58 protein-coding genes and 1 pseudogene (2 of these 59 only partly in view) are annotated in these 54,728 nt (G+C 63.6%); 37 read left to right on the forward strand and 22 right to left on the reverse strand.

Features of this window, described 5'->3' with window-relative positions:
• Window positions 1-752, forward strand: partial view of a Gfo/Idh/MocA family oxidoreductase gene (locus FE851_RS23590; RefSeq protein ID WP_103098053.1) — the 3' portion only. The gene continues 205 nt to the left of window position 1, outside the view; only the last 752 of its 957 coding nucleotides appear in the window; its start codon lies off the left edge, out of view; the stop codon is at window positions 750-752.
• Window positions 752-1,747 carry an aldo/keto reductase gene (locus FE851_RS23595; protein WP_103098052.1) on the forward strand — a complete coding sequence of 332 codons (996 nt, stop codon included), beginning with the start codon at window positions 752-754 and terminating at the stop codon, window positions 1,745-1,747. The genes FE851_RS23590 and FE851_RS23595 overlap by 1 nt, the downstream gene beginning before the upstream one ends.
• Before the next feature lie 2 nt (window positions 1,748-1,749).
• Here FE851_RS23595 and FE851_RS23600 read toward each other — a convergent pair whose 3' ends face one another.
• Entirely contained in the window at window positions 1,750-1,986 is a 237-nt protein-coding gene (locus FE851_RS23600; protein ID WP_103098051.1) for a hypothetical protein, read from the reverse strand.
• A gap of 499 nt (window positions 1,987-2,485) precedes the next feature.
• Here FE851_RS23600 and FE851_RS23605 point away from each other — a divergent pair, with 499 nt between their 5' ends.
• Window positions 2,486-3,469, forward strand: coding sequence for a DUF4158 domain-containing protein (locus tag FE851_RS23605; RefSeq protein WP_145206794.1), 984 nt, complete (start codon window positions 2,486-2,488; stop codon window positions 3,467-3,469).
• Complete coding sequence (locus FE851_RS23610; RefSeq protein ID WP_145206795.1) at window positions 3,469-3,825, forward strand: hypothetical protein; 357 nt, start codon at window positions 3,469-3,471, stop codon at window positions 3,823-3,825. The genes FE851_RS23605 and FE851_RS23610 overlap by 1 nt, the downstream gene beginning before the upstream one ends.
• A 103-nt stretch (window positions 3,826-3,928) precedes the next feature.
• Here FE851_RS23610 and FE851_RS23615 read toward each other — a convergent pair whose 3' ends face one another.
• Together FE851_RS23615 and FE851_RS23620 are read right to left on the reverse strand one after the other, a co-directional pair.
• Window positions 3,929-4,204 (reverse strand): HU family DNA-binding protein, encoded by a 276-nt coding sequence (locus FE851_RS23615; protein WP_103097437.1) that lies wholly within the window; start codon window positions 4,202-4,204, stop codon window positions 3,929-3,931.
• 95 nt (window positions 4,205-4,299) lie between these two features.
• On the reverse strand, window positions 4,300-5,319 hold the full coding sequence (locus tag FE851_RS23620) for a MucR family transcriptional regulator (protein WP_103097434.1): 1,020 nt from the start codon (window positions 5,317-5,319) through the stop codon (window positions 4,300-4,302).
• A gap of 701 nt (window positions 5,320-6,020) precedes the next feature.
• Here FE851_RS23620 and FE851_RS26390 point away from each other — a divergent pair.
• Entirely contained in the window at window positions 6,021-6,191 is a 171-nt protein-coding gene (locus FE851_RS26390; protein WP_170065968.1) for a DUF6771 family protein, read from the forward strand.
• A gap of 89 nt (window positions 6,192-6,280) precedes the next feature.
• Window positions 6,281-6,532 (forward strand): hypothetical protein, encoded by a 252-nt coding sequence (locus tag FE851_RS23625; protein WP_103097445.1) that lies wholly within the window; start codon window positions 6,281-6,283, stop codon window positions 6,530-6,532.
• A 59-nt stretch (window positions 6,533-6,591) separates the two neighbouring features.
• Here the strand turns inward: FE851_RS23625 and FE851_RS23630 are convergent, their stop codons facing one another.
• A complete protein-coding gene (locus FE851_RS23630; protein WP_145206807.1) occupies window positions 6,592-7,746 on the reverse strand; it encodes a tyrosine-type recombinase/integrase in 1,155 nt (384 codons plus the stop codon).
• A gap of 487 nt (window positions 7,747-8,233) precedes the next feature.
• Between FE851_RS23630 and FE851_RS23635 the strand changes: the two genes are divergently transcribed.
• Window positions 8,234-8,764 carry an HD domain-containing protein gene (locus tag FE851_RS23635; RefSeq protein WP_010335326.1) on the forward strand — a complete coding sequence of 177 codons (531 nt, stop codon included), beginning with the start codon at window positions 8,234-8,236 and terminating at the stop codon, window positions 8,762-8,764.
• Here FE851_RS23635 and FE851_RS23640 read toward each other — a convergent pair.
• Window positions 8,748-9,923, reverse strand: coding sequence for a tyrosine-type recombinase/integrase (locus FE851_RS23640; protein WP_145206796.1), 1,176 nt, complete (start codon window positions 9,921-9,923; stop codon window positions 8,748-8,750). The two genes, FE851_RS23635 and FE851_RS23640, sit on opposite strands and share 17 nt — an antisense overlap.
• A gap of 117 nt (window positions 9,924-10,040) precedes the next feature.
• Between FE851_RS23640 and FE851_RS23645 the strand changes: the two genes are divergently transcribed.
• Complete coding sequence (locus FE851_RS23645; RefSeq protein ID WP_145206797.1) at window positions 10,041-11,075, forward strand: hypothetical protein; 1,035 nt, start codon at window positions 10,041-10,043, stop codon at window positions 11,073-11,075.
• A 132-nt stretch (window positions 11,076-11,207) separates the two neighbouring features.
• Here the strand turns inward: FE851_RS23645 and FE851_RS23650 are convergent, their stop codons facing one another.
• From FE851_RS23650 to FE851_RS23660, 3 genes are read right to left on the reverse strand one after another with little or no spacing between them, the layout of a single operon-like run.
• Entirely contained in the window at window positions 11,208-12,197 is a 990-nt protein-coding gene (locus FE851_RS23650; protein WP_186378974.1) for a TniQ family protein, read from the reverse strand.
• Window positions 12,194-13,030: a TniB family NTP-binding protein gene (locus FE851_RS23655; protein WP_261371173.1), complete on the reverse strand. Its 837-nt coding sequence runs from the start codon at window positions 13,028-13,030 to the stop codon at window positions 12,194-12,196. The genes FE851_RS23650 and FE851_RS23655 overlap by 4 nt, the downstream gene beginning before the upstream one ends.
• Window positions 13,027-14,700 carry a Mu transposase C-terminal domain-containing protein gene (locus tag FE851_RS23660; protein ID WP_145206799.1) on the reverse strand — a complete coding sequence of 558 codons (1,674 nt, stop codon included), beginning with the start codon at window positions 14,698-14,700 and terminating at the stop codon, window positions 13,027-13,029. The genes FE851_RS23655 and FE851_RS23660 overlap by 4 nt, the downstream gene beginning before the upstream one ends.
• A gap of 131 nt (window positions 14,701-14,831) precedes the next feature.
• Between FE851_RS23660 and FE851_RS23665 the strand changes: the two genes are divergently transcribed.
• The gene (locus tag FE851_RS23665; protein ID WP_145206800.1) at window positions 14,832-16,028 is read left to right on the forward strand and encodes a hypothetical protein; all 1,197 of its coding nucleotides are present in this window, start codon (window positions 14,832-14,834) and stop codon (window positions 16,026-16,028) included.
• Between the two features lie 485 nt (window positions 16,029-16,513).
• Window positions 16,514-16,987, forward strand: a complete 474-nt coding sequence (locus FE851_RS23670; RefSeq protein WP_137903204.1) for a hypothetical protein — start codon at window positions 16,514-16,516, stop codon at window positions 16,985-16,987.
• Between the two features lie 958 nt (window positions 16,988-17,945).
• Here FE851_RS23670 and FE851_RS23675 read toward each other — a convergent pair.
• The 3 genes from FE851_RS23675 to FE851_RS23685 form a co-directional block, all read right to left on the reverse strand.
• Window positions 17,946-19,064, reverse strand: coding sequence for a replication initiator protein A (locus FE851_RS23675; protein WP_017183331.1), 1,119 nt, complete (start codon window positions 19,062-19,064; stop codon window positions 17,946-17,948).
• An 83-nt stretch (window positions 19,065-19,147) separates the two neighbouring features.
• Window positions 19,148-20,215: a ParB/RepB/Spo0J family partition protein gene (locus FE851_RS23680; protein WP_017183332.1), complete on the reverse strand. Its 1,068-nt coding sequence runs from the start codon at window positions 20,213-20,215 to the stop codon at window positions 19,148-19,150.
• Window positions 20,212-21,408 carry an AAA family ATPase gene (locus FE851_RS23685; protein ID WP_017183333.1) on the reverse strand — a complete coding sequence of 399 codons (1,197 nt, stop codon included), beginning with the start codon at window positions 21,406-21,408 and terminating at the stop codon, window positions 20,212-20,214. The genes FE851_RS23680 and FE851_RS23685 overlap by 4 nt, the downstream gene beginning before the upstream one ends.
• Before the next feature lie 542 nt (window positions 21,409-21,950).
• On the opposite strand from FE851_RS23685, the gene FE851_RS23690 reads away from it, so the two are divergent.
• Window positions 21,951-22,796, forward strand: a complete 846-nt coding sequence (locus tag FE851_RS23690; protein ID WP_026002420.1) for a toprim domain-containing protein — start codon at window positions 21,951-21,953, stop codon at window positions 22,794-22,796.
• A gap of 40 nt (window positions 22,797-22,836) precedes the next feature.
• Here FE851_RS23690 and FE851_RS23695 read toward each other — a convergent pair whose 3' ends face one another.
• Window positions 22,837-23,103: a hypothetical protein gene (locus tag FE851_RS23695; protein WP_017183335.1), complete on the reverse strand. Its 267-nt coding sequence runs from the start codon at window positions 23,101-23,103 to the stop codon at window positions 22,837-22,839.
• Between the two features lie 327 nt (window positions 23,104-23,430).
• On the opposite strand from FE851_RS23695, the gene FE851_RS23700 reads away from it, so the two are divergent.
• Window positions 23,431-25,881 carry a strawberry notch-like NTP hydrolase domain-containing protein gene (locus FE851_RS23700; protein WP_017183336.1) on the forward strand — a complete coding sequence of 817 codons (2,451 nt, stop codon included), beginning with the start codon at window positions 23,431-23,433 and terminating at the stop codon, window positions 25,879-25,881.
• 138 nt (window positions 25,882-26,019) lie between these two features.
• Here the strand turns inward: FE851_RS23700 and FE851_RS23705 are convergent, their stop codons facing one another.
• The 3 genes from FE851_RS23705 to FE851_RS23715 are packed head-to-tail and all read right to left on the reverse strand — an operon-like array spanning window position 26,020 to window position 29,476.
• A complete protein-coding gene (locus FE851_RS23705; RefSeq protein ID WP_024310637.1) occupies window positions 26,020-27,024 on the reverse strand; it encodes a tyrosine-type recombinase/integrase in 1,005 nt (334 codons plus the stop codon).
• Entirely contained in the window at window positions 27,021-27,935 is a 915-nt protein-coding gene (locus tag FE851_RS23710; RefSeq protein WP_011540751.1) for a tyrosine-type recombinase/integrase, read from the reverse strand. Before FE851_RS23710 ends, FE851_RS23705 begins: the two co-directional genes overlap by 4 nt.
• Window positions 27,929-29,476, reverse strand: a complete 1,548-nt coding sequence (locus tag FE851_RS23715) for a tyrosine-type recombinase/integrase (protein ID WP_011540750.1) — start codon at window positions 29,474-29,476, stop codon at window positions 27,929-27,931. The genes FE851_RS23710 and FE851_RS23715 overlap by 7 nt, the downstream gene beginning before the upstream one ends.
• Here FE851_RS23715 and FE851_RS23720 point away from each other — a divergent pair.
• The 6 genes from FE851_RS23720 to FE851_RS23745 all read left to right on the forward strand — a co-directional run bounded on the left by FE851_RS23720 (window position 29,461) and on the right by FE851_RS23745 (window position 36,111).
• Window positions 29,461-31,377, forward strand: coding sequence for a strawberry notch C-terminal domain-containing protein (locus FE851_RS23720; RefSeq protein ID WP_261371174.1), 1,917 nt, complete (start codon window positions 29,461-29,463; stop codon window positions 31,375-31,377). The two genes, FE851_RS23715 and FE851_RS23720, sit on opposite strands and share 16 nt — an antisense overlap.
• 214 nt (window positions 31,378-31,591) lie before the next feature.
• The gene (locus FE851_RS23725; protein ID WP_017183287.1) at window positions 31,592-33,670 is read left to right on the forward strand and encodes a ParB/RepB/Spo0J family partition protein; all 2,079 of its coding nucleotides are present in this window, start codon (window positions 31,592-31,594) and stop codon (window positions 33,668-33,670) included.
• Between the two features lie 84 nt (window positions 33,671-33,754).
• Window positions 33,755-34,696 carry an ArdC family protein gene (locus FE851_RS23730; protein WP_145206801.1) on the forward strand — a complete coding sequence of 314 codons (942 nt, stop codon included), beginning with the start codon at window positions 33,755-33,757 and terminating at the stop codon, window positions 34,694-34,696.
• 53 nt (window positions 34,697-34,749) lie between these two features.
• Window positions 34,750-35,361 carry a DUF6927 domain-containing protein gene (locus FE851_RS23735; protein ID WP_017183280.1) on the forward strand — a complete coding sequence of 204 codons (612 nt, stop codon included), beginning with the start codon at window positions 34,750-34,752 and terminating at the stop codon, window positions 35,359-35,361.
• A gap of 40 nt (window positions 35,362-35,401) precedes the next feature.
• Window positions 35,402-35,608 (forward strand): hypothetical protein, encoded by a 207-nt coding sequence (locus FE851_RS23740; RefSeq protein ID WP_017183279.1) that lies wholly within the window; start codon window positions 35,402-35,404, stop codon window positions 35,606-35,608.
• A complete protein-coding gene (locus FE851_RS23745; RefSeq protein WP_017183278.1) occupies window positions 35,605-36,111 on the forward strand; it encodes a thermonuclease family protein in 507 nt (168 codons plus the stop codon). The genes FE851_RS23740 and FE851_RS23745 overlap by 4 nt, the downstream gene beginning before the upstream one ends.
• A 272-nt stretch (window positions 36,112-36,383) precedes the next feature.
• Here FE851_RS23745 and FE851_RS23755 read toward each other — a convergent pair whose 3' ends face one another.
• Window positions 36,384-36,878: a hypothetical protein gene (locus FE851_RS23755; RefSeq protein ID WP_017183276.1), complete on the reverse strand. Its 495-nt coding sequence runs from the start codon at window positions 36,876-36,878 to the stop codon at window positions 36,384-36,386.
• A gap of 28 nt (window positions 36,879-36,906) precedes the next feature.
• On the opposite strand from FE851_RS23755, the gene FE851_RS23760 reads away from it, so the two are divergent.
• The 14 genes from FE851_RS23760 (at window position 36,907) to FE851_RS23820 (ending at window position 46,966) form a co-directional block, all read left to right on the forward strand.
• On the forward strand, window positions 36,907-37,941 hold the full coding sequence (locus FE851_RS23760) for a hypothetical protein (protein ID WP_017183275.1): 1,035 nt from the start codon (window positions 36,907-36,909) through the stop codon (window positions 37,939-37,941).
• Between the two features lie 113 nt (window positions 37,942-38,054).
• The gene (locus tag FE851_RS23765) at window positions 38,055-38,357 is read left to right on the forward strand and encodes a hypothetical protein (RefSeq protein ID WP_017183274.1); all 303 of its coding nucleotides are present in this window, start codon (window positions 38,055-38,057) and stop codon (window positions 38,355-38,357) included.
• 146 nt (window positions 38,358-38,503) lie between these two features.
• Window positions 38,504-38,944 (forward strand): DUF4262 domain-containing protein, encoded by a 441-nt coding sequence (locus FE851_RS23770; protein WP_081490916.1) that lies wholly within the window; start codon window positions 38,504-38,506, stop codon window positions 38,942-38,944.
• A gap of 224 nt (window positions 38,945-39,168) precedes the next feature.
• On the forward strand, window positions 39,169-39,813 hold the full coding sequence (locus FE851_RS23775) for a hypothetical protein (protein WP_017183272.1): 645 nt from the start codon (window positions 39,169-39,171) through the stop codon (window positions 39,811-39,813).
• 12 nt (window positions 39,814-39,825) lie between these two features.
• The gene (locus FE851_RS23780; protein WP_017183271.1) at window positions 39,826-40,278 is read left to right on the forward strand and encodes a hypothetical protein; all 453 of its coding nucleotides are present in this window, start codon (window positions 39,826-39,828) and stop codon (window positions 40,276-40,278) included.
• Window positions 40,275-41,609 carry a hypothetical protein gene (locus FE851_RS23785; RefSeq protein ID WP_017183270.1) on the forward strand — a complete coding sequence of 445 codons (1,335 nt, stop codon included), beginning with the start codon at window positions 40,275-40,277 and terminating at the stop codon, window positions 41,607-41,609. The genes FE851_RS23780 and FE851_RS23785 overlap by 4 nt, the downstream gene beginning before the upstream one ends.
• A gap of 92 nt (window positions 41,610-41,701) precedes the next feature.
• On the forward strand, window positions 41,702-42,238 hold the full coding sequence (locus FE851_RS23790) for a hypothetical protein (protein ID WP_017183269.1): 537 nt from the start codon (window positions 41,702-41,704) through the stop codon (window positions 42,236-42,238).
• A 58-nt stretch (window positions 42,239-42,296) separates the two neighbouring features.
• Window positions 42,297-42,464 carry a hypothetical protein gene (locus tag FE851_RS26395; RefSeq protein ID WP_017183268.1) on the forward strand — a complete coding sequence of 56 codons (168 nt, stop codon included), beginning with the start codon at window positions 42,297-42,299 and terminating at the stop codon, window positions 42,462-42,464.
• Complete coding sequence (locus FE851_RS23795; RefSeq protein WP_017183267.1) at window positions 42,464-42,748, forward strand: hypothetical protein; 285 nt, start codon at window positions 42,464-42,466, stop codon at window positions 42,746-42,748. The genes FE851_RS26395 and FE851_RS23795 overlap by 1 nt, the downstream gene beginning before the upstream one ends.
• Before the next feature lie 10 nt (window positions 42,749-42,758).
• Complete coding sequence (locus tag FE851_RS23800; RefSeq protein WP_017183266.1) at window positions 42,759-43,217, forward strand: DUF4262 domain-containing protein; 459 nt, start codon at window positions 42,759-42,761, stop codon at window positions 43,215-43,217.
• Between the two features lie 39 nt (window positions 43,218-43,256).
• On the forward strand, window positions 43,257-43,571 hold the full coding sequence (locus FE851_RS23805) for a hypothetical protein (protein ID WP_017183265.1): 315 nt from the start codon (window positions 43,257-43,259) through the stop codon (window positions 43,569-43,571).
• Between the two features lie 71 nt (window positions 43,572-43,642).
• The gene (locus tag FE851_RS23810) at window positions 43,643-44,854 is read left to right on the forward strand and encodes a helicase HerA domain-containing protein (RefSeq protein WP_017183264.1); all 1,212 of its coding nucleotides are present in this window, start codon (window positions 43,643-43,645) and stop codon (window positions 44,852-44,854) included.
• A complete protein-coding gene (locus tag FE851_RS23815) occupies window positions 44,851-46,062 on the forward strand; it encodes a hypothetical protein (RefSeq protein ID WP_017183263.1) in 1,212 nt (403 codons plus the stop codon). The genes FE851_RS23810 and FE851_RS23815 overlap by 4 nt, the downstream gene beginning before the upstream one ends.
• Window positions 46,063-46,162: 100 nt before the next feature.
• Window positions 46,163-46,966, forward strand: a complete 804-nt coding sequence (locus tag FE851_RS23820) for an N-6 DNA methylase (protein WP_011950478.1) — start codon at window positions 46,163-46,165, stop codon at window positions 46,964-46,966.
• A gap of 59 nt (window positions 46,967-47,025) precedes the next feature.
• Here the strand turns inward: FE851_RS23820 and FE851_RS23825 are convergent, their stop codons facing one another.
• Together FE851_RS23825 and FE851_RS23830 are read right to left on the reverse strand one after the other, a co-directional pair.
• Window positions 47,026-47,574, reverse strand: coding sequence for a hypothetical protein (locus FE851_RS23825; protein WP_011950477.1), 549 nt, complete (start codon window positions 47,572-47,574; stop codon window positions 47,026-47,028).
• 28 nt (window positions 47,575-47,602) lie between these two features.
• Window positions 47,603-48,097, reverse strand: coding sequence for a MucR family transcriptional regulator (locus tag FE851_RS23830; protein ID WP_017183261.1), 495 nt, complete (start codon window positions 48,095-48,097; stop codon window positions 47,603-47,605).
• 259 nt (window positions 48,098-48,356) lie between these two features.
• Here FE851_RS23830 and FE851_RS23835 point away from each other — a divergent pair, with 259 nt between their 5' ends.
• Window positions 48,357-49,133, forward strand: coding sequence for a hypothetical protein (locus FE851_RS23835; RefSeq protein WP_011950475.1), 777 nt, complete (start codon window positions 48,357-48,359; stop codon window positions 49,131-49,133).
• Between the two features lie 6 nt (window positions 49,134-49,139).
• Here FE851_RS23835 and acpP read toward each other — a convergent pair.
• From acpP to FE851_RS23850, 3 genes and pseudogenes are all read right to left on the reverse strand, one after another.
• A pseudogene (acpP, locus tag FE851_RS23840) lies at window positions 49,140-49,344 on the reverse strand (acyl carrier protein).
• Window positions 49,345-49,611: 267 nt separating this feature from the next.
• Window positions 49,612-49,998, reverse strand: a complete 387-nt coding sequence (locus FE851_RS23845) for a hypothetical protein (protein WP_230461522.1) — start codon at window positions 49,996-49,998, stop codon at window positions 49,612-49,614.
• 19 nt (window positions 49,999-50,017) lie between these two features.
• The gene (locus tag FE851_RS23850; protein WP_129927364.1) at window positions 50,018-50,671 is read right to left on the reverse strand and encodes a Crp/Fnr family transcriptional regulator; all 654 of its coding nucleotides are present in this window, start codon (window positions 50,669-50,671) and stop codon (window positions 50,018-50,020) included.
• A gap of 160 nt (window positions 50,672-50,831) precedes the next feature.
• Between FE851_RS23850 and FE851_RS23855 the strand changes: the two genes are divergently transcribed.
• From FE851_RS23855 to FE851_RS23870, 4 genes are read left to right on the forward strand one after another with little or no spacing between them, the layout of a single operon-like run.
• Window positions 50,832-51,296 carry a globin domain-containing protein gene (locus tag FE851_RS23855; RefSeq protein WP_171010603.1) on the forward strand — a complete coding sequence of 155 codons (465 nt, stop codon included), beginning with the start codon at window positions 50,832-50,834 and terminating at the stop codon, window positions 51,294-51,296.
• The gene (locus tag FE851_RS23860; RefSeq protein WP_011950472.1) at window positions 51,293-51,571 is read left to right on the forward strand and encodes a DUF1971 domain-containing protein; all 279 of its coding nucleotides are present in this window, start codon (window positions 51,293-51,295) and stop codon (window positions 51,569-51,571) included. Before FE851_RS23855 ends, FE851_RS23860 begins: the two co-directional genes overlap by 4 nt.
• Window positions 51,571-52,041 carry a membrane protein gene (locus FE851_RS23865; protein WP_011950471.1) on the forward strand — a complete coding sequence of 157 codons (471 nt, stop codon included), beginning with the start codon at window positions 51,571-51,573 and terminating at the stop codon, window positions 52,039-52,041. The genes FE851_RS23860 and FE851_RS23865 overlap by 1 nt, the downstream gene beginning before the upstream one ends.
• Before the next feature lie 20 nt (window positions 52,042-52,061).
• The gene (locus tag FE851_RS23870; RefSeq protein WP_145206802.1) at window positions 52,062-54,341 is read left to right on the forward strand and encodes a nitric-oxide reductase large subunit; all 2,280 of its coding nucleotides are present in this window, start codon (window positions 52,062-52,064) and stop codon (window positions 54,339-54,341) included.
• Window positions 54,342-54,422: 81 nt separating this feature from the next.
• Here FE851_RS23870 and FE851_RS23875 read toward each other — a convergent pair whose 3' ends face one another.
• Window positions 54,423-54,728: the 3' portion of a hypothetical protein gene (locus tag FE851_RS23875; RefSeq protein WP_011950469.1), read on the reverse strand. Its footprint extends 297 nt past the window's final position; only the last 306 of its 603 coding nucleotides appear in the window; its start codon lies off the right edge, out of view; the stop codon is at window positions 54,423-54,425.

Consider the following 54,728-nt stretch of genomic DNA (forward strand, 5'->3'; position numbering starts at 1 on the left):
GCACCCCCACGCAGATGCACGCCGAGCAGGCGATCGCCTGCATGGATGCCGGCAAGCACGTGCAGGTGGAAATCCCGTTGTCGGACAGCTGGGCGGATGCCGAGACGGTCGTCGCCAAGCAGAAGGAAACCGGCCTCGTCTGCATGGTCGGCCACACCCGCCGTTTCAATCCTTCGCACCAGTACGTGCACAACAAGATCGCCGCAGGCGAGCTGACGCTGCAACAGCTGGACGTGCAGACGTACTTCTTCCGCCGCAAGAACATCAACGCAAAGGGCCAGCCGCGTTCCTGGACCGACCACCTCCTGTGGCACCATGCCGCGCACACGATAGACTTGTTCGCCTACCAGTCGGGCCGGATCGTCGCCGCCAACGTGTTGCAGGGGCCCAAGCACCCGGAACTCGGCATCGCCATGGACATGTCGATCCAGCTCAAGGCGGAAACGGGCGCGATCTGCACCCTATCGCTTTCGTTCAACAACGACGGCCCGCTGGGCACCTTCTTCCGCTACATCGGCGATAACGCCACCTACATCGCGCGATACGACGACCTTGTGAACGGCAAGGAAGAACCGATCGACCTGACCGGCGTAGCCGTATCCAACAACGGCATCGAACTGCAGGACCGCGAATTCATCGCCGCGATCCGTGAAGGACGCGAACCCAACTCGTCGGTGGGCAAGGTGCTCGACTGCTACCGCGTGATTGGCGAACTAGCCGCCAGCCTCGAAGCGCAGGACGGCTGGTCCTGATGACGACGCGCATCCTCGCGGACCGGCGGGTCCATTGCGTTGGCCTTGGCTGCATGAACGTCGCTTGGGCCTACGGCAACCCGCCTTCGCGCGAGGATGCGCTGGCCCTGTTCCGCCACGCGCTGGACAGCGGCTGCGATCATTTCGACACCGCCAACATCTACGGCAGCGGCGCGAGCGAGGATATCCTCGGCGAAGCCATCATGGACCGGCGCGACGAGTTTCTGCTCGCGACCAAGACCGGCATACTCGTCGATGGCCCGCACCGGGGGATCGACTGCAGCCCGGCGGCGATCACGGCCTCGCTCGATGCCAGCTTGAAGCGCCTTCGCACCGATCACGTCGATCTGTTTTACATGCACCGCTTCGACCCCAAAGTGCCGATCGCGGATTCGGTCGGCGCGATGGTTCGCGCGATCGAGGCGGGCAAGATCGGTTCTTACGGCGTGTCGGAATGGTCAAGCACACACATCCGCGAGGCCCACGCCGTCCATCCGATGGCGGCGGTGCAGACGGAATACTCGCCGTGGACCCGCAACATCGAACTCGGCGTGCTGGGCGCCACCGACGAACTTGGCATTGCCATGGTCGCCTTCTCGCCCATAGCGCGCGGAGCGTTGGGGGGTGAACTGCGGGATATCGGAACGCTCACGGAGAAAGATCTGCGCCGGTCGCATCCCCGCTTCCTGCCCGAGAACTGGCCGGCGAACCGAGCGCTGATCGATCAATTCGATGCGCTGGCCGCGGCAAACGGTGTGACCCCTGCCCAACTTTCTCTCGCATGGGTGCTCTCACGCGGCGCCCATTTGCATGTCATTCCGGGCACGCGTTCGATCGGGCATTTCGATCGAAACCATGCGGCGACGGACATAGTCATCCGGGCCGAGGTGCTCGATCGCGTTGGCAAGCTGATCAACCAGGAAACGGTAAGCGGCCATCGCTACCCCGAAGTGATGCGCGGGACCATCGATACCGAAGACTATCCTGCCAAGTGAGCTCAAGCTTTCGGTGCAGTCGCCGTCGGCGAGCCGATGATTGCGGCGGCAGCGATCAGCGAGCCGAGGGCCATGGCAAGCGCCACTCCGCTGAGCCCCAATCCGGCCTGGAACATGAACCCTGCAATGACTGGTCCCAGCGCCGCGCCACCGCGACCGACGCCGCTCACGAAGCCGGTGCCCCCGCCTCGCGCCTCGGTGGGGAAGGAGGCGGCAATCACGGCGTAGAAACCGACCATCCCGGCATTGGTGAAGAAACCTGCCGACGCCCCCCGTGAATGTAAGGCACGACAGGTCTGCCTGTCCCTGACTGAACCATGCGACCATCGCCGTCGACAAGCTCAAAGTCCCGATCATGATCGGGCACAGCGGTAGTTTCAGCGTCAGCGCACTAAGCAGCAAGGCTCCGGCCAAAACGCCGATGTTCGCATAGACCAGCACGCCACCTGCGGCAGAGAGCGCGTACCCCATGTCGACCACGATTTTGGGCACCCATTTCAGGATGAAGTAGAACGTCATGAGATGGCAGAAATAGGCTGCCGCCAGCAGCAGAGTGGTCCGCCGCAGATCGCCGGCGAACAGCCGCCGCATCAATGTAGCGGGCCCCTCAAGGTTTGTTCGCCAGACAACGCTAAGCTGGACAAATCACGAACGCTTAACCTTATCTTTGTGCATGCCTCCCCTGGCAACCGGGTCTAGCGTGACCGAACAGGGGCACCCCGACTCGGATGAGGTGACATGGCGCGGCGCAATCTTCTCTCGCGGCACGAACTCGAGCGGCTTTTCCTGCTGCGAACGGATCACTTTTCGATCGTCAGAAACTGCACCCTGCCGACCGAAGATCTCGATGCCATCGGCAAGCGTCGAGGTGGTGTCAATCGGCTCGGTGTCGCTGTTCACCTCGTGCTGCCGCGCCGCTCGGGGCTTGGGCTGCGCACCAACTCGGATATCCCTATCCCGCAGGCTATACTCAGCTACCTAGCTGCACAGCTTTGCGTCTCGCCGGACATATTCGAACACTACGGTCAACGCCCGCAGACACAAACCGATCATAGCGCCGCAGCAGCCAATATCCTCGGTCTCCACCCATTCACGCGCACCGATGTTGCCTACGCTATCGACCTGGCATGCCGGACAGCAATGCTGAGCGACCGTGGAGAGACCATTGCCCTGTCCCTGATGGACAGTCTCAGGGCGGACCGGTTCATTCTGCCGCCTCCCGACACCCTCGAACGGTCCGGGCTTGCCGGCCGGGCCCGTGCTCGCAAGCTTGCGGCCGCAGAGATCGTCGCGGAGTTGGACGACGCAACATTGGCATCGCTCGATGCGCTCCTGGTCGGTGACCCTGCGCTAGATATAACTCCCTTGGCGTGGCTTCGGGACATGCCCGGATCACCATCGGCCAAGAACATGAACGCGCTGCTTACGCGCTTGAAACATTTACGGCAGCTTGGAATTGATCCAGGGATCAGCCTTGCCACAACAGGATTCCGCTTCAGCCAGTTCATGCGCGAAGGCGGTGTAGCTCCCCCGTTTCTACTTGCCGACTATTTCCGGAATCGCCGCAGGGCAACGCTGGCAGCCGCAGTAGTCGCACTTGAAGTCAAACTTGCCGATGCGGCGATCCTGATGTTCGAACGCCTGATCGGCGGACTGTTCGCCCGCGCCAAGCGGGGCAGGAACGACGGTATCAGCAAACCGCACCATCCGTCGGCAAACTGATGCGGCTGTTCGGAGCGACTATCACCGCACTCGACATGGCGGAGGAAACCGGCGGCGATCCTCTAGTCCTGATCGATGAAATGGTAGGTTGGCACCGCTTGATGGCGGCCCGTCCTCACGTCGATGCCTTGGCTGATCTCACCCAGGAGGACACCCTGATTTCGGCCACCGAACGATACGCAACGCTGCGTCGGTTTTCCAGCAACTTCCTCGACACGTTTACGTTCAAGGCCTCGGGCAGCGGGTCGAACCTGCTCGCGGCGATTGATCTCCTCAAGCAGATAAACAGAAGTCGCGGCATGCACCTGCCGGATAATCCGCCGTGCCCTTTGCCAATCGTCAATGGGCCAAGCTGATCACGGCGGGCGGAAAGGTAAGCCGTGCCCACTACGAGACAGCCATAGGTTTGTAAGAACAAAGAGGGAGGCGGTCTTTTCCTGAAACGCCGCCTCCCGAGAATTAACCGTTGAGCTTGTCTTTCACTCCCTTGGCGGGTGTGAAAGCAAGCTTGCGCGCCGCCTTGATCGTCATCGCTTCGCCGGTGGCAGGATTACGTCCTTCACGCTCCGGCGTATCCTTCACCTTGAATTTGCCGAAGCCGTTGAGCGAAATCTCCTCACCCTTGGCCGCTGCATCAGCGATCGCATCGAACACGGCGTCGACGACCTTGCGGGCATCCGCCTTGGTAAGGCCGGCGTCGGTGGCGATCGCTTCGGCCAGATCATTGTTATTCATAGCAGTTCCTTCTTCTTTGATGGGCGCGGGCCTCAGTATCCACCGCCAGATTCGTTATGTCCGAGCAGTACTGGCCCGGTGAGTGGGGCCGAGATTCAGCTCGCGTCGTCCGTGGTCGGCTTGGGCGTACGCGCCATGCGCTTGGGCCTCGGCGCTTTGCCCGGCTTGTCGGCCTGCAGCGGTTCAGAGTTGGTTTCGCCCTCAGCAGCGGGAGCACCTTCACTGGGCGTCGCCTGCCCTTTGCCGAACAGCCCCAGCTTGCCGCGCGGCTTGCGTGGCGGCTTCGCATCGGGTTCCGGCGCTGCCGACGGAGTTGCCGCAGCGATAGCAGCCGACGCGCCGTCCGCCTGTGAGCCTTTCCCCGCCGCACGCTTCTTTGGGGTGGGTTTCACTCCGGTCACTTCGGAAGTCGAGCTGCTCTTGGGCTTGGCTTTCGCCTCGGGTGCGACCGGCTCGACCGATGGAGCCTTGTCACCTTCAGAGGCAGCAACGACTGGCGCATCCCCGTCAACTTTGGTTGGCTTGGGAGCCGCCTTCCGCTTCAACTTGCCTGCAGGTTTTACCGATTTCGGCGATGCGCCCTTGCCGGTTGGCGTTTTGGCCGCCGAGGTTTCCGCTTTTGCTGGCTTGCCGTCGGTAACCGGCTCGGCATTCGCGGCAGATGCAGCCGCGGTGACCGGCTTCTCGGCGCTCTCCGAAACAGCAGGCTTCGGACGATTGCCAAGACCGATCCGCTCGGCAATGGCGCGGCGCTTGGCTGTGAAGTCCGGAGCGACCATCGGATAGTCGGCGGGCAGCTTGTACCGCTCCCTATAGGCCTCCGGGGTCAACCCGTTCGACGCCAGATGGCGCTTGAGCGTCTTGTACGGCTTGCCGTCGATGAGGCTAACGATATGCGCACTCGACGACAGGCTCTTGCGGATCGACACCGCCGGCGTGAACGTCTGCTGTTCCTCCATAACCGGCTTGGGTGCCGTATCTTCGGTCAGAGCGAGACGGGTCTCCCGGATCAGTCGGGGCAAATCCTCGGATCCGACAGTGTTATTGGTGAGATAGGCGCTGAGGAGTTCTACAGTCAGTGCCGTGAGATCGGCGGGGTTTTCGGTTTCGGCCATAGTAGATAATGCTCCTGCAGCGTTTTATGGATCTGGAGATTGCGACGGCTCGCTTTTCACGAGCAAAAGAACTTAACACAAGAGGGAAACTGCCCGTTTTGGCGGCTGCGCCGATTTGAATCGCACCCAAACCATACACTGGATGGTATTCGTTCGTCAGAAGACCGGCACATTGTTCCTTCAACTGACAGCGCCGATGGGATGGCTGAAAGAACGCATGCACGGAACGGGCGCTCCAGTGCAATCCGCGCAATTGCCAAACCCCTGCCCTGCTATCATATGCCGCCATGCCTTTCAGGCATCCTCTCCCAAAACTTTTCAAGCCGGCCTTTGGGTCGGCTTTTCTGTTTCGAAACAGACTTCCGACAGGGAAGGATCTGACCTTGGTTCGCCGATGATCATCGAGCGATCCACTGTGTATCCGCAAGTTCTCCGCCCATTATCCGCAAAGTTATCCACACCCTGCCCGGTCTCGACATCTGGCCGGCATCAATTCGATGGCCCCATGGCATGCAGTACGATCACGACGACAGACAACCTCGTCGGATTTAACAAGGTCGAGCGCGCCCTGTACCACGTATCTCTGCGCGACCATTGTGCCTCGTGCACCGACATCGACCCATTCACTATCGGTAACAACGAAACTGTTTCGCCCCGTATCTAGTGGACAGGGTACACGGCTTGTGCCCATAGGCTGATCCATGGATTATCCGTTCACTACAACCATTCTTCAGGTCATCGAACGTGCCCCGCAATGGGTTCGCCACGACCTCGAGGCAAAGGATGCGGCGATCCGCGCGCGCGCCGAGGAAACGCTGGCAGCGATGATTTCAGCCGCTCTACAGGACATGCAGATCCCACCTCCGGCTTGACTGAATTGCAGGACGCCTTCTCTTTCCGAGCGAACGGCCCGGAACCAATCTGCCTGTACTCCCTTGATGAAAGCGAAGGAGACCATCGCATGATTGGCAAGATTATCGGGGCGATCGCCGGCAGCCACGCCTCGAAGCACGTACAGGGCCTCAATGGATCGGGCGGTGCACTTCTCGGCGTGGCCGTGCCGACATTACTGCGTCGACTAAGTCCGCTGAGCCTGATTGCCGTGGCGGCAGGCGGATATGCTTACAAGAAGTATGCCGACCGCCGCGAAGCAGACAAGCTTGAACGCGCACGGCCGAGCGGATTTGCGGAGCCCACGCGTACTCAAGCCTAAAGCATAACGCGGCAGCCTCAGGCCCTGAAGCGCTGTGGCTGCCGCCCCCCTGCTCCACCTCAGCCCAGCTTTTTCATTAGCCTCCCCGCCGCGCCGTTTTCTGCGGCGAGGTTGCGATTGTAGGCGAGCGGCATGCGCGGGCTCTTCCAGCGCAGCGCATCCATAATCCCGGCAAGATCCTCGCCGCTGGCGAAAAGATCCTGGTTGAGCCCGACCCGTGTGGAGTGCCCGCTGATCCGCTTCAGCCAGTGCTCCAGATCATCACGGGTAAGATCGGGCAAGGCCCCGCTGTCGAATGCGCGGCGTATGATCGCGCGCCAGATCGGCCCGATCGAGCCCGGATGCAGCGCCGTATTGCCGACACTGTATTCGGTACGCGCTTCGACCGCTGGCCTGGGGAGCGCCTTGCGCCAGTCATAGCCCTCACGCCCCGACAGGGTCGCAAGATCGCGCCCCGGTTGACGCGGCCGTGCCTTGTAGCGCCGGACGTACACCCTCCGAAACACCGGCCCTTGCGTGATACCGGATTCCTCAAGCCATGTTTCGAGCGCGCGGACCGTGCGCGGGGACAGGAAAGCTGTTGCCCCCTCCCCGTCCGGGTCGCCCTTGCTGCGTGGGATCGCCAGAAGCCGCGCATCGCGATCGGTTGCCGGGAGGATGTCAGCGAGCCTCACGGCCACCAGTTCACTGGCCCGCAGCCCGGTATCGTAAGCAAGGCTAAGCAGAGCCCGGTCGCGCAGACCGACGGGGTCGGCACCGCAGCTTTCCAGCAAGGCGCGCAGATTGAGGCCGCGCGCCGGATCGCGCTCGACATCGGAGACCGGTCCCTTGAAGCGGAGCGGCGCGGCCTGCCGCTGGGCGACGCCCTTGTCCTTGCGGATCGCAGCGAGCGTCAGCTTGACCATCGGCGCTACGGTGGGATCAACGAGCCCCAGCAACTGGTGCAGCCGCGCGATCGACGCCTTGTAGCGGGCGAGCGATGCGGGCTTTGCCCCTTGCCCTGCCCGCGACCTGAGATAATCGGCAACGTCCCCGGGCCCCGCAGGCACGGTGATCCGGCGATGCTGGCGGCACCACAGGTCGAAGGCGGAGAGGTCGGAACGCAGCGCGGCGAGTGTGTGCTTCGAGGCTGCAGCCTGGAAAGCGTCGAGCAAGGCCGCATCGACCACCACCGGCTCGGCGGTGCGCAGCGAGGTGACCAGAGGAACCAGGATGCTCGCCGCTTCGGGTTGATTGTGCCGATCTTCGGCAGAAAGCTTCGCTCTGGCCGCAAGTGATAGACCCGCGGACGGGAGCCATGCTGGGACAGGGTCTATCGGTTTGCCTTCCACCTTCGAAGAACCTTCCCGGGATTCGCTGATTTCCGCCAGTTTTCCAGATCTCGCCCGGGTATAGCCCAATGCATATGGTCATGCAATAAGCGCAATTGTCGGACGCCAAAGTAGAGCACATTGGCATGCAATACACGACGATTTGCGCGCCAGAGTAGACTGCATCCATAACGGTAGGCGAGGGTTCTTTCGACTGGCATGCTGAGAGGCCCATCCTGGTAGGGCATATATGCGAATGCAAAAACCGCGCCGAGATCATCTGTCTCGGACGACTCATGACGGGTTCTACATTGGATAATGGTTTTCAAAGAGAATGCGTCTACAGAGTGCCCATCCCAAAATTTCTACCCTCCGCACGAGAGCCGCTTCGATGAAATCCCAACTCGTTTCGAAAGCACTTCAGTTTGCGACAGACGCACACGGGAGCATCAATCATGTCCGCAAATACACTGGTGAGCCCTACATAACCCACCCAATCGAGGTCATGGAGATCGTTCGCAGCGTTCCCCATACCGATGAGATGCTGGCAGCCGCCCTGCTCCACGACACGATCGAGGATACTGCCGTAACGCGCGAGGACATTGGCCGCGAATTCGGCGAGACCGTGGCGGGTCTGGTGATGGAACTGACCGATCAGTGCCACGAAGGGAACAGAGCCACCCGCAAGGCGGCAGAAGCAGCACGGCTCGGCACCATCTCCCCTGCTGCCCAGACGGTGAAGCTCGCAGACTTTATCAGCAATACCAAATCCATCGTTGCCGGCAATCCTGGGTTTGCGAAGGTCTACCTTCGCGAAAAGCTCCGCGCGCTGGAAGTCATGACTGCAGGCGACCCCACGCTCTTTCAGCGCGCCCTGGACTTGATCGAGGACGCGAAGACCAGCATCAATTTTCGCCCCTGACGGCTAAGTCCGTTTGCCCGAGGCGCCTGGCCAGACGCGCGCTGGCACCGCTCTTGACCGCGAGCCGCGCCCCGTAGCGCATGACCGTGCGGGCATCATTCCAGCGATAGGCCTGCATAATCGCCGGCAGCCCCTCGCCCGCAGCAAAATTGTCCTGCGCCACACCGACGCGGATCGAGTGCGACGATACCGCTTTCAGCCAGCGTTCGAGCTCGTCCTCGCTCATCGCACCCAAGAGCTTCTTCTCCCAGGCGCGGCGGATGATCCGCTTGTAGATGAGGGTGATGCTGTTGGGGTGCAGCCGCCCTGCCCCGATCCTATCGAGCGTACCGTCGAAGTGGCGCACGATCCGGCGCAGCAGCGGCCCTTGGTCGATGCCGGCCGCCGCACGCCAGCGCGTGATCGCGACCATCGTCGCCGGCGCCAGGTAGGCTTCGGCCCCGGCCTGCGCCCGGTCGGTCTTGCTGCTGGGGATGTGCACCACCCCGGCCCCTTCGGCGTCGGGTCCATCGATATGCGCGACCTCGATCGCGACGAGCTCGGAGCGGCGCATGCCGGTGTCGTAGGCGATGCGCAGCAGCGCAGCATCGCGCAGGGCGTGTTCGTCACGCCCGCAGCCCTTGAGCAGGTTGGCAAGACATACGCCCGTGGCCGGGCTGTCGAGATCGGCAATGTCGCCCTTGAAGCGAATGCCGCGTGCCTGGCGCTGGCGCACACCGAGGTGGTTGCGCGCCGCCTTGCGCTCGAACTTGATCAGCGGCCCCGCGGTGGGATCGGGTAGCCCTGCCATGCGGTAGGCCCAGCCCACATGGACGAGGTAGCGGTCGATCGTCGCCATCGCCCGCGGTTTGGTGTCGCTGGCATCGAGTCCGGCAAGCGTGCGGATCCAGGCGGCGACATGCTCCGGCTGCGCCCGCGCCGGCAAGACCCGGTGCGCCGCGCACCACCGGCTCCACAGCGCGAGGTCGGAGGCGAAGGCGCGGCGGGTGTTCGCCGACCAGGCGCGCATGGCGGCATCGAGCAGGCCCTCGTCGAGGGCGGCGGCGGCCGCAGCGCCCTGCCCCACCAGCGTGCGCACGTCGGCGATCAGGTCCGCAGGCGTGATGCGCCGGGCAGTGGCAGCCGGGATGGCGGTGGTAGAAAGGCGCTTTTGCGTCATGGCGCCGAGCCTAGCAGGGGGATGTGCGGCAGTACAGAGGCACGATAAGCATCTATTATCACTACTGCGGATGCGAGTAGATGGACTGAACCGCACCTTTCAGTCTAGTATCAGGCCATGACGCGCCCGCCTTTGCCCTTCACAGCGCTCGCCTGGACGCCCGATCTTGCCGCCGCGCTGGGCGAGGCGATGGCCGCGATCGCCCGCCTCGATGCCCGGATTTGCGTGAGTCCGTTCGCCCCCGCCTGGACATTGCGGGCCAGCTGGGCCGGTTATGCCACCGCGCTTCGGCTCCAGCAGCTGGAGCTCGAGGAAATCGACATTATTGCCGAGCAGTGCGGCCTGCGGCTCGCGGGCCGCCCCTTGCCCCAAACTACCGGCACGCCTTTCGACGCCTATGGGCCCTGGCTCGCGCGCCTCGCAGAACCTGAGGGGCGGCACTGGCGCGAGGACTTACCTTTCACGTTCGATCCGCCCGCAGGCTGGCGCGAGGCGCCCGTCCTCGTCCGCGCGCTCACCCTGCTCGATGCCTGGGCGCTCACCGACCGCAGTAGCGCGCCCTGGCTCGGCTTGCCGATCGTGCTGCGCCGCATAGGGATCACCGCAAGCCCCCTGCCCTGCCTCGTCGCCGGCGGTCCCGGCCAGCGCTTCGCGCTCGATCCAAGAACGGCGGTGCTGAAACGGCTATGCAAGCAACTGCGCCGATCGGCCGAGGACGGCCTCGCGCGGCTCGACCGCCTTGAGGCGGGGGCCCGGCGCAGCGCCGCCGCGATCGCCGCCGAGCACCGGCCCGGCGCGCTCGCCAAACTCGGCCGCCTCGCGCTGGCCCGACCCTGCCTGGCCGCACGCAGCGTCGCCCCCCTGCTCGGTATCACCGTCTCCGGCGCCGGCAAGCTGCTCGACCGCGCCACCCGTCTCGATCTCCTCGTCGAGATATCGGGGCGCGGCACCTGGCGCTCCTACGTTACCCCCGATGTCGCTTTAGCGCTGGGGCTGATAGCCCCCGACCGCGGGCGGCCGCGCACGCCGCCTCCGTCCTCCCCTGCCCTCGATACCGTGCTGGCCACCTTCGATGCCGAAATGGCGGCGCTGGACGCCCGGCTCGACCTGCTGGGCGTCGGGTCTCCGACCGGTTTTGCCCCAACTAACTGACATATAGAGAAAAAATAAGTCTCTCCAAAGACCGGCCTCCGAGCGCGAAAACAACCATTCGGATAGGCAAATGCCTACACCCGTTCGGCGCGCTCTACGGGCTTCACAGGGCATTTTATGCGCAAATGGAGCTTACGGCGCCCTCGCAGCGCGCCTTCGAGAGCCAGGAGCGGACAATAGGCCACGTGGGGTTCGCCCGGGTGCCGACACATCGCGCCGCTCCTGCACATGGGCATAGGCCAGCACCACATCGAACAGGTGCGAATCGACGGGGCATGGCGTAGCCCTACCCCGGCCGATGCGCCAGTTTCGCGGCAACCGCGTGGGCGGTTGCAGCGACGCTGCGTTCTGCACGGGACGTTCGGGCATCGTCATCGCGACCAACCGCTCGAATCCCCACACCGCTCGGTCGAGGTGGCTGTGGGCCAGCGCGAGCATGGCGACGCGATGGCGCGTGAAGTGGAACAGATTACCCTGAAAGCGTTCCAGGTAATGCTGCTTCTCCCCCTTGAAGCGATTGAGGCTGCCCCGCAGTAGCGTGTCGATACACAGCGCGTTCCACGCGAGCCGGCGCCCACGATAGGCGATCCCCCCGCGCACACGCTCTGCCTCGGCGAGTGCATCCACAAGCCAGGCATCCAGAGCCCGATCGGACATCGGCCCTTCTTCCACCGGCACCCGACTAAGCAGACCATCGTGGAGCCGGCACCGCCAGCTCATCCGCAATATCCATTCCTTGCGGATGATCCGCGGTTGCCCGTCCCGCCGGGCCTGCTGCCAGCAGCGGGCACAGACATACTGGCGCATGCGGCGCGGCAACAAGGCGGACCCATCGACGCTGAGAAAAGTGCCTTTGACGATCGAAGGCTCAATCTGCACCGCCCAGGCAAGGCGTTCGACCATGTGATGAACGCGAAGATATTCGGCAAACCCCAAACCGCTTTGGCCTCGGGCAAGATCCTGCCTTGCCAGCGCTTCCTCGATGCCTAGATGCCGAAACAGATCAGACCGCGTGGTGTCATGCGCGAAAGCCACCCGATCGATCCAGGAATCAAAGCACTCGTCCACCTGCGGGCGCACCCGGAACGCCAGCGGCTCCGGCTCTAGCCCGAGCGCGGTCATCGCGCCGCATAGTTCGGCAGCAGTGTTGCCGCCTCGCGGATATCGGAAAATTCGACACATTCGCGGCCGTGCCGGCGCGCCACCTTGTGCCCCCAGTGCAGCAGCCGCTTGAAGTTGCCGGTGACGCCAAGGCTGTTCTGCCAGAGAAACGCTGCGACCTCGGGCTCGGCAAGCCGTTCCGGCTCGATCAGATGCATACCCTGCCCGAGCGCGCGGATCAGCCGCTGCGTCGCTTCGCCCTGCGACCAGGGTTTGAGCCGCAATATGATCGAGCGGTACGCAAGCTCGACATCCTCGGAAAATATGTCGGCAGCAACATCAAGCCCCGCCACGACCATCGGCACATTGCCTTCGCTCATCAGGAAACGGAACGCATCAAGAGTGTCGCGCCGCGCCCGGCCACTGGCGGTCAAGATGGCATGGACATTGTCGATACCGACAAGCCGAGTGCGCTGGCGCCGCAGCAGTTCGACCACCTTCAGGTCCGCAACGCGCTGGGTCTTCCCGGTGATCGGCCAGCCCTGCTTCCACAGTAAGGTGAGGTTGATCTTGAGCGCCGTCGAGCCGGCGGGGATGACCGTGCGCAGCATCGGCTCGTAGCGCGCCTCGTCGAAGCCTGCCGGTTCGGGAAAATCATGGACAATCCGCCGCTGCGTCTCGCGCAGAATCGAGGTTTTCCCCATGCCCGACTGCCCCACCAGAACCACGCAGGGCGGCCGCTCATCCGGCTCGTCATGGGCAAGCTCGACCAAGGTCTCGACATGCTGCCTGGCCTCATCGAAATCGATCCAGAAGGCCTGCGACAGAGCGGAGATGCCATTCGGGGCCATCATCGATCGATCCGCTTCAGCCACCCGTCCTCTCCCAATTCCGCCACGGAAACCCAGTTGGCCTCGGACGGTGAAGCGGCGGTGGTCGCCACGGCGCCATGCGACGTTCCCTCACGCTCCTGACGCTTGCGCGCTTCGCGTATCCGTCGGGTTTTTGCAGCAGAGGTCAGGACCTCGCGACGATTGGCGTGAATCAGGCGGGCCGTCTCGGCCCGTACCCCACCCTCCTGATAGGCCCTGCCAGCCTGAGAAATCTCCGCGCGGGCCGCTTCCCATTCCGCCAGACTGACCTGCGGATAGCTCCCCACCACCTGGGCCGCGACGAAAGCACCCTCCACTTCAGGATAGACTTCCTGAATGGTGCGTTCGTCGACATGCACCATGATCTTCTGGCCTATCCTCGGCGCAAGGCTCGCATGCCAATAACGGCGGTAGCCGATCTGGATGCCATAGGCTTTTATGGTGCGCTCAACCCATGGCAGAAAACGGCGGGTCAAAGCCGTTCCGTCGATGCCCGGCGGCAATAACGGCCCGTGCGCTGTAGCCTCCCGTGCCCATATCTGCGCCGGCGCTAGCCCGCCCAGGCCCGCATGCGGCTCGCCATGATAGAGGCAGATCGCCCGCACGAACCAGCGCTCGAACTCCTCGATCGTCATCGTCGCGGTCGTCCCGGCATCGTAGCCATCGCGTTTGGTGGCGTTCGATCCCGTCGCACCGGGTAGCAGTCGCATCTTGCCCATCATCGTCCCGATCAGGCGCTCGATATGGCCGCCCCAATGGGCAGGACCTCGCGGCCGAACATCCGGATCGATGCCGTAGAAGAGACAGGCAAACCGGAAGGATTGCGCGCGATGCGGCGCCGCATGATCGGCATGCAGGCGTTTGAACAGGCCATACATCGGGTAATCGACGTCAAGACCGAGCACCGCAAGGAGCGGTCCCTTGGGCAGGAGGGCATTGGCGATCGCGCGCCCACAGCGGAAAATCGAAGGATCCCCAAAACTCACATAGAAGCCCAGGATGCACCGGGTCTGAACCTCGATCAGCAAGGTCACCCAAGGCCGGCCGAGCTCGCGGCGCTGCACACTATCGACCAGAATGACGTCGGCCCGCGTATGGTCCATCTGGACAAGATCGAGAAAACCACTGCTCACATATTCGCCGGCATGCGGCTCATGGGCACTGCGCGCTTTCGAACCCATGCTGGTTCGCGCGCGCGTCGGCTCCGAAATCGCCGAAATGGATCGCTCGATACTCCGCTCGCTTGGCACGGTGGCAGCTTCGAACCGAAAATCGCCATTGTCGGCGATCAGCAGTCCCCGTACCTGACGCGCGGTTTCCTTCACACTTGCGCCAGACATCTGAAGGTAGATCTCACCAATCAGGGTGTCGATGGCATCCAGCACCTCGTGACTTCCCCGTCGGCTCCCCGCCTTTGGCCCTTTGGGTAAGGGCGCCAGTGATTCCGCGACCGGATGCTGCCGGAACCGCCTGGCAAGTTCCCGAATTCGTCGCTCCTTGAGCCCCGTCGACGCCGCAATCGCGGTCACCGCCTGTGCCGTCAGAGCCGCTTCAAGCGGAACATAGTGACGAAACAGCGGATACAAGTCCGCGCCTGTTCCCAACGCGCCTTCCGAACGCCGGCGCGCAGGCGGAGGTTTGCGTTCGATCATGCCGCCGAATCCTGCAAAAATACCCGCGCTAATGTCACCTATTATGGCATGCTGGACAACAAGGCTTTTTGGGCGCGACAGAGAATGCAGCACTCTGGCACATGTATCCTGTTGATAGTGAACGATATATTATGAATGCTATCTTCTATGGCGTGCGACAACCGCCCTCCCCCGCGGATATCGAGGCGCTGTGCGCAACCCAGGTGCACGCGGCCCGCGCCCTCGGTCAGCTTGATGCCGCCCTCACGTGGTGTCCGCCCGACATATATCCCATCCTCGCTGCGCGTCTCATTCGCGAGACGCTGATCTCGGCGCTGCGGCAGGAAGGGCATGCGTTCACCGACGCTCGCTTCCATGCCTGGTTCGCGGGGCTTGTACCACTTTCCGACGAACCGCTCCAGTTCGCCCTCGCCCCCCGCGCTCTGGTGACCACCCTGCTCGCCGAGATGACCCGCAGCAGCTGGGCGCCGCTGGCGGACGCGGCACGTGGATTTGAAAAAGCCTGTCTGGCCCTGCGGGACCTCGACAACCATCCGGCCGTCGAAGCCGCGCTGGCCGCCATCGACGAGGCCGCGGCGCTGGTGGCAGATCTGGAGCCGGCCCCCCTCCCCTTTGCGGCCCTGGCCGCCCTCCACCGCGCCATCGGCCAAAGTCCGCGCTTTGCCCCCGCCGAGCGTGCAATCGAGCCGATCACGCTCGGTGGGCGACAAGTGGCGATTGAGCGGGCGCGGCCGCCCTCGCCGCGCTGGGCGGTCGAATACGCCTTTGCCGCCCATCTGCGAGCCACCGGCGCATTGAGTGCGGTACTGCCGCTGAACGGCCTGATCCGGCTCGATACGGTGCGCGCGGCCGACGTCGACGAAAAACCGGCACATGCCGCCATCGTTCAGTCCGAAGCGCTGCGCGATGCCCTGAATCACCTCAACAGCCTTCTGGTTGAGGCCCGCGACATATGCAGAGACCTCGCCGATCGTTATAGCGGGAAGCGCGCGAGTTCACGTGCCCCGCAACTCTACGGCCTCCTCTCCGGCTTTGGCCCGCTGCGTTCGTCCCAGATCGAAGCCGTGCTGGGCGCCACCCGCCTCGGGGTGCGGACCATGCTTGCCGCCCTGTCGCAGGCAGGCGACCTGACCATCGAAACCCTGTCGGGGGTCAAGCTCTATTCGGTTACGCACACTCGGGCGCCCCTTGCGCCATCCGCGCTGACCGATGAACCGGGCCACTTTTCGAGTGAGGCGCTCGAGGACTATGATGCCGCGCTCGCGCAGATCGACGCCCTGCTGGCGCGCTACGACGATCGAGACGATCGATCGGACGGCGAAAGCTGAAATCCGGCGAAAATCGCGTCCCCGCAAATGCCCCTTACAGCGCCAAAACGACACTGAGCCAGGCACGACTATAGCAAGGGCCTCAAATCGCGCTGTACGGGCTTCTCAGGGCAAATTTACATGCCGAGCGCGCCACGCCGACCGTCATCCACCCAATTTTGCACCAATGAGCTGCCTATGAAGCCGAACAAGCCATGTCCGTAATCGCGCGCCGCATGGCGACCGATCGGACCGCCCCGTCGGGCGCACCGCACGCGCCAAGTCGCGCGCGGCCTTATCGAGGCGTGCCAGCGACGTCGCAAGCCTGTCATCGCGGCGAGACCCATCGGATGCCGGCATCACCGACAAGGGCAATTGATGCTCGTGACACCACAAGTTGGCGCTCGATATTCATTCCTTGCGATATGAAGCGACCGCCCTTCGGCTAGCATGCCGGACCAGCAGCATGCGCACCCATAGTGGCGCAGGGCGGGTGGCAACAACCAATGCGCGGGCCACGCGGAAAAACCGTCCATCACCGCAGCGCTGCCGATATTCACTGCCCATCCCAGCCCGGTAACGAGTTCGTCGATGGCCGCATGATGCCACGTCGGCAGGTCGAGCTTGCCGCGCGCCGGATCATAATCTTCCGGATCGGTATCGAAATCGAAATAGCGGAACAAGGTTCTGCGCGAGGTGTCGTGGCGCCGCGCGATCCGGTCAAGCCACGAATCGAAACACTCTTCAGGCTGGCGCTACCATCGTTGGAATTCGTCACCACCGGCCTTGCTATGATGCTCTCGCTTGTGTTGCAGCCTTCCGAGTTCGTTTCCCCTTCCCTCTTGAATCTCTTTCAAAGAGAGGAAGCGCCGCAGGCGGCGTTACTTCGTTTAGACTCTAAGGTTCAAAAGTTAGCCTGTGGACGGCTTGCCTGCGACTCACGGATTCATCACGAGTCGCGCGCATTGCCCCGTTCCTAAAATACCGTTCGGCCGTTCCCGAAGTACCTAGCTATCCGTTCCCATTGAACCGTGATTCGGTTCCCAAAGTACCGTGCTGCGTTCCTGAAATACCGTGCCTCGGCTCGTGCTGTCCTGTGAGTAAAATGCGTTTTACCGGGACCTATATACCGGAAAACAGGGTCTTTTCCAGCGTTCAGGCTATTTCAGATTGCCTCATTTGGCGGGCGGTTGCGTCCGCGGGTTAGCGGCTTACGGATCGATTCGGCGACCCCAGATTCGCAATAGCGACTCGCCACGGTATTTCAGGAACGCCGAGGTGCCCTCTGGGGTGCTTCGCCGCTGTAGGACATCGCCGTTTGGTTAAATCGATGGCGCGAGACTGGCTCATAGGTGCGTGCCGGCAGCGACTTCGTCCGGCCGTTCGGGCGCCCTCCTGGCCTTTGGACCGAATTCATCGGGCCGTACACGGTACTTGGGGAACGGCTATTCCAGTGGCCCCGCAACGGAGTTGGGCGCCGGCTCCGCCAGTGTGGGGCATTCTCACGGTATTTCAGGAACGGCCTTGCGCTCAGGGCCTTGCGCATCTGTTGGTCAACATGGAGAGGCCCCCTACCCGCCCGCTCGGCGTGGCTCCCGTGACCGTCGGGCGAGCCTGAACATTGACGTCGTGCAGCCTGATCCGGCCTCGGCGCGTCTTGCAGGCGTCTGGCGCGCGTTCCCAATATACCGATATCTTGCGGTCGCGCTCTGTTGTGCTGTTCTGCTTTCAGATTTCTGAGTGCCGGGCGCTGGACGTCTCACTGACCGTCGCCATTGCGAGGACCCTATTGCGATCACGGCGTACGGATCGGGCGGAGAATCCGCAGGTGAGGGTGGGCCGCCGGGCAGGGTGATTGGTCAGCCGCGATGCCGGCGGGTTTGACGCGGTACTACAGGAACGGTCGGTCGGGCAGTTCCACGGTCTGCGGCTGTTGACCTAGAGGGCAGGGCGCTGCTTGGAGCAGAACGTCGCGAATATCTGGGTGATGTTCTTGGCGTTGTAGGCGATCTCGCGTTGACGCAGGAACGCACGAAAGTCGCTGGCCACCAGGCCGTAGTCTCGCTGCGGGCTCGGTAGGTTGGCGCGAGCGATCGCGCCGAACGGTGTGTGCGCAATATGACCGTCAGGGAAGACGATCTCCCGTTCGTCGGCCGAAGCTTTGCTCAACACGGTTTTGGAAGCTGGCGCGGGGACCGGGGCAGGGGAGGGGGTTCCTACTGCCTCCTGGGACAGGTCTCGGCGGACCATGCGCAGGAAGGGTTCAGCGTCATCCCGCGATTCCAGCTCGAGCGAATAACCGGGTAGGGAATCCTCTTTCACGATCTTGGTCATCTCGAACTTGAACCGACGGTAGTCGCCTTCAGCGCCGGATTTCTCGAACAAGGTGGGCATGGAAATGGCAAATCCATCGGAACCAGCGCCGCCGGCATGCTTCCTGGCAACCCGATAGAGCCACCGCTCGCGTCCGCCCGTTAGCGAGAAATACGCAGGATCGATCGCGAGGACGCCGCCCTCCATGAGCACGCCGTCATAGAACCATTTGGCGAGGGTGATCCGCATGCCGCGGATATTGCCCGTGCGATCCTTCAGCTGGCTATAGCTATCGATCCAGGAGAATGTCGTTTCGACCGAGTCTCCCGAGCGGATGTTCGTCTTGACGGTCGTCGACTGCAGCCTGTCGAGCGCATTGCCGAGGAGATCATAGGCGCGCCCGCCAACTTCGCGCTTAAGCGTCCGGAGCATGTCATAGGGCACGACATGCAGGGTCTGGGGAATGTCGTTCGTTCCGCGGCGCTTGTGTTCGATGAGCACCGACGCGCAGTAGATGAGAATGTCGAGATCGTAGATCGTCGCCAGCCCATACTCCGAGTTCGCCGTGACATGCACGGTGATCTTCCGGTCGGGGCTTACATAATCGATCGGCTTCAGGCGCTTGCGCTTGGACAGAGAGAAGAACGGCCGCTCCATCGTCTCGCGCTGGTCCCGGAGGGGCAGCGTCGTGAGCTGAGGAAGAAAGAGGTCGACCTGACCGTCTTCGCGGGCGTTCTTTGGCATCGCATGTCCTGGGCGGAGTAAAACACGTTTTACTCTCATCTAACTGATTGTTTTACAAATATAATCCCTAAATCCGTCCGTCGTCACCGAGTGAATTTCGCAGCTTCCAAAACCGGCCGCAGGGTCTCGAGGATCTCATCGATCGAGGCCGCGCCGCGCGGATTGATATTGACCGTAATCCCCTTGGCCCTGGTGTCGACGAGGATCTGCCCGATCTGCGCACCGCCGGCCATCGTCAGAGCCGCCTTTGCCCTGCGAGCCGGTTGCGCCTTGGTCGGCTGCGCTGCGCCGGCAAGGCGTTCGCACACTTTGCTGCCTTCGATCCGGTCGGCACCGGCATTACGCAAGGCGGCCTGCTCAGCCGCGATCTCGATCGCCGCTGCAACGATGCCATCGCGATGCCGCTCGTCCTTCAGCAGAGGCGCCAGGCGCATGCCGTGACGAACCTTGATATCGCCTGGATCAGCAAAGGCGGAAACGACTTCGTCCGGGAGCTCCGAGAGCTGCAGGAGGTTGTGAAGGTTCTGCTTGGGGATCGCGAGCCGGTCAGCCATCTGCGTCCGGACACCGCCATAATAGGCATCGACGGCATGACGGTAGTTGCGCGCGCGTTCGAGATCGGTGACATCCTCCCGTTCGCGGTTTTCAAGGTCCGCTAGCCGGAAGGCACCTTCGTCGTCGAGCGTTTCGATCCGCGCCACCAACTCGATTTCCGAGTGGTTGTTGGCGTGGAGCCAGGACACGCAGAAATGGCGCCTCGTTCCGACGATGAGCTCGTAGGGCCGATCGCTATTGGGAGTCCGGCGAACGACCACCGGCTCGCGGTTCGTGCCTTCTTCCCGAATGGATTCGATCAACGAGGAACAACGATCGTAGCTGAGCGCCGCGTAATCGCGCGCGTTGCCGCGCCAGATCGAGCATTCCGAGGGCTTCAGGCGAATCGTGGGCCGTTTGACGGTGCGGGCGATCTCATCGAACGCGATGCCGCGCCGCTCCAAGAAGGACGGGGCAGCGGGCTCCTCGCCCGGCAATTCCTGGACCGCGAGGTCCTGGCCATCGTCTTTCGCAATCGGGGTTGGCACCGGCGTCGTGCCGATGCTCTCGATGGCGTTTGTCAGGAGACTCCGTCGCTTGCCGCCCGCGCTGCTCATGCCGCCTCCGTCAGCCGATCGGTGCCAAGCTGCGCCATCCGGGACGGCCACTGCTTGCAGATATCCTTCTCAATCTCCCGGAACACCATGTTCAGGTTGTCCCGACAACGCGTGTAGGTCTGGTGCGAGCCATAGGGCTTGTTTATCTCGTAGATCGACGACATTGAGAGCCCGGCGTTCTTGACCTCTTCGGAGAGGAGGATCGGTGTCGAGAGCATCTGCCCGGCATAGGTCTTTTCCATGACCTGCAACATCTGCGCTTCATTGGTGCGACTGGGCTGGAACATGGTGCAGACGATCCGGATGAACCCGTAGTCGATCGAAGAATCGAACTTCGACACCAGTTCCATGGCCTCACGGCAGGTCTGCATGAAATGAATGGTCGACAGATAGTCGAGCTGCCTCGCGGGAACGGGAATCAACAAGCCATCAGCCGCGGTCAGCGTGTTGACGCCGAGGAACCCCATTGCCGGGGGCGGATCGAGAATGACGACGTCATAGTCGTAGCGAACCTCTTCCAGCCCGATCCGCAGCATCCGGAAAGCCCCGGCGATGGCCGTCGGACCCTCCTCGATCGTCGCCGTCAACTCCCACTCGGTATCCTGCAATCCGAGGTTCGCCGGGCAGATGTCGATATTCGGCCAGCAGGTCCTCTGGATCGTCTTGCGGAGCGAATCGGCCTCGTCGATGCGCGGCGACAGGAAGTTTGATAGCGTGTGCGTTTCGTCGACCAGCGCTTCGAGATTGACGTCGAACATCACGCTCATGGAGGCCTGCGGATCGCAGTCGACCACTAGGACGCGGTATCCGCGCAGACCGAGATAATCCGCAAGATGCTTGGCGGTCGTGGTCTTGCTGACCCCGCCCTTGAAGTTCTGCGTGGCGAGCACGACCGCCCGTTCCTCGGGCAATTTGCCCATTTTGATACCCAGGGCCTCGCGAATCGCGATCAGGTCCTCAACGGTATAGAAACGGCGTCCATTGGCCGCCGTCTTGGGCGCGGGAAGCCGCCCGCGCGCTTCCGCTTTGGACAACGCCTCAGGCGTGCGGCCGAGAAATTCCGCGGCGACCGTAGCGCCCATGGAGATGTTCAAGGTCTTCCGGTCGGAGGGGTCGATCGCCGCCTGGCGAAGCACGCTTTTGGCATTCTCGCACGAGGTGATCATCGCGTCGAGAATCTGACCCGAAAGCATCGTGATGTCCCCCTTCTCAGCAATATTTGGCAGGGGTTCGTGAAAACGGACCCTGAAATGACCATAATTCGGGACAACTATGCCAAATTGAGGGTGGTTAGTCAAATTGGTGCCATTGCGGGTCAACGAGCCGGTACAGACCCGAGAACGGCTGAGTCTTTCAGGACGCGTCCAGCAGCCGAAATAACCCCAAAAATCTACACACGGCAGGCAATACTCACAAATGCCATGCGGCGCGGCGTATAGATTTCCGCGAGCCCCTATCCAAAGAAGACCGCAGCCACCAGCGATCCCAATCACGAACCTCGTCCGAATCGCGCAGGCCCAAGACGCGCAAATCGATGTCTTGCGACTCACCGTGGGGAAACGCCTGATCCTTGCACGCACGACATGAATTGAGGAGCGTGGTTCGATGGTTGAGCGCCTTTTTCGCCCAAGAGCCTGGCGTTCCGACATTCCACCATCCTCAATGCTGCCCATGTGCGATCTTTGGCGCTCTGAAAAAGGGGAGGGGGAGACCCGCTGGTGAAAGGAGCTGATCAATGGCTCTCACCGCGATACGACCAACCCAAGACCTCATCGATCTCGTCGGCAGCCTCGGAGGCAGCTGGCACGGTCGTACTGCCATGTGCCTTTGCCCCGCCCATGCCGACCGGGAACCAAGCCTGTCGATCAGGCAGGGGGATCGGGGAATCCTGGTGACCTGCTTTGCTGGCTGCAGCCGGGAGGACGTGCTTCGCGAGCTGCGCCGGATACCGATCAGCCGCCGTTTCGCCTACACCGACACGCCGACCACGGTCGCGGGCAATGCGCTACGTCTCTGGGACGAAGCCTTGCCGGTCGAAGGAACCCTGGCCGAGCGCTATCTGAGCGGCCGTATCTTGCTGCCGATCCCTGGCGACCTGCGTTTCCATCCGCGCTGCCCTTATCGACCGCGTCCCTGGACCACCTATCATCCAGCCCTACTCGTGGCCGTGCGGGAAGGTCGGACGCTTACGGCGGTGCAGCGGATCTTCCTCGTTCCGGAAACGGCGCGCTACCGCATGAAGTTGATGCTCGGCAGGCCGCTGCGGGGGGCATGGCAATGCGGCGGGACCCAGGAGGGCAGGCTTGCGCTCGCCGAAGGGTTCGAGACCGCACGCGCATTCACGCTGCTCAATGCGATTCCCTGCTGGGCGAGCCTTGGCGCGCGGCGCCTCAACCAGATCCTGCTACCGGAGCACGTCACCACGCTCGTTCTTGCGCAGGACAATGATGCTGAGGGTCGCCGAGCCGCCGATCTTGCCGAAGACGCCTATGCAAGGGCCGGTCTCGTGATCGAGCGGATGCCGCCGCCGCCCCGCATCAAGGATTGGGCACGCGTACTCGAGCTGAGCACATCCCTCTAACGCGCTCTGAACGAATGCCCGGTTGGCAAGCAGGCTGCCGCTATCTGTCATCGTTTTTCCGGCGCGCGTTTTGCCGGTCATGCGCGCGTCCCCCAGCGACAGTGACCGCGAAACACAGGATCAGCAGCAGGATCGAGACGACGATGATCGCGAAAATGACCATGATTACCTTCTTGCGGAACGCGTGGGAATGCAGGCGTGTGATGGTGTGCTCATCAGGCCGCGCGGCGCCCGCCCGATCGACGTGGCCAGCGCAGCCGGCGTAGGATCCCGACACCAGCACGCGGAGCGCGCGTGTCGGTGTCATCGCTGCTCCGCTCCTCTTTATCGAGAGATTGGGGATCGAACGGTGACGCGAACCGGCCAGGCAAGGCGAACTCCCACAGGACTGCCGTCCGATCGGCATGATCCATCGTTTGGCCCTATCCTTATACGAAACGCTTGCCTGCATCGTTAAGATGCGAGTTTTGATGTTTGAAACATCAATAACCTTGACGCGGCGCGCTGTTCGGCAGGGCGTCTGCCACCCTATGGGTGCAGCCGGCGCGGTCGGGCACCGCGGCGGAGAAGTCAAAGGGAAGGGGGAGCGAAGGATTGATGCTGCCGATGGGGCAGCCAGTCCGGAGACCCCACCATGTCCGATCTCTTCGATACCACCACCGCGGCCGAGCGCCGCGCGGCCACGATTCTCGTCGATCGTCTGCGTTCGACCGAGCCGATCACCCGCGCCGACCTCAACGCCGCGATGGTCGAGGGCTATGGCGGAACGGATGCCGATGGCCTCTGGACCCAGCGCGACAGCTTCGAAATCCTGGAGCACGTTCTCGCGCATTACCTCCAATTCAGGCCCTATCCGCTCGGCTCGCTGAGCGATGTCGCGGCGGCGTGCGACCTGCTCGACCGGTTGCCCACCCAGACCGTGCGCAGCGAGGACCAGATCGAATGGCAGCAATTCTCGACGCCCGTCGATCTCGCCGCGGTCGCGGTCCTGCTCGCCAATGTCCAGACCGGCGATGTCATTCTCGAACCCAGCGCCGGCAACGGTCTCCTCGTAGCACACTGCCGCGACTTCTCCGCGCTCCAGCTCAACGAATATGCGCCCGCCCGCCGCGCGCGGCTCGCCGACGTCTTTCCCGACGCGGTCGTCACCGGACATGACGGCGCCACGATCAACTCGACCCTCGCCGATGCGCCGCGCCCCAACCTCATCCTGATGAACCCGCCCTTTTCCCGCTCGGTAGGACTGGGCGCGGACGCCCACGCCGCGGTGCGCCATCTCCAGGCGGCGCTGCGGCGGCTGCAGATCGGCGGACGGCTGGTCGCGATCATGCCCGACTGGTTCGGGCCCAATGCGCGGATGCGCGATCTCTTCGAGACGACATTGCGCGACGTCAGCGTCCGGACATCCGTGCGTCTCGAGAAATGCTATCTCAAGCATGGCACGTCGATCGCCGTCAGGCTCTTTGTCATCGACAAGATGCCCGGCACAGCCATCCCCGCAACGATCCAGCGCAGCTCCATCCGCGAGCTCATCAGCGCTCTCACCATCCACGAACGCGGGCCCCTTGGCGCACCCTCGGCACCGGCACCAAAGCGGTCGAGCAGTCCTTCGCTGTTCCGAGCGATGAAAAGCGGCCGCGCTCAGCCCCGTCCGTATCATGCTCCCGTGCGCAACAACGTGCTGCCGGTCGACTATATGCCGCTCGACACGCCTGCGCCGCTGCTCGAACAGGTGGGCGTCTATCTTCCCTATCGTCCGAGCCGCATCGCTTTCGATGCCGCCGGCGAGCATCCGACCGCGCTGGTCGAATCCGTCGCGATGGGCTCGATCGCGGCACCTATCCCGGCCTATGTCCCCAATCTTCCCGAACGAACCGTATCGGAGCGCCTGCTCTCAGCCTCGCAGCTTGAGACCGTGGTCTATGCCGGCCACGCCTGGGATCAGTTCCTGCCGGGCAAGTTCAGGCCCGCCAAAGAGGGCGTCGGGCTCGAAGATGCCGAGGACGGCCGCGCCTATCGCAAAGGTTATTTCCTGGGTGATGGCACCGGGGCGGGGAAGGGGCGGCAGGTCGCGGCCTGTATTCTCGACAGCTGGCTCGCCGGACGCCGGCGCAACATCTGGATCTCGAAGAACGAGGCGCTGCTCGAAGACGCGCGCCGCGACTGGACCGCGCTGGGCGGCCTCGCCGCCGACATCCAGCCTCTCGCCAACTGGAAGATCGATCAGGCGATCCCGCTCGAACAGGGCGTGCTCTTCGTCACCTACCCGACGCTCCGCTCGGCGCGTGGCGATCATAGCCGGCTGCAGCAGATCATCGACTGGGCGGGAGAGGACTTCGAGGGCGTGATCGGCTTCGACGAAGCCCATGAGATGGGCGGGGTCGCCGGTGGCGAGGGCGCGCTGGGCAAGAAGGAAGGCTCGCAGCAGGGAATCTGCGGCGTGCTGCTCCAGAACCATCTTCCCGGCGCGCGCGTCCTCTATGCGTCGGCGACGGGGGCGTCCGACGTCAACAATCTCGCCTATGCGGTGCGGCTGGGCCTCTGGGGCCCGGAAACGGCCTTCAGCAATCGCGAGCAGTTCATCTCGGGCATCCGCAAGGGTGGCATTGCGGCGATGGAGCTGGTCGCGCGCGACCTCAAGGCGCTCGGACTCTACACGGCGAGGGCGCTCAGCTTCGCCGGCGTCGAATATGAGATTCTGCGCCACGAGCTCAGTTCCGAGCAGATCGCGATCTACGATGCCTATGCCGACGCCTGGGGCATCATTCACCGCAACATGGAACATGCGCTCGAACTGACGGCCGTGGTCGACGGGATCGAAAATGCGACCCTCAACAGCGGGGCCAAGGCGTCGGCGCGATCTCGCTTCGAATCCACCAAGCAGCGCTTCTTCGGCCAGCTTCTCCTCAGCATGAAGCTTCCGACCGTGATCGCTGCGGTGAAGGCGCACCTGGCCGGTGGACAATCGGTCGTTCTCCAGCTGGTGACGACCGCGGAATCGATCCTCGACCGGCGGCTGGGCGAGCTCTCGCCGGATGAGCGCGCGAACTTGGAAATTGATCTGAGTCCTCGGGAGTACGTGTAATGTGGAGCTCCACATTACAGGAATTCTTTGCAGTCGCAGTTTATGTCGAGCGTGGCGGCGAGAGACGCAGGTTTCCTTCGGTTTTCCATGATTTCACTCCAGATAATATGCGGGTTAGAGGGAGTGTTCGAAGACGGGTCAGGCCCGCCTTCGAACGTCGGTGAGCATTGTGATCAAGGCGTCGGAAGGCGGCTTGAAGCGCCCCGGCTTGATCGCAGGGGCACCGTGGGCTGCGAGAATCTGCAGCTTCTCTTCGGGATCGGCGCGCAAGTAGGTCTCGGTGCTCTGGATACTGGCGTGGCCGAGCCATAATGCGACCTTGCGAATGTCCCCCGTCGCCGCGAGCGTGTGCATCGCGCAAGAATGACGAAGCACGTGGGGTGTGACGCGCTTCCCAAGGATCGACGGCTGCTTCGTCGCTGCCGTCTTGACGTGCTCGGCCAATCGGAACGCAAATCCGTCGCGGGTCATCGGCTGCCCGTTGGCATTGAGGAAAATCTCGGTGACCTCAACTTGAGGCCGGATCGCAAGCCATGCGCGCAATGCGATCTGGGTCTCCTTCCACAGCGGCAGGACCCGTTCACGTCGCCCTTTGCCCATGATGTGCATGGTGGACAGGGAGCGGTCCGGGAAATCGCCCAGTTGCAGCGTTACGAGTTCCGACACCCTCAGTCCGCCAGCATAGGTAAGATGCAGCATCGCGCGATCACGGGTGCCGAGGCGTGTCCGGGGATCGGGTGTATCGAGCAAAGCCTTGATCTCGGCCCGGTCGAGGTAATCGATCAGCGCCTTGTCTGTCTTCTTGGTCGGGATTGCTCTGACACGGAGTGCCTGATCGAGGCAGGCTGGAATCCGGTACTCGATGTATCGGAAGAAGGATCGGATCGCGGCGAGCCTGCCATTGCGGGTCCGCACGCAGCTGCCGCGGCCGATCTCCACATGATCGAGGAAGGCCATGATCATGTCTGTGCCGAGATCCTCAACCTCGAGATCGGTCGGTCGGCGCTTCAGCCGATCGGCAGCGAACTGGACGAGGAGGACGAAGCAGTTGGCATAGGTCTTCACCGTGTGCGGGCTGACGGCGCGTTCGCGCGGCAGATGTTCCCGCAGATATGCTGAGAGATGGGGAGCAAGCGCCGTCATGCCGCTTCTCCTTGAAAAAGTTGCTCGCTTGCAGCCGCAATGTCGCGCAGCAGCACTGGCGTGGCTTCGAGATACCAGTACGTGTTGGCGATCGACGCGTGCCCCAGGTAGACACTGAGACCGGCCATGTGGTGGGCAATGGCCTCCCTGTCACGCGGGCAGGACTCAAGCGAGCGAACAGCGAACGTATGTCGCAGATCGTGGAGTCGCATGCCTGCCGTACCGGTTGCTCCACGATATCCGAGAAGCCGGGCCAACCTGACGAACACGACGTGGGCGCGCACCTTGTGCGGCGCCCGCCCCCGGATAGTGACGAACAGGTCATTACACTTGGCCGGGTGCTTCGCGCGGATCGCAATGTAGGCTTCGAGTGCTTGGCGCGTCGATGGCTGCAAGGCGATCAGTCGCTGCTTGCCGAACTTGCCGTTGCGGACGACCAGCCCATCCTCGACCAGATCGTTGCACTGTAGCGCGAGAGCCTCGGAAATCCGGAGACCTGTCGCCGCGAGCAGGCCGAACAGGTAATGGTACGTGTATGGGCTAATCGTGCCATGGGGCGGAACGTTCAATGCCGCCGCCATGATCGCCCGCACCTGGTCCGCTTCGATTATGGTCGGAGTGGGACGTGGCCGCTTCCCCCGGCCGAAAACGCCGACAGGCGGGACTTCGTTGTCTGGGTCCTCGGCATGAGCGAAAAGGCTGAAGTTACGAGCAGCGTCGTACCTATGGCGAGCCACGTTTTGCGAGCTTGCCGTGTGGCACCAGTCGTAGATGCGCTGCACTCGGGTGTGCCGGTCACCGAAGCGTTCAGCGAAAGCGGCGTATTGGCGCAGCAGTCGTTCCTGTTCCGAGAACTTCCGCCCCAAGCTGCGATACAGCGAGACGTATCTGGCAATCTGCGTGCTCAGCATGACGGTTCTCCCGGCCATGGCTGCGCGATTTTCATGAGCATCGGCAGGTCGACCTTGGCGTAGATGGCGGTGGTCTCGGGCGAGCTGTGGCGCAGGATCGTTCCAACGGACTCCAGCCCTGCGCCCGCGCGCAGCAAGTTGGTGGCAAGCGAATGCCGGAAAATGTGCGATCCGGTCGGCACGCCTTCGATCCCGCCGCGCTCATGCGTGCGTGCAACGATGCCGGCGATCTCCGCCGATGAGCGGAACGAACGGAACGGGGCTTGCGCGCGCACGAACAGATGCGGATCGGCGGTCTTGGGACGCGCCGTGGCAATGTAGTCCAGGATCGCGTCACCGACGTCCTGAGGCAATGGCAGGCGATCAGGCCGACGCGTCTTGCCCTTGACCGTCAGGTGGCCCGAGCGCCAGTCGATATCGTCGAGGTGCATATCCCGAATATCACCGGCACGCAGGCCAAGCCGGGCGAGCAGGAGAATGATGGCCTTGTCCCGAACTTCCACCGGGCGATCAGTCGGACATGCGCCGATGATCTGCTCGATCGTTGCCGGGTTAACGTGCCGGGGCAGCGTCGAAAGACGGTAGCGTTGCACTGATGGGATCGCGTGCAACAAAGCTGGACGGCAAATACCCTGCACGACCAGGAACCGAATATAGCTCCGTATTATCGTGACGAGCAGTGATGCCGAACCCGGCGTCTCCTTGCTTCGTTGTTGAAACGCCCGTCTGAGGACGGCTGCATCCCATTGTGAAGGCTCGCCGAGCATAGGCGCGAGCCGCCTGATATCGGCCCGGTAGCGCCGGATCGTCTCATCGGTCGCGCCGCGGTGTTGCTTGAGCCATGCCAGATATGCCGCCATGTGCGGGTCGTCATCCGACACCAGTTCGACTGAAGGGATGACACCGCGGTCGCGCAAGAACTCGACGAAGTGCCGAGCGCCTCGCCGCCGCCGCTTCGCGCCCGAGGCAACAAGCTTGCCTCGCTTGCGCCAGACCGGACATCGACAATCATGCGCGCCGTACTGGTCGATGATCGTGTCATCGATATCGGCCCATTGTCGTCGCGCAATGCGAAGCCAGGCCGCGAAATGCTCGGCCTCGGATCGATAGGACTGGGCCGGTCCTTGCGCGAGTTGCAAGCGATCGATCCCATCGAAATAGTCGGCGAGGTGCCGTGGCAGATCGTCGATCCCGTCGTCGACACCGACGTAGCCTTGATCCTCCAGGAAGCGGACGAAGCGCCTGACTCGCGCTGCAATGTCCGCCTTATAGACTGGCTGCTGCGCCGAATACCGGTGGCAACGGCACCGATGCTTCTCGAACCGCCGAACGGTCCGATCGTCGATCGTGCGGATCGCGATCCCATGCAGTTCCATCCAATGCAGGAAATGACGGGCCGCAGCGCCAAACAGAATCGCACTGCCTGACCTCTCGTCGAGCGACAGAGAGGAGAGGAATGCGGTGAGTAGAGCGTCGTGACTGGGCGGGTCTTCGACCCGGAGCCGGGCCGCTCGAAACGACAATAATGATCTTGATCGCATGTTGGTTCCTTCGACTTGTTCAGGTCGAGGGAACCGTAATTATCTGGAGTGAAATCATGGAAAACCGAAGGAAACCTGCGTCTCTCGCCGCCACGCTCGACATAAACTGCGACTGCAAAGAATACATAATCGACTACCTCGAACGCGCCTTTCCGACCCGCCAGATGCGCGTTTTCAAGGACGACACCGGCACGCCGCGATCGCTGCCGATGGTGAGTGAGGACGGCCATCCGGTCTACAATCCCGAGGCGCAGGCAGCGCGCGACGCGCTTATCGAGAAGCTCTGCGCGATGCCGCCAATCAAGTCGGCGCTCGACGCGCTGCTCGAGCATTTCGGGCACGACAATGTCGCGGAGGTCACTGGCCGAACCAAAAGGCTCATCACCGCGAGCGATGGACGGCAGAAACTGGAGAACCGGTCGGCCCGCACGAGCCAAGCCGAAGCCGCGGCGTTCATGGCGGGCAAGAAGCGGATGCTCGTCTTTTCCGACGCCGGCGGCACCGGGCGCAGCTACCATGCCTCGCTCGACGTGGCGAACCAGGAGCAGCGCGTGCATCTGCTGCTGGAGCCGGGCTGGCGCGCCGACCGCGCGATCCAGGGGCTAGGCCGGACCCATCGCACGCATCAGGCCACCACGCCGCTGTTTCGCCCGGTGACCACCGACTGCAAGGGCGAGCTGCGCTTCACCAGTACGATCGCACGGCGTCTCGACAGCCTCGGGGCGCTCACGCGCGGCCAGCGCCAGACCGGCGGGCAGGGCCTGTTCGATCCCGCCGACAACCTCGAAAGCGAATATGCCTGCGCCGCGCTTCTCTCCTGGTTCGACCTGCTGGCTGCGGGCAAGCTCTCCAGCACCACACTCGACGATTTCCAGCATCGCACCGGCCTTGAACTGGCCAACGAGGACGGTGTCCTCAAGGACGAGATGCCACCGATCCAGCGCTGGCTCAATCGCATCCTCGCGCTGCCGATCGCGCTCCAGAACAGCATCTTCGACGAGTTCCTTTCCCTGATTGAAACGCGCGTGTCTGCCGCGCGCGAAGCGGGGCGCCTCGATGTCGGCGTCGAAACGATCCTGGTCGACAAGGCGACGCTGATCGATGACGTGGTGTTGCGCACAGACGCGCGCACCGGCGCCACCTCGCATCTGCTCACCATCGAGATCGCGCGGCGCCGAAATCCCGTCTCGCTCGAGCGCATCCTGCGGATCGCCGATGGCGACGGAAGCGCCGGCTTCATGATCAACCGCAAGTCGGGCAAGGCGGCGCTGCGGATGCGGGCGCGATCGCTCATGGAGGAGAAGGAGGGCACGCCGATCCCGCGCGTCGAGATGATGCGGCCGACGCGCAACGAATATATGCGCGAGGATGATCTCTACGAATCCTCCTGGGAGGAGGTCGACCGCGAAGCCTTTTGCACCGAATGGTCAGCGGAAGTCGAGATCGCACGCGAGACCGTCGACAGTGAGACCATCCGCCTCGCAACGGGCCTGCTCCTGCCGATCTGGTCGGCGCTGCCGAGCGATCACATGGCAGTCAACCGCATCGTCGACGGGGAAGGGCGGTCCTGGCTCGGGCGCCTGGTGTTCGACGATCATGTGCCCCAGCTTTTCACCAAGCTGGGCATCGATCGGTCCGAAACACTGCCGGCCGATGCCGTGGTCAGGGCGGTGACGGCCGGGCGCAGCATCGACGTCTCCCATCCGTTTCCGCTCACGATCAAGCGGTCGGTCGTCAACGGTTCACCGCGAATTGAGCTCGTCGGTTGCCCATATGACCGCTTGGCCTGGCTCAAATCCATCGGTTGCTTCACCGAAGTGATCCAGTACCGCACCCGCATCTTCGTGCCGATGGCCTCGGCTGAGACGCTTCTGGCCCAGATTTTCGCCGAGCCCGGATGACTACTACGCGCCCTTTGAATCCTCGACGAACGGTGTCGAGCCGATCCGAGTTGGCTAGGGGGATGCCCTTGTCTGGTCGTACCTGGCATCAGCGTCAAACGGACGCTCGGCTCCCGGCCGTGTCCGGGTCGTTGGAGTCCTGAAGCTCGAGAGAGGGAAGGGGGAAGCGAAGCTGGTGTTCGGGCTGATCCGGACGCCAGATGGAGCTCTTCCCATGACCACTTCCGTTAAGCTCGCGAAGCTCACGCTCTCGCCCATCAATGTCCGCAAGCGGCCCGACGACCTGCTCGAAATCCCCCAGATGGCGGCCGATATCGAGGCGCGGGGTGTCCTGCAGAACCTGCTGGTCACGCCGCTGAAGAAGCCGCGCGGTACCTTCGAGGTGTTCGACGGCGGGCGCCGCTTGCGCGGTCTGCGGATGCTCGTCGAGCGCGGCGTCATCGACCCCGAGACTTACGATGTTCCCGTCAAGGTCCTGGTCGGCGACGAAGCCACGCTGTCGGAGACCTCGACCGCGGCGAACTTTCATCAGCTGAAGATGACGCCGGCCGAGGAATGCCGCGCGTTCCAGTATTTCATCGGCCTCAAGGGCGACATCGACGGCGTTGCCAAGCGCTTCGGCCTGACCCGCCGGTTCGTCGAAGGTCGCCTGCGCCTCGCGACCCTGGCCGAGCCGATCTTCGAAGCGCTGAGCGAGGGCTCAATCACGCTCGACGTCGCCAAGGCCTATGCATCGACCGAGAACCAGGAGAAACAGCTCCTCGTCTGGAGCAGCTACGGCAGCAGCTATTCGAACGCGGACACCATCCGCCGCGTCATCGCCAACGAGACGATGAATTCGACCGATCCCGTCGCCATCCTGGTGGGCGAAGACCGCTACGCGGAAGCCGGCGGCAAGGTCGATCGCGATCTCTTCAGCGACAGCGGCGACAAGTGGGTCAATCCCGAGATCGCGCAGCGGCTCGCCGCGGACATCATGGAGGCGGAAGCCAAGCGCGTCGGCGAGGAACTCGGCCTTGGATGGATCCGCCCGATCGCGTCCAACTTCACGCACAGCGCCGCCGCTGGTCTTTATCGCGTCATCCTGCCTGCACCCGAACTCACCGAGGAGCAGGAGACCCGGCTCGAAGAAATCTCGGCGCGGCAACAGGCCATTTCCGAGGAGATGGCCGACGATTCCATCGGTGAGGATGCCTGCAAGGCCCTCGACCAGGAATATGACGCGCTCACCGACGAGGATTATGCGATCCGGAACGTGGCGCCCACGTTGCCCGATGAGCTGCGGCCGCAAGTCGGCGCTTTCCTCAAGCTCACGCCCAAGGGCGCAATGGTACTCGACACGGAATATTATAGCGAGGAGCCGGTGCGGGTCGGCGGCACCGAGGACGAGGCGAAGGAAGGCGAGGATAGCGTCACGATCGGTCGTCCCACCGGGGGAGGCCGGGAAGGCGCCGCTCCAGTCCCTCGTCCCGAGGCCGTGGCCCCCGGAGGCAAGCCGCTCAGCGCGCGCCTCTACGATGAGCTCGCCATGCAGCGCCGCGACGTCTTGGCCGCGACGCTGCTCAGCCATCCGGCGCTCGCGCTCGACTATGCGCTGTTCGTCATGATCGACGACCGCATGAGCAGCTCCGCCGCCTACGGCTCGACCATTCGCGCCCGCTCCCCTCAGGATCCGGTATCGGGCGAGCTGCCGTCGACGCGGGCCCGAGCCTATTTGGCCGAAGCCCATGACGGGCTCGACGCGGTCTGGACGGAGCACAGCAGCGAAGTCGAGCGGTTCGAGGCGTTCCGGGCGCTTGACGACGACGGCAAGGCGGCTTGGCTCGCCTATATCGTCGCGATGTCGCTCGAAGCGCCGAGCTACCGTGCCGATCAGTGCCCGCTTCAGAACCGTCTCGCGACGATCATGGGAGTCGACGTCGCAAGCTGGTGGCGGCCGACCTCGGAGAACTTCTTCGACCGCGTCAGCAAGGGCTCGATCCTGACCTTGCTCGCCGAAGTCGGCGGCGCCGCGCTGACCGCCCGTCACGCCACCATGAAGAAGACGGAGATCTCGCAGTCCTGCGCGAAGCTCTTCGCAGGTGAGGCGATCGTCGAGCCGGAAGTTCGGGATACGGCGCTCGCTTGGGTACCGAACGCGATGAGGTTCCGCGACCAGGTGGACGTCGACGATCTCGACCTCGAGGAGGGTGCCGGCGAACAGCCGGACGATGCCGAGACCGTCGACGCGGTTGAAGCGAGCGAAACGGGGCTCGAACCGCACGCTGACGAACAAGGCGCGCTCGCGGCCTGAAGCCTCGCCTTCTGGATGTCCTGACCGCCGGCGTGCTTTCCCGCGTCGGCGGTTCCTTTTCCTCTCCACTCGGGAGTCCCCGCCATGCCAGTCTCTCGGCGATCCAGCCGCGATGTTGCCGCGGAAATCACGGACCTCATCATCCGCAAGCTCGAGGAAGGCGTCCCACCGTGGTCGAGGCCGTGGCGCATAAGCGGCGGCGGCGGTCGGCCGCTCCGTCATTGCGGGACTCCGTACACGGGGATCAACACGCTCTATTTATGGGCGCTCGGAGACGCGATGGGATATCGTTCCCGGTTCTGGATGACCTATCGCCAGGCCGAGGCGCTCGGGGCCAATGTTCGGCGCGGCGAAACCGGCGCAATCTCGGTCTACTATTCCTCGTTCAAGAAGCTGGAGGAGCATCCCGAAACGGGCAAGGAGGTGGAGCGCAACATCCGCTTCCTTCGCCATTACATCGTCTTCAACGCCGACCAGATCGATGCGCTGCCCGCCTATTTCTATGCGCCAGACGAGCCGCAGATGCCGGTGGCGCCCTCCCTCCGCCAGGCGGCAATCGATGCTTTCTTCGCCGGCATCCCCGCCGATGTGCGCCATGGCGGCAACCAAGCCTACTTCACGCCGACCTTTGATTATATCCAGATGCCAAATCGGACATCGTTCCGCAGCATGGATCTGTACGCATCGACAAGGTGCCATGAGACAGTCCACTGGTCGGGCCATGCCGACAGACTCGCTCGCACCTTCGGCAAGCGCTTCGGCGACAAAGCCTATGCATTTGAAGAGCTTGTCGCCGAAATCGGGGCAGGGCTGTGCTGCGCCGATCTGGATCTCCCGAATATCCTACACGACAGCCACGCAAGCTATGTCGGACACTGGCTCGGCATCCTTCGCGGGGACAAGACCGCCATCATCCACGCGGCCGCCAAGGCCGAGCAGGCCTTTGCTTACCTGAAGAGCTTTGGTGGCGCAGCCGACGACAGCGTTCGGGACGAGCCAACGGCGGCGGCAGCTCTCGCCGCCTGATCGCCACGTCCGATCGATTTTCCATTCCACTCATATCGCGAAGGAGCACCACCATGGGCTGGCTCTACATGCCTCGCCAATCGCTCGGCGGACACGCATCCGCGAAATCCTATCTCGACGCTCAGTTCACCCATGAACGCCCGCAGGAGGAGGGCGGCTCGCGCGGGCTCAAGGTCCTGGCTTCGGCCTGCCCCGGAAACCGGGTCTATTACGCCGCGACCCAGGTGATGACGAACGGTGTCGGCGGCGAAATCTTCGCGATCGTCTGCCTCGTCCGATGGAACCCTCGCGACAAGGAGGGAATGATCCTCGGATACAAGGATATGGAGGAATCCATGGGTCCCTGTGAGGATGGATGTCCCGCGCATATCCTGGATCTCCTGACGGCGACCGACAACAAATACGCTCTCGACTGGCGGGAGCGTTGCCGGGCCAATCTCGCGAGGCGTGGACGCAAACTGTCGGACGGTGATCGCATCCGGCTCGAGGCGCCGGTGACTTTCTCGGACGGTCACGTCGGGCAGGAGTTCGTGGTGTCCAAGCGCAGGCGAAAGCTCCTCCTTCGCGATCCCACCAACGGTAGTTTCTACCGGATCAGCCGCCTCATGGAGCGCGCCTGGTCGGTCGTGCCCGTCACCAAGGTCCACAAGACGGTGTTCGCCTGAACCTCAATCGATATATCCTCGTGACGAAGGGGATCATTTTATGACCATCAGCATCGACAGGGACGGCCTCTCTCCCAAACGCGCGCTGCTCTGCAGCCGCGAGAACGCCATGCGCGTCGCTGGGCGCATCTTCGATCATTACCCAAGGAAAGTGAGCATTTTGCGCACGGCGGACCCGCTCCAGCCCTTTCGCGTATCCACCGATCCGTCGGCGCCGGGTTTCGTCGTCCTTGAAATGGTCGCATGACGCGCGTTCCGACCCTGGCTCTCCTGCTTATCGCCGCCTGCACGCCGAGCGATGCCGCCGAGGACACCTCCTTCAATGCTACCGCGCGGGCGCTTGATGGCGATACGGTCGCGGCCGATTTCCGGCTTCTCGGCGTTGACGCCTTCGAGCGACGGCAACTTTGCCAGAAGGCGGGCGCGTGCTGGGAGTGCGGGAAGGCGGCGCAGGATCTTGCCGCCCGCACCTTGCATGGCGGCGATGCCAATATCCGCCTGTCCTCGCCATCAAGCTACGGACGGCCGGTGGCCGTCGTCACGGTCAACGGTCGCGATCTCGGCGAAGTCATGATCGGCTCGGGACTCGCCATTCCCCAGCCCCAGTTCCTCAAGGCCGATCCCGATCGTGCCGCGCGCTATGCGGCAGTCTTCGCGGATGCCAAGCGCCGCGGCGCCGGAGCCTTCGGGGGCGAATGGATCGAACCCACCCAGTGGCGACGTGGGCGTCGTCTCACCTGCGAGCGATAGCGACGAGGAAATCGAGCGCGTCGGCCATCAGGGAAGCCGCCTGCGCCGAGACGCCCGCGATCATCTCGACCGCGAACATGCCGGCATTGAGCCCGAGGGCGATCAGCAGGACGCGTTCTCACCTCTCGTCCCGCGAACGCTCCTCGCCGCATCCGCCTCCGCAGCAATCACCGGCCATGGGCCAACCTCGATTCGACTGACGTAGCTCATTATCCACCCGACCCGGTCCGATGGGTCAAGCCAAGCCTCGATCTAGCGAGGCAAGCCCGGGTTCAGACACCGAGCTCCGGATCCGCCCACCACGAACGCCCCTGCCGGAAATCGTCCGCTGCCGACACCATCGGCCCATCGGGCTCGTCCGCGACATAGGGCGAGACGAGCGGCCGCGCCTTAATGCGGCGCCGATGGATGTCGCCGGCGATCCGGCCGCGCGCCTCCAGCAGCTCCTCGAGCCACATGAGATCGTCGATCATCTCGACGACACCGCGGCCCGCGAGGCAATAATAAATGCAGCGCTGGAAGTCGTCGCCCACCGGATTGCTGAGGATCGAGGCCAGCTTGCGCTTGCCGCCCGGCTCGCCCTCGTGAATCCAGCTCACCGCCTCGCGGAGCTCGCGGACCGAATAGAAAGCGTCCTCGATATGCATGCCGATGGCCGCATTGGCGATCATCCGGCGCGTCGGGCGGTTCTGCTCGTCGATCGCCGCATCGCGCAGCGTCACGTCCAGATCGAAATGGTCAAGATAGCGGGCGGTCGAAGCGGACACGGTGATTCTCCTTCATGAGGAACATTATATGAACGATCCGCTCCCAAAGAAAAGATCAATCACGGTCATGGTGGGTCTGCCACACCTCGCCGACGGCAAGCTGCTCGAGCGTGCCAGGCGGTTGCAGCAGCCGGTCCTCATCTCGGCGAACGCGCTCTCGCGCTGGACGAAGGAGCGCGGCTGGCGCAAGTGGGCGGGTTGGCGGATCAGCGCGCTCGCCAACGCCACCGGCCTCAAGAGCCTTAGCCTCGACAGCGCCGGCTTCAGCGCCATGGTGACCTATGGCGGCTATCCGTGGACAATCGACGATTACATTCGCCTCGCCGCGGCCTTTCCCTTCCAGTGGTGGGCGAGTCTGGACTACTGCGTCGAGCATCAGGTCGCGGGCGACCGCGACGAGGTGCTCGACCGGATCTCGCGCACCATTCGCGCCAATGTCGAGTGTCGCCTGCGCGCTGAAGATCAAGGCATCCTGACCAATTTCATGCCGGTGATCCAGGGACGACTGCCGTTCGACTACGAGCGCTGCGCCGACGCGCTTTCAGGCACGATCGAACGGGCCGGACTGGTCGGTGTCGGGTCGATGTGCCGGCGCCCGATCCACGGGCCCGAAGGCCTGATGGCGGTCGTCGATCATCTCGATCGCGTGCTACCGCCGGGCATCCGGCTCCACCTCTTCGGCGTGAAGGGCGAGGCCATCCCTTATCTTACGGTCTTCGCGCATCGGATCGCCTCGATCGACAGCCAAGCCTACGGCGTAGCGGCCAGGAATGCGGCGCGACGCGGCGGCATTGCGAAGAGCGACGCCATCGTGGCGGACCATATGGAACTCTGGGTCTGCTCCCAGCATGCGCGCATGCGCCAAGCGCAGCGCCAGCTTCCGATGCAGGTGCCTGTAGCTGAACCCGCGCGACCCGACGACCCATGGGAGGCGGCCATCGCGGAAGCGCGGCAGCAAATCCGCGAACTGATCGAATTTGGTGATCTCGATCATGACGAAACCACCGCTCCTTGGATCGAGCAATGGGCGGCTGACATTTATCGCGAACGCATGACGCGCTGAATGGTCCCGTCATCCTCAATCGCCAGAACCTGGAAGCGCGCATGAAAGGAGAGCGGGAAGGCGGGGACGACGAAACTGGGGCCTGAAGGCTCCTGCAGCCTTGGGGAACCCTCATGCACTTCGGAACGATCGTCACGCACCGGGCAACCGAACGCTCGAACCGCGCAGAAATCCGCAACCCCATCCTCGCGCTCCCCGCCATTGCGCGACTACGGGAACTCGATCCTGAAGTCCGTGTCGCCCTGCAGGAACTGCTGCTGGATCTGCAGCAGGACGCTAGGGCGCGCGCGGAGACGAGCTGGCGGCGGCGCAAGCCGCCGGTCGCAGCATATTGGGCAGCCTGCGGCGTCTATGCAGGCCACATCGCTCGCGCCATCGGGGCGGGCGTCGGCCGCCGGCGCGGAAAGCGAGCGTAAGTTGTCCAAAGCCCCTTAGGAGCTGTCCGGTTATTCCTCATGAAGCGCGTGGTAGCTGTCCAGGCAAGACCGACTGTGACGCCCGCTGTGACCTTCCGCTCACCTGATTGCAGCAGCTTCTAGCACTATTTCCCGGAGAAAATCGTATGATTGATCATCATGATACACCGTTGCTCCGCGCGGTCAGAGAGAGCGTCGATCGTTGCGGCCAAGGCGTCGTCGCGGTCGTAAACGGTGAAGGAACACCTTCTCAGGCCCACACTATCGGCAACGCCAATCGCGGCCTCCCCGAGCTTCTCGGGCTTGGCGCCTTCATGCCACAGCGCATTTTCACAATCCTTGCCCAGATCGGTCACGAAATGCGCAAGGCGGGAAAGCCGCCGGGAATGTACATCGATCTGGGTCGTACCTATCCGATCAAAACACGTATCGCAGGGCCGGCGGCAATGACGTTTTATACCGACAGCGCGGGTAAATATCTTGGTCACGCCGACTATGCGGTTGTGCAGCTCCTGTTTGCCGATCCGCTCGGCCGCTACCCTGGCGAGGAGAACTGTGACCCTCGCTATGAAGTGCAGCATGTTTGACCCGATCTCTTTGCCTTCGCGCCGAGATTTGCTGCAGTAATCATTGCCGTGATCATGGCGGCGAGGGACTGGGCTTTGCCGCAGTGCGCGTCGCTATCGTCATCACAAGCTTGATCTGTGCGCTCCGGCGACGGACCAATCGCGAAGCCATGCGGCAAGGCTGAAAAGGGAAGGGGGGCCGGGGTCGCGAGTGGAAAGACCGCTCGAGATTTCCGGAGGACCCCATGAGCTACGACGTGGCGTTTCGCTATAGCCAAGCGCTCGACCCCAGCGCGCTGATCACCATCGGTACCACCTTGCACGCCGTGCAGGCGGCGATCACGGATTGCCGCAACGCCGGCATCGATGTCGAAACCGACCCCGCCGTCATCCTGCTGGTGCGGCATCTGTCGCAGGTCTGCGCCGATCGCGGCACAGACGCCGATCTCCGCCGGGACTGCATGGCGCGTATCGCCGATTTGCGGAACCGTCCCATGCTCAAGACCCTCGCCTTGCGCGGTGTCGCCTATGACGAACCGGCAAAGCGTCTCTTCCACTCCGAGGGCCGCGCCGCGCTGCGACGACTCGCCGAGGCGCTCGGCCTTGAAGAGGGCAGCTTCGATATCCGCTCCAACAAGGCCGGGCCGGCCGTATCCGGCGAGATCACCCTGCACGGCGAAACGCTGTGGGTGCAGCTCTCGATCGGGCCGTTCGGACCCGACCGCGAGGTCTGCTTTCGCAAGGTGCAGGGCCGGCAGGATCATATCGGCGAGCGCAACCACTGGGCATCGGTTCGCGAGCTGGTCGAGCCGGATCGTTTCGCCGCGCGTGTTCGCCGCGAACTCAAGCTCCCCGCGGCGGCGCCCACCGCGCCGCGGCTCGTCGCCTGAAGGGGGCAAATCATGCGCATCCTTCTCACCCGCATCAGGATCGGCGTGGACGTGCCGAGCTATTCTTACCGCACCTATGTCCCCTTCACCGAGATCTCGCTCGAACGTCAGGCCTTGATCTCGATGCACTCGGACTATGGCCACGGCGCCGGGCTCCTCGCTCGTCTGCCCGATGTTATCGCGCCAATGGCGCACCTCGAGGCCGCGTCCGGTCTCGACAAGCACAACGTCGCGAAGGCCATCGATGGCGTTGCCGATCGTCTCGCTGCCGTCCTCCTCGGTGCAGCCTTTCCCGAGATGACGGAACGGATCCTTCCGTTCCGCCTGGATGTCGCGTCCGTGCCGCCCAACGCGCGGCGGTTCGGGCGAAGCGAAAACCTCGCAGGACGCTACGAGATGCTCGTCCAGGCGCGCGATAGCCTCACCGCCGCGAGCCTCGGCTTCCGGTTGGAGACCGACCGATGATCTCGGAGCCGTTCGACCCGGCCGATGCTGGCACCTGGATCGCCCGAGGACGCAGGCCGGAGCATGCCGCCGTCATCGCCGAGGCCTGGCGCCACTTTCCGGATCTGCCAGCGGCGGCGGCACCGGAAGATCGCCTCGCGCGCATGCGACAGCGCGCGTTGGCGCTGCGGCCCGTGATGGAATCTATGTCGCGCGCCGCCGAGGAAGAGCGCCAGGCGCGGAACTTCGCCTTCACCGAAGCCCGCATCGCCAAAGGGGAGGGCGACGATCGCGATCGCGCGATCCTGTCTGCGCGCAGCCTCCACGGCTACGATTGGGATCGGGCGGTGCAGTACGCTTATGGCTGGTATGCTGCGATCGCTGGATGGGAACCGCGGGTGCGCCGGCCGGGATGTTCGACGGCCGCGACGATCGCCTACGATCAGGGCTTTGCTGAGGGCGGCGGCAACCGCGACGATCTTTTCGATACCGCCCGGCGCGCCTTCGAAGCGGCCGCGCCCCAGATCGAGCCGCCCTTGCTTGCCACCGGCCGGCCGCGCCCGAGTGAGTGGCCGAAACCGACCGACGAGCCTTTGCCCGCCCGCTGGAGCCGGCGGCTGCTCCTGCTCGGCGCGCCCGAGGCAGGCCTGGTCCCGCCGAGCGGTGACGCGAAGCCCGACGTCGCCGTGCTCCTCCCGACATTGCAGGCCTGTCAGGGCTATGGCGAACTCTTCGTCATCATCATTTCCGGCGCCGGTTTCCATGCGTTCGGCAATCAGCCGCCGGACGCTCGACCGTTGGAAGCCGCTTCCGGCGTTGTGTCGGGATCCGATCCGCGACTGGATCGCCAGCTCCGCGCACTGCTTGCCGGCCGCGACTTCGATGATGTCCTGATTGCCGCCCAGGAAGGCTATCTCGCGCTCCTTGACGCCCATGCGAGTGCGCTGCCGCTCTGCCGGACCATGGAACGCACGCGCAACACCGTCCTCCAGCAGCGCGCCCATTTCCGGATATGGCTCGATCGCGGCCTGTCGGCGGGCGAGAGCGTCGGCGCCGGTCACATTCGGTGGGGCAAGGCGGCCAAGGGTCTGACCGGCAAGCTCGGCGAATTCACCGCCCGCTATGCCGGCAAGTCGCCCGCCGGCGGCCATCGTATCGTGGTCGAGACTGAGGATGGCGAGCCCGCCCATCGCTATGTGACGCCGCAGGGCGAACCGCTCTCACCCGAAACCGTGATCGGCAATCGATCGCATCTCCGCAAGGAAATGGCCGCGCGGTTGCGGGCCTTCGGCGGCGCCACGCGCCTGTCCGCCGCTCCAATTTCCGATCTTCTCGATGCGCTCGCCGCCTGAGCCGGCGCTGGGGTGAGGGAAGGGGGAGCGCGAGAGAAGAGCCGGCAGGCTGACAGACCGGATCTTCGCCCCCTCAAACACGGGAACTCACCATGTCCGATACGCTTGCCCCCTCTCGCGTCCCCGTTGCCGCCGATTCCGATCTCATTGATCAGCTCGACCGGCTAACCGTGGCACTGACCGAGACCGAATATCACGCCGCGACGATCCTCGCCTTCGATCCCGACGCTCACGTCTCCGCCGGGCACCTCGATCATGGCCAAGGCGAGCCACGTGACCGTCACCTCGCCGGCGACGCGATGAGCCTGCGGGCCTGGCGGATCCTTGCCCGGGCCTGTGCTCCCGCATCCGACCGATTGGACGACACAGCGCGGCTCGCGCTGTTCCTCGCCGAGCGATCCACGCCGATTGACGCGGTGCGTGAACCGGGGATCCGCGACCGCGTGCGCATCCGGGTACGTCCGCGCGTTGGCGGGGACCGATTTGCGGGCCGCGAGGGCGTGATCGTGAAGACGCATTTCGCGGGCTTTTATGTGAAGCTCGACATGACGCCCCGCGAACGCAGTCAGAAGACCGAACTGGTCGAAGCGGCCTATCTCGAAGTTCTGGCTCCGGCCTCTGCCATTTGAACCGCTCCAACCGATATGGAGGCGTACATGCCTAAAACCTTCGCCAAAAACGTACACGATGCGGAGCCGGTTTTATCAGGGAATCGGCAAGGCGGCCCAGGAGCTGGCCGACCTCTACGTCTACGACACCGACCTGGAAAACCGCGCAGCCTTCAAGGAGCTGCTGTGGGATGCGGTGATGCATTCGCTCGTCGAGCACCACGGGTTCAAGCCGGAAGACCTGTAATGGCCAAGATCGACCCTCTCGACCTTTTGGCATTCATTGCGTCCGGCTCCTCCATGACTACCGAGCAGATCGCCCGGAGATGGCCCGAATGGGCCAAGCGCAGCGACGCCGCCTACAAGCGCTATGATCGTGAGAGCGCGGCTTACCGCACGAAGTGGGGCTACCAGGCGCGAGGCACGAATGATCCTAAGGTCGACAGCCTGGCTGGCGCCCAGCGTTACTGGGTCCACCTCCCGCTGATCAGGGCATGCCTCGAGCAAAATCAACCCGATATCCTGTCGTGAGGAGGTATCAGTGCGACGCACTCATCAACCCAATATCCCCGACAACCGAGAGTTCTACGCTGCGATCGAGCGCAATATCGCGCAAAGCGGCCAGCATCTCTTCCTGATCTTCGCCGATGGGGAAACGCCGGCGTTCGCCTACACCATCGGCAACGCGCTGCGGGGACCGCCGGAGCTGCTTCTCATTGGCAATTTCCCCCCGCGCGTTGCCGGCGGCATCGTGAACGAGCTCGGCCAGCGCATGCGCGAGGCAGGCAGGCCGCTCGAAGGGGACATCGACGTGGGCGGCCGCTTCCCGGTTCGCGTGCGCCGAGCCTCCGCAGGGGCCCGGCAGGCCTATACGCTCCAGGCAGGACGTTACTTCCGCCACGAGGAATACGACGTGCTGCAGATCCTGCTCTGCGATCCGGGCGGCACCTATCCCGGCGAGCCGGGCTGCGAGCCCGGATACGACGTGCCGCTTGCCTGATCGCGGCGGCGGCCCCCCACATTCCAAGACCGGAGACAGATGATGTCCGAGCCGACCCACTTCGTCCACGTCTATGCGACCGTCAGGGTCAAGATGGCCGTTTCCGCCGACGATCATCACGAAGCGATGCTCGCAGCAGATGCCGCACTCTTCGCCAGGGGCTTCGGTGTGCGGCTTATCCCGACCGCAGAAGGCGCGCTCGATGCGGACTATGCCGGGGAAGTGACCGGCTATCTCGTCGATGAAGCGGGTGACCCGGAATTCATGCGGAGCGCTAACTACGGACCGGACTACGAGCCTGACTGGGGCCTGCGCGGCCGCGGCGACAACGCTGCGCCGATTGCCAGCTCGTAGCACCAGCAGGCAAAGGGAAGGGGGAGCGATTGGGTGGTGGCCAGACAGGCCAAGCCCCAGGAGATCCCACCATGGCAACAGTCGTACAGATCGACCCCTCCGCCGACCAATGGTCCGTGCCGATCGGCAGGCACAGCCGTGGCTCGCTCATGCTGAACCTCGAACGCCTGCTCGCCGGGCGGCTGCTCATCCAGGGCAGCAGCGGCGCGGGCAAGAGCAGAACCCTGCGCAAGATTATCGAGGAGGCCTTCGATTTCACGACAATCGTGCTCGTCGATCCCGAAGGCGAATTCGGCAATCTCGCCGCCCACATCGGCGCAACCTCCCTAAAGGGCTGCGAGCTGACCTCCGATGGCCTGACGGCAGCCGCGGCCCGCGCCAGGCAGCACCGCCTGTCGCTTCACGTCGACCTCACCGATCTCGATCCCGACCAGCGGATCATCAAGGCGGCGGCGCTCTTCGCCGGACTGATCGGCGCGCCGCGCGAGTACTGGGCGCATACCGTCCTGGTCTGCATCGACGAGGGCCATCTGCTCGCGCCACATCATGCCGGATCGGCCCGCGATGCCGAGACCCGGCGCCTTGGCGTTGCCACGCTGACCGACCTCTGTGCCCGCGGCCGCAAGCGCGGCATCGCCCCGGTCATCGCCACGCAGCGCCTCGCCAAGCTCTCATCCTCGGTGATCTCGGAGCTGCAGAACTTCCTCGTTGGCCTCAACGTGTTCGATCGCGACATCGCGCGCGCGGCCGATCTCCTCGGTTTCTCGGCGAAGGAGGCCGATGCCCTGCGAAAGCTCGCGCCCGGTGAGTTCTTCGCGATGGGCCCAGCGATGTCGCCGCTGCCTGTCCTCGCCCATATGGAAGAGACGATCACCGAGCATCTCGGCGCGACGCCAAGGCTCACCGCGGCCGCTGCGGTCGACAGTGAAGAAGCGGAGAAGCTGCTCGACCTGTCGGCTCTCCGCGAGGTCTCGAACGGCTCGCGCGATGCGGCTCTGACGCTCAAGGGCACCCGGGCGCTCGATGCCTTCCTCCTCGATCCTTCCGCGCCGCACGCGGCCTCGATCATCGGCGCGCTCAAGAGCATCGCGCCGAACGCCACGACCGCCAACGATCTTGCGGGCCATATCGGTGCCCCGCGCGAAGCCGTCGACAACGCCCTCGACATGCTCGCCGCCATCTCCGCGGTGGACACGATGCCTCGAGGCGAGGATCGCATCGCCCGGCTTCATGCCCGCCTCCGCGCCAAGATCAGCGACATCCCCGTGGTGGCGCTGGCATGAAACCGCTCGATCTGGATGCCGACATCGTCGAGCTGGTACCCGCGCCAAGGCTGGTATTGCCTGCCACGCCGCTGCGCGAGATGGCCTATCGGGCCGATGCATGGACACCGCAGGAGAGCGAACGGCTGCGCGCGCTCTTCCTCGAGGACACCGCGATCGCCGACATCGCGCTGGCAATCGGCCGGGGCAGGGCAGCGGTCGCCGAACGTATTGCGCTGCTCGGGCTCCGCCGCAATTCCACGCGGACATGGACCGAACTCGATGATGCGGAACTGTCGCGGCGCTACGGCGGCGAACCCACGGCGGCCATAGCTTCCGACCTCGGTCGATCCTGCTCGGCGGTCTATGCCCGCGCCAGGATCCTCGACCTAACCGAGGGTAATCCGGCGGAATGGACGCCCTGGGAGGACGCCCAGCTCGTCGAAGGCTATCGCCGCGGCGTGCCGTTGGCGCAGATCGCCACCCTTATCGGCCGGCCGTTCGGCGGCCTATCCAGCCGGGCCGGAGCTCTCGGCATCGTGCATGCGAACCATCCGCCGGACTGGTCGGAGGCGGAAACGGCGAGGGCTCTCGACCTGGCCGAAGCGGGTCATCGCTACACGGCGATCGTCGGGATGCTCGGCCAGGAAGGCTTTCCCCAACGCACGGTCCGCGGCTTCGGCCTCGCCATCCGCAAGCTGGGCTATGGCCGCGGCTGGGGCAGGGCCTGGACGCCGGAAGAAGACGCCCTGCTGCGCAAGGCCTACATCGACGGTACGAGTCTCACCCCGCTGCGCCGCCAGCTTGGCCGCACCGCTGGATCGCTGCGCCACCGCGCCGAATATCTGGGCCTGCGCGGGCTTCATGCCAACCGCAATGGCTGGCGGCTTGGTCCGGACTGGACCGAGGCCGACGAGGCGCGCCTTCGTGCGGACTATGGCCGTGTCCCGACCAAGGTCCTGGCGGCAAGCCTGGGACGGACCAAAGCTGCGCTCACCTCGCGCGCGAATAGCCTCGGCCTTGTCCACGGCTACATTCGGCCTTTCAGCGACGATGAAACGCGCGCGCTCGACGTCGCCTTCAACACCGGTGTGTCGCTCGCCGATCTCGCGGTGGCGCTCAACCGCAAGGCCATGTCGCTCAGCAAATACGCGACCAACCATGGCTATCAGTTCGGCCGCCGGCCGCGCCGCGCCGTGACGCTCGAAGCGCTCTTGGCCACGAACTGACCCGGGCTCGGGCGCCGAGCCATTCGCCCGAGCCCTTCCACGCCCGCCAATCAGAACGTCGCGATGCCGCGCGAAGCGGCCCCGTGACCGGGGATCTCTCATGCCGCCGCAGGATCGACACATCAGGAACGTCCTGAAACTCTTCGATGCGCATTGCTATCGTCACGACCGCTACACGCTCTTCTCCGACTGCATGGAGCTCATAGCGATCAGCATCTCGAACAGCGTCGACAGCCGATCCCGGGAAACGCGCGAGGCGCGCTATCTCGAGATCGTGGGACGATATGAGCAGCACACCATCGAGATGTTCCCTCGCGTCTTCGGAGAGATCACAATGGCACTGGAGGAAGCGCCAGGGGACGTCCTCGGGAGCATCTTCACCGCGCTCGAGATCCACAACAAGAACCGTGGGCAATTCTTCACGCCCTATCCGGTTTGCCAGATGATGGCACAGGTCACGCTTGGCGATGCCAAGGACGCCCTGGCGCTGATCGACGACAAGGGTTTCGTCAGCGCGATGGAACCCGCCTGCGGTGCCGGCGCCATGGTCATTGCTCTCGCCGAAGCGATGCGCGCCGCCGGGATCAACTATCAGCGCCATCTCCACGTGACGGCGATCGATATCGACCAACGCGCCGTACACATGGGCTATATCCAGTTCTCGCTGCTCCACATTCCGGCCCACGTGATCGTTGGTAACTCTCTCAGCAACGAGGTCCGCGAACACTGGTTCACGCCGGCCCACATCCTCGGCGGCTGGGGCGCCAGGCTTGCCAGCCAGGAACGCTTGGTCGAACAACCCCCGCGATTTTTTACTGAAACGACACCGGAACGCACAACCCACGATAAGCAAGCCCAAGAGCCAAGGACCAGAACGGTCGGCGAGCAGTTGACCCTATTCTGAATTGCAATCCCGCCAGCGCGCCTCGGCTCTGGACATCACACTCTGAGGCGGGCTCTGGATCACCAATATACCCGGAACCTCCGGTCAGAGCGATCATAGGGCTGTTCGAAAATCGCTGCCCGCACCTTCTCCGCGATCTCTTTGAGCGTGGCGAACATCCGATTGATTTCGGACAGATCGCTGAGCTGTTCCGGCCCATATCTCACCATGAGATAATCGCGCTGATCGCTCAATCGGACCAGATGCTCCGCGGTACGGCGCCGGAGAGACAATCCCTTCTCGACAGCCAACCGCGTCCGTTCGGCGAGATCATGCTGCAATCCCCGGACCTGCTTTCGATCGACCGAATGAAAGAGCAGAAACGCATTGAGGTAAGTCTCGATCGACTGAATGGCGCACAGCCTAGCCGGGGTGGACGAGACACTCCGGCCTTTCTCGATCTGCGGCAGCAGCCTGTGCGCGGCATCCCAGTAGGCGTCGGCCAAGGTCATGACCGTACCAACCGACGCCTCCGTGCCGGGATAGGACGGGGTGCGAGTCTCGATCAGCCCCGGAGGTGTTGTCGAGCGCCGCGTCGAAATATCTTGATCCGATGGTCCCTTTTCCAAACCGGCCGTCTCCCCAGAGGAAGTCCTATTAGGCGGGCTGCCCTTCGGTGGATTTCGGACTTCCGCGACGAACCGGCGCAGATTTCGTCGCCTTTGCCGATGCGGCAGCGCTGGACCCCTTGGGCTTGCGGCCAAGTCCGATGCTCTTGGCGAGCGTGCGACGCTGCTCGGCGTAATTGGGCGCGACCATCGGATAGTCGGCCGGAAGATTCCACTTCGAACGATAGTCCGCCGGCGTCATCTGATAGTGCGTCATGAGATGACGCTTGAGCATCTTGAGCTTTTTGCCGTCTTCCAGGCAGACGATGTAGTCAGGTTTCACCGAGGCACGCACGGATACCGCCGGCTCCTGCTTTGTCTCGGGCGCCGTTTCACTTTTGCCGAGATTGCTCAACGCTCCGTGAACATTCTGGATCAGGGACGGCAAATCCGCCACCGCCACGCTGTTGTTCGTCACATGCGCCGCGACGATATCAGCGGTCAGGGTAATCAGCGTGCTATCGTTTTCCGATACGTCGCTCATGATGATCTTGCCTTCTCTGGTTGAAGAACCCGGAAGACTATTCGCTACCGGGAACATGGCGCCCTGTGAAGTTCCCAAAGGCTCACAGGAGCACCTATTCACCCGCGCCAAACAGGGACGTACGATATCTGATCGCGTCCAAACCCGAACATTCCGTAAATCCCTTCATGTCGATTCATGTCCAAAGAAGAGGGGAATGGGCCGGGGAGACCGGTCGGAGGCCAAGCGCCTTCGACCCCTTCCACCCGGGAGCCAGGACATGGAGACCTCACGAAGCCAGCGATGGCGGGAACGCCGCGCCTTATGGGCGACGGACTCTCTCATCATCAATCCGAAGGCCTATTCGGTCGACATCATCGATCACGCCGTAGCGCGTACGTTCATCGCCGAGCATCATTATCTGCCGAGCTATCCGGCAGCCCAGGTCGCAGTCGGCCTCTTTGGACTCCGCGCGGTCCTGGCAGGCGTGGCCGTCTTCGCGGTTCCCGCGACCGACGCCGTCATCACCCGGCACACGGGCTTCACCGATCCGGCAAAGGGATGCGTTCTCGCACGCCTGATTCTTCTCGACCGGGTCCCGCAGAACGGGGAAAGCTTCTTTTGCGCACGGGCCTTCCGACTGCTTCGCCAGGCGCGGCCAGCGATCGAAGCCGTCGTTTCCTACAGCGACCCCGAATTCGGGCATACCGGCCGGGTTTACGCCGCTCTTTCCGGGGCGCACCGGGGCACCACGCGCCCGCGTACAGTCCTTCGCGCCGCAGGCCAGACGATCTCCGATCGGACGCTTTCGAAGATCCGGCTCCGCGAACGCGGGATGGATGGCGCCATCGACCAGATCGTCCGCCTCGGTCTACCGGCGCCCGGCCTGCGCGAGAGCCCAGCCGCATGGCTCGCCCGCCTTCAGGCCGAGCAGCTCCTGACCCGCCACCGCCAATCCGGACTCTTCACCTACTGCTTCGAGCTCACCCGCAACGCGCGCCGACAGGGCCGCGCACTCCCGCGGTTGCCCTATCCTAAACTATTGCCGGGGCCGTGATCGCTCTCAGGCCTTGACGCCTTCGACATAGGTGATCGCCTCACCGACCGTCTGGTTCTTCTCCGCGTCGGCATCGGGGATCGCGATTCCGAATTTCTTCCTCGATCGCCATGACCAGCTCGACGACATCCAGGCTGTCTGCCCCGAGATCATCAATGAAATGGGCGTTGGGCATTACTTTCTCGCGGTCGGCGCCAAACTGATGCGCCACGAAATCGCTGACCCGATGGCTACGTCACCCCAAGCGACCCTCCCGCGGAGCGGGCTCGTGCTCTGCGCGCAACCTGTTCCACAAGGTCTACATGCAGAACCTGACAGTTCAGGCGGGCAATAGCGGCCTGATCGTCGGCACTCCGAGCGAACCCCGGCTGATCGGGGTGACTCTGAGGCTGCACAATTAAACCAACCCGTCTCTAAAACGCTCGAATTTCGAGACGCATGCGGCCTACATGAGCTATCCGCTCCCCAGGTTAGGCCGTTACCGCTGGCTGTATTTCAGGTCGATTGCGCCCATCGCCAACGCGGAGGGAGAACCTCCCTCGCGCGCTATCTCCTCGTCAACGCAACGCTGCCTCGGGCTTCGAGTGTCTTTCGGCCGCACAGGCACGGTATAGACCTCGCCGTAGCCCGGCACGATGACCGTGCGCGCAACCGCGCGAGGATCGTCTGTCGGCGCGGGCTGAACAAGAACAGTGCCGCGGCCTGGCAGATATAACATGCGCGGTTGCGGGGCTGCCGGCTTCTGGTCAGAGGACTGCGCGGCTATCGGCGCAGTCGCGCCGATCGTGAGCGCGGCTGTCGCCGCCAAAGCCAATAATTCTATGCGGGCCACAGTGAGGCAAATTGGCCGGGGTGCGGTTTTCATCAAGTTAACGCCCCAATTGCTAGAGGAGTGGCCTGCCCTCTGCGAGGGAGTCCAGAGCAGTACGATCATGGATTAGGATGCGTCGTCCGATACTTGTGAGCAGGCCGGCCCTGGCCCAGGCGGAGAGCATTCGGCTCGCAGTGTGAAGGGTCGTTCCCGAGAACTCCGCCAGGTCCTTACGACGTAGCGGGAACGCTACCTCGTCGCCACCATCGTTACGGATCAGGCGCAGGAGCGCACGGGCGAGACGCTGATCGGCGCGCTGGGTGGCCAACTCGCGGACCCGATCCTGAAGTTCGATAAGCCGCGTCCCGATCACTCGAATGACGTTCAGCGACACCTGCGGATATATGCCGATCAGCACTACTATATCCGCCTCGCTCCAACTGAGGACGACCGACGCCTCCGCTGTGATCGCGTCCGCCGGAAGAAGGTGGTCAGTGAAGAGAGGCACTGTTCCGAACATTTCGCCGGAGCCGATAAAGCGAATGATCGCCTGCCCGCCATCACTGCCGGTCTGGATGATTCTCACGCTGCCCTTCGCCACCGCATAGGCCCGCTCGGCACGGGCTCCTTGCTCGAAAATCCTCGCATGTTTTGGCAATCGTTCGATGCGTGCGCAGGCATGGGCATGCACCAGCGCTTCGTGAGGCAGATCGCGAAATAGCTCCACCGCGCCGATAATCTTCAGGTGTGAAGCAAGGCCTCGGGTCTGAACGATGATTTGCCTCCTGCCTTCTCTCGTTCGGGTCGATCTAGTCGAAATAACAGAGCCGAGTTTGCGCCAGCGCAAACCGGCTCGCACCGACAGCCTCTACAAGCAAACTGTTATCATGAAGAGGATCGTCGTGACCAAAGCATTGTCTCCCCAAACCATGACGTTGGTCAAAGCGACGGCGCCAGCCCTTCAACAGCATGGCGTGGACATCACCACGCGCATGTATCAGCGGCTATTTGTCGATCCCGAGATCAAGGCGCTGTTCGACATGGCCGCGCAGGAGTCGGGCGCGCAACCCAAGCGCCTTGCGGCGGCGATCCTGGCGTTCGCCCAGAATGTGGACAAGCTCGACGTCCTGAAACCGGCGATCGAGCGGATCGCCGGGCGGCACGTCGATACCCATATCAAACCAGAGCATTATCCTGCGGTCGCCAATGCCTTGCTGCCGGCCATTCGCGACATCCTGGGCGAGGCCGCGACGGACGAAATCCTGGCGGCATGGGGCGAAGCCTATTGGTTCCTCGCCGACATTCTGATCGCGCGCGAGGCCGAGCTTTATGACGAGGCCCAGGCCGCATGACGGGGCCGGCGCCCTACAGCTCGTCGCCGGTGTTCGATCAGGACACATTGCCGGCGGCGCTGCGCGCGCGCCATGACACCAAGGCGGGGGTGTGGGGACTGATCCGCGTCCTCGAAGGTGAACTGAAGCTCACCTATCTCGAGCCGGCGTCGGAAGTCATCCTGAAGCCCGGTCATCCCGGTCTGATCGAACCGCAGCAGCCGCATTTCGTGACCCCGCTGGGTCCGATGCGGATGCAGGTCGAATTTTACCATGAGCCGCCCCCGAAGAGCTGATGATCGCGGACGATTTCACTCTTGCGCGCGTGATCCATGTCGTCGCCGTCCTGTTCTGGATCGGCGGCGTCGCCTTCGTGACGCTGGTGCTGATGCCGGCCGTGCGTGCCGGCAATCCGCCCGCTGAGAGGCTGGCGGCATTTCACCGGATCGAAGGCCGCTTCGCGCCGCAGGCTCGGCTGTGGGTTCTCCTTGCCGGCGCTAGCGGCTTCTGGATGACCTGGCGGGCGGACCTGTGGGAGCGTTTCGCCGATCCCCGCCTCTGGTGGATGCAAGCGATGGTGGCGATCTGGCTGGTGTTCGTCGCCATGCTGTTCGTCATCGAGCCGCTTTATCTGCACCGCCGCATGGCCGCTTCCCCCGATCCGGCGGCCGACTTCGCACGCATGGAGCGTATGCACCGTCTGCTGCTGGCGGCATCGGTCATCGCGCTGATCGGCGCCGTCGGCGGCAGTCACGGGCTTTTCTAAAGGAAGAGGGACGGGGAACGATGTCGACGACGAAACGGCTGTGGATCGGCCTGGCTGCCGTCATCTTCGCAGGATTCGCGGTGATGCTGTGGCTCGGGTCGGACCTTATGCGTACCGCGCCGCCGATCCCCGAACGGGTCGTGACCGCTTCCGGGCGCACCGTCTTCACACGCGACGATATCGAGACCGGCCAACAGGTTTGGCAGTCGATGGGCGGCCAGCAGCTCGGCAGCGTGTGGGGTCACGGCGCATTGATCGCGCCCGACTGGTCCGCCGACTGGCTGCACCGGGAGGCGCTGGCCCAGCTCGACGCCGTTGTCCGCACGAAGGGCGCGGCCAGCTTCGACATGCTGTCGCTGGCAGATAAGGCGGCTTTGCAGGCCGAGCTACGTCCCGGCTTCCGTGCCAACACCTATGACGCTGCGACCGGCACGCTGACGATCAGCGACGCGCGCGCTGCAGCGATCGCCGGCGTGGCAAGGCATTATGACAGCCTGTTCTCCGCTGACCCGGCAACGCGCGATTTGCGCGTCGCCTACGCCATGAAGGAGAACACACTTCCCGATCCGGCGCGGCGCAGGGAACTCGCGGCCTTCTTCTTCTGGACAGCCTGGGCGACCGTGACCGATCGGCCCGGCGATATGGTGAGCTTTACCAACAACTGGCCCTCCGAACCGCTGGTCGGCAACGTGCCCACGTCCGGCACCTTCATGTGGTCGCTTTTCAGCATCCTCTTCATGCTCGCCGGCATCGGCCTTCTCGCGTGGCACTATGCGGTCTGGCACGGCAAGGAACCGCCGCTCACCCCGCCCGCGGCCGATCCGCTCAAGGGGATCGTTCTGACACCCTCGATGCGTGCCAGCGCCAAATATTTCTGGATCGTCATCGCGCTCCTGCTCGCGCAGATCGGCCTGGGGGCGGCGACCGCGCATTATCAGGTCGAGGGCCAGCATTTCTACGGCATCAACCTCGCCGACTGGCTACCCTACAGCCTGACTCGAAGCTGGCACACCCAGCTCGCGGTGCTGTGGATCGCGACGGCCTGGCTCGGCACCGGCCTCTATATCGCGCCCGCCATCTCCGGCCATGAGCCGCCGTGGCAGCGCGCCGGTGTCAACTTCCTGTTCGTCAGCCTGATCGTCATCGTCGTCGGCGCGTTCGCCGGACAATGGCTGGCGGTGATGCAGAAGATGGGCCTCACCGAAAACTTCTGGTTCGGGCATCAAGGCTGGGAATATGTCGATCTTGGCCGGTTCTGGCAGATATACCTCTTCATCGGCCTGCTGCTGTGGCTCTTCCTCGTGGGTCGCGCGCTCTGGCCCGCGATCCGGCGCCGGGATGAGATGTCCTCGATCGTCGGCCTGCTGTTCCTCTCCACGGTGGCGATCGGTCTCTTCTATGGCGCGGGGCTCATGTATGGCGCGCGCAGCCACCTGTCCGAGGTTGAGTATTGGCGTTGGTGGGTGGTCCATCTCTGGGTCGAGGGCTTCTTCGAGATTTTCGCGGTCGCCGTCATCAGCTTCCTGTTCGTAAAGCTGGGGCTGGTGCGCGGCCGCACGGCCACGGTCAATGTGCTGTTCGCGACGATCGTCTTCCTGTCGGGCGGCGTGCTTGGCATGTTCCACCATCTCTATTTCGTCGGCACGTCGATGGCGGGCGTGGCGCTCGGCGCCAGTTTCTCCGCGCTTGAGGTGGTCCCGCTCGCGTTAATCGGCCTCGAGGCGATGGACACCTGGTCGCACAGTCGCGCGACGCCGTGGATGGCGCGCTACAAATGGCCGATCATGTTTTTCCTCGCGGTGAGCTTCTGGAATCTGGTCGGCGCCGGCCTGTTCGGCTTCCTCATCAACACGCCGATCGCGCTCTATTACGTCCAGGGACTCAACCTGACCCCGCTGCACGGCCATACCGCGCTCTTCGGCGTCTATGGGATGCTCGGCATCGGCCTGATGCTCTTCTGCCTGCGCGGCCTGCGCGATCATATCCATTGGAACGAAGGCTGGCTACGCGCGAGCTTCTGGTGCTTCAACATCGGGCTTGCCCTGATGGCCCTGCTCACGCTGCTGCCGATGGGCGTGCTGCAACTTCAGGCGGCGCTCGATCATGGCTACGCCTATGCGCGGTCGGCCGCGTTTATGGATCGGCCGCTGATCCATTTCCTCGTGTGGATGCGCACCCCCGGCGATGTGGTATTTGCCGCTGGCGCGCTGCTGCTGACGGCGTTTGTCGCGCTGCAATGGCTTCGGCCCATACCGGAAGTACCCGCCTCTACTGCAAAGGCGAACGAACAGAGCGTTTGACTAACACCTACGTGCCGATTTGTGGATATCAGTCAGCCCGTAAAATGACTGCTGTGGTGTAGAGGGAATGCAATTCCCATCCTAAGGATGCATAGAGACCGCGACCCTCTGCAGTGGCGACCAACACCTCCCGCGTCGCACCATGATGCGCGCGATGGATTCAAGTTTCTTCATGACGGTTCGCGCGAGGCCGCGCCGTCTATGAGCGGCGTTGGTTTCGATCCGATCGTATATGGCAAACTCACCGACGCGAACGACACGTCCGATTGCGACCAGCGCGCCGCTCGGAGTAAGCGCCCGCACGATTACAATGGGGCGAGGTTCAGCCGCATCGAGCAGATAGCCGTCAGGAGGCGCGGAATCGCCGGGCATGATGCGCCGATATTT

Origin of the sequence: Sphingobium sp. B2 (genome assembly GCF_007693735.1) — a bacterium.
In the GTDB taxonomy this organism is placed as follows: Bacteria; Pseudomonadota; Alphaproteobacteria; order Sphingomonadales; family Sphingomonadaceae; genus Sphingobium; species Sphingobium xenophagum.

What these genes read in the sequence shown, in the direction of transcription:
- FE851_RS23865 (WP_011950471.1), top strand. Translation starts at nt 51,571, where the DNA reads ATGATCGCGGACGATTTCACTCTTGCGCGCGTGATCCATGTCGTCGCC.
- FE851_RS23765 (WP_017183274.1), top strand. Translation starts at nt 38,055, where the DNA reads ATGCACTTCGGAACGATCGTCACGCACCGGGCAACCGAACGCTCGAAC.
- FE851_RS23775 (WP_017183272.1), top strand. Translation starts at nt 39,169, where the DNA reads ATGAGCTACGACGTGGCGTTTCGCTATAGCCAAGCGCTCGACCCCAGC.
- FE851_RS23770 (WP_081490916.1), top strand. Translation starts at nt 38,504, where the DNA reads ATGATTGATCATCATGATACACCGTTGCTCCGCGCGGTCAGAGAGAGC.
- FE851_RS23705 (WP_024310637.1), bottom strand. Translation starts at nt 27,024, where the DNA reads ATGACGGCGCTTGCTCCCCATCTCTCAGCATATCTGCGGGAACATCTG.
- FE851_RS23835 (WP_011950475.1), top strand. Translation starts at nt 48,357, where the DNA reads ATGGAGACCTCACGAAGCCAGCGATGGCGGGAACGCCGCGCCTTATGG.
- FE851_RS23695 (WP_017183335.1), bottom strand. Translation starts at nt 23,103, where the DNA reads ATGACACCGACACGCGCGCTCCGCGTGCTGGTGTCGGGATCCTACGCC.
- FE851_RS23810 (WP_017183264.1), top strand. Translation starts at nt 43,643, where the DNA reads ATGGCAACAGTCGTACAGATCGACCCCTCCGCCGACCAATGGTCCGTG.
- FE851_RS23605 (WP_145206794.1), top strand. Translation starts at nt 2,486, where the DNA reads ATGGCGCGGCGCAATCTTCTCTCGCGGCACGAACTCGAGCGGCTTTTC.
- FE851_RS23655 (WP_261371173.1), bottom strand. Translation starts at nt 13,030, where the DNA reads ATGATGGCCCCGAATGGCATCTCCGCTCTGTCGCAGGCCTTCTGGATC.
- FE851_RS23815 (WP_017183263.1), top strand. Translation starts at nt 44,851, where the DNA reads ATGAAACCGCTCGATCTGGATGCCGACATCGTCGAGCTGGTACCCGCG.
- FE851_RS23715 (WP_011540750.1), bottom strand. Translation starts at nt 29,476, where the DNA reads ATGCGATCAAGATCATTATTGTCGTTTCGAGCGGCCCGGCTCCGGGTC.
- FE851_RS23790 (WP_017183269.1), top strand. Translation starts at nt 41,702, where the DNA reads ATGTCCGATACGCTTGCCCCCTCTCGCGTCCCCGTTGCCGCCGATTCC.
- FE851_RS23660 (WP_145206799.1), bottom strand. Translation starts at nt 14,700, where the DNA reads ATGATCGAACGCAAACCTCCGCCTGCGCGCCGGCGTTCGGAAGGCGCG.
- FE851_RS23615 (WP_103097437.1), bottom strand. Translation starts at nt 4,204, where the DNA reads ATGAATAACAATGATCTGGCCGAAGCGATCGCCACCGACGCCGGCCTT.
- FE851_RS26395 (WP_017183268.1), top strand. Translation starts at nt 42,297, where the DNA reads ATGCGGAGCCGGTTTTATCAGGGAATCGGCAAGGCGGCCCAGGAGCTG.
- FE851_RS23685 (WP_017183333.1), bottom strand. Translation starts at nt 21,408, where the DNA reads ATGCTTTCGGGTCAGATTCTCGACGCGATGATCACCTCGTGCGAGAAT.
- FE851_RS23780 (WP_017183271.1), top strand. Translation starts at nt 39,826, where the DNA reads ATGCGCATCCTTCTCACCCGCATCAGGATCGGCGTGGACGTGCCGAGC.
- FE851_RS23820 (WP_011950478.1), top strand. Translation starts at nt 46,163, where the DNA reads ATGCCGCCGCAGGATCGACACATCAGGAACGTCCTGAAACTCTTCGAT.
- FE851_RS23690 (WP_026002420.1), top strand. Translation starts at nt 21,951, where the DNA reads ATGGCTCTCACCGCGATACGACCAACCCAAGACCTCATCGATCTCGTC.
- FE851_RS23610 (WP_145206795.1), top strand. Translation starts at nt 3,469, where the DNA reads ATGCGGCTGTTCGGAGCGACTATCACCGCACTCGACATGGCGGAGGAA.
- FE851_RS23635 (WP_010335326.1), top strand. Translation starts at nt 8,234, where the DNA reads ATGAAATCCCAACTCGTTTCGAAAGCACTTCAGTTTGCGACAGACGCA.
- FE851_RS23720 (WP_261371174.1), top strand. Translation starts at nt 29,461, where the DNA reads ATGATCTTGATCGCATGTTGGTTCCTTCGACTTGTTCAGGTCGAGGGA.
- FE851_RS23830 (WP_017183261.1), bottom strand. Translation starts at nt 48,097, where the DNA reads ATGAGCGACGTATCGGAAAACGATAGCACGCTGATTACCCTGACCGCT.
- FE851_RS23680 (WP_017183332.1), bottom strand. Translation starts at nt 20,215, where the DNA reads ATGAGCAGCGCGGGCGGCAAGCGACGGAGTCTCCTGACAAACGCCATC.
- FE851_RS23735 (WP_017183280.1), top strand. Translation starts at nt 34,750, where the DNA reads ATGGGCTGGCTCTACATGCCTCGCCAATCGCTCGGCGGACACGCATCC.
- FE851_RS23785 (WP_017183270.1), top strand. Translation starts at nt 40,275, where the DNA reads ATGATCTCGGAGCCGTTCGACCCGGCCGATGCTGGCACCTGGATCGCC.
- FE851_RS23620 (WP_103097434.1), bottom strand. Translation starts at nt 5,319, where the DNA reads ATGGCCGAAACCGAAAACCCCGCCGATCTCACGGCACTGACTGTAGAA.
- FE851_RS26390 (WP_170065968.1), top strand. Translation starts at nt 6,021, where the DNA reads ATGGATTATCCGTTCACTACAACCATTCTTCAGGTCATCGAACGTGCC.
- FE851_RS23640 (WP_145206796.1), bottom strand. Translation starts at nt 9,923, where the DNA reads ATGACGCAAAAGCGCCTTTCTACCACCGCCATCCCGGCTGCCACTGCC.
- FE851_RS23675 (WP_017183331.1), bottom strand. Translation starts at nt 19,064, where the DNA reads ATGCCAAAGAACGCCCGCGAAGACGGTCAGGTCGACCTCTTTCTTCCT.
- FE851_RS23595 (WP_103098052.1), top strand. Translation starts at nt 752, where the DNA reads ATGACGACGCGCATCCTCGCGGACCGGCGGGTCCATTGCGTTGGCCTT.
- FE851_RS23745 (WP_017183278.1), top strand. Translation starts at nt 35,605, where the DNA reads ATGACGCGCGTTCCGACCCTGGCTCTCCTGCTTATCGCCGCCTGCACG.
- FE851_RS23795 (WP_017183267.1), top strand. Translation starts at nt 42,464, where the DNA reads ATGGCCAAGATCGACCCTCTCGACCTTTTGGCATTCATTGCGTCCGGC.
- FE851_RS23600 (WP_103098051.1), bottom strand. Translation starts at nt 1,986, where the DNA reads ATGGTCGGTTTCTACGCCGTGATTGCCGCCTCCTTCCCCACCGAGGCG.
- FE851_RS23725 (WP_017183287.1), top strand. Translation starts at nt 31,592, where the DNA reads ATGACCACTTCCGTTAAGCTCGCGAAGCTCACGCTCTCGCCCATCAAT.
- FE851_RS23855 (WP_171010603.1), top strand. Translation starts at nt 50,832, where the DNA reads ATGAAGAGGATCGTCGTGACCAAAGCATTGTCTCCCCAAACCATGACG.
- FE851_RS23845 (WP_230461522.1), bottom strand. Translation starts at nt 49,998, where the DNA reads ATGAAAACCGCACCCCGGCCAATTTGCCTCACTGTGGCCCGCATAGAA.
- FE851_RS23625 (WP_103097445.1), top strand. Translation starts at nt 6,281, where the DNA reads ATGATTGGCAAGATTATCGGGGCGATCGCCGGCAGCCACGCCTCGAAG.
- FE851_RS23665 (WP_145206800.1), top strand. Translation starts at nt 14,832, where the DNA reads ATGAATGCTATCTTCTATGGCGTGCGACAACCGCCCTCCCCCGCGGAT.
- FE851_RS23710 (WP_011540751.1), bottom strand. Translation starts at nt 27,935, where the DNA reads ATGCTGAGCACGCAGATTGCCAGATACGTCTCGCTGTATCGCAGCTTG.
- FE851_RS23870 (WP_145206802.1), top strand. Translation starts at nt 52,062, where the DNA reads ATGTCGACGACGAAACGGCTGTGGATCGGCCTGGCTGCCGTCATCTTC.
- FE851_RS23860 (WP_011950472.1), top strand. Translation starts at nt 51,293, where the DNA reads ATGACGGGGCCGGCGCCCTACAGCTCGTCGCCGGTGTTCGATCAGGAC.
- FE851_RS23740 (WP_017183279.1), top strand. Translation starts at nt 35,402, where the DNA reads ATGACCATCAGCATCGACAGGGACGGCCTCTCTCCCAAACGCGCGCTG.
- FE851_RS23760 (WP_017183275.1), top strand. Translation starts at nt 36,907, where the DNA reads ATGAACGATCCGCTCCCAAAGAAAAGATCAATCACGGTCATGGTGGGT.
- FE851_RS23805 (WP_017183265.1), top strand. Translation starts at nt 43,257, where the DNA reads ATGATGTCCGAGCCGACCCACTTCGTCCACGTCTATGCGACCGTCAGG.
- FE851_RS23730 (WP_145206801.1), top strand. Translation starts at nt 33,755, where the DNA reads ATGCCAGTCTCTCGGCGATCCAGCCGCGATGTTGCCGCGGAAATCACG.
- FE851_RS23650 (WP_186378974.1), bottom strand. Translation starts at nt 12,197, where the DNA reads ATGACCGCGCTCGGGCTAGAGCCGGAGCCGCTGGCGTTCCGGGTGCGC.
- FE851_RS23670 (WP_137903204.1), top strand. Translation starts at nt 16,514, where the DNA reads ATGCGCGGGCCACGCGGAAAAACCGTCCATCACCGCAGCGCTGCCGAT.
- FE851_RS23700 (WP_017183336.1), top strand. Translation starts at nt 23,431, where the DNA reads ATGTCCGATCTCTTCGATACCACCACCGCGGCCGAGCGCCGCGCGGCC.
- FE851_RS23645 (WP_145206797.1), top strand. Translation starts at nt 10,041, where the DNA reads ATGACGCGCCCGCCTTTGCCCTTCACAGCGCTCGCCTGGACGCCCGAT.